Source organism: Methanobrevibacter millerae (genome assembly GCF_001477655.1).
Classification (GTDB): Archaea; Methanobacteriota; Methanobacteria; order Methanobacteriales; family Methanobacteriaceae; genus Methanocatella; species Methanocatella millerae_A.
Window position 1 is genome coordinate 403700 of the sequence record NZ_CP011266.1, and the last position, 57671, is coordinate 461370.

53 protein-coding genes and 1 tRNA gene (1 of these 54 cut by a window edge) are annotated in these 57671 nt (G+C 33.3%); 31 read left to right on the forward strand and 23 right to left on the reverse strand.

What is annotated here, in order from left to right; genetic code table 11:
• Window positions 1-62 precede the first annotated feature (62 nt).
• Window positions 63-1205, reverse strand: a complete 1143-nt coding sequence (locus SM9_RS01420) for a pyridoxal-phosphate-dependent aminotransferase family protein (protein WP_058738442.1) — start codon at window positions 1203-1205, stop codon at window positions 63-65.
• 165 nt (window positions 1206-1370) lie between these two features.
• Here SM9_RS01420 and SM9_RS01425 point away from each other — a divergent pair, with 165 nt between their 5' ends.
• The gene (locus SM9_RS01425; protein WP_058738443.1) at window positions 1371-2039 is read left to right on the forward strand and encodes a YczE/YyaS/YitT family protein; all 669 of its coding nucleotides are present in this window, start codon (window positions 1371-1373) and stop codon (window positions 2037-2039) included.
• Between the two features lie 2 nt (window positions 2040-2041).
• Here the strand turns inward: SM9_RS01425 and SM9_RS01430 are convergent, their stop codons facing one another.
• Window positions 2042-2683, reverse strand: coding sequence for a 4'-phosphopantetheinyl transferase family protein (locus tag SM9_RS01430; RefSeq protein ID WP_157064629.1), 642 nt, complete (start codon window positions 2681-2683; stop codon window positions 2042-2044).
• A gap of 125 nt (window positions 2684-2808) precedes the next feature.
• Here SM9_RS01430 and SM9_RS01435 point away from each other — a divergent pair, with 125 nt between their 5' ends.
• The 3 genes from SM9_RS01435 to SM9_RS01445 are packed head-to-tail and all read left to right on the forward strand — an operon-like array spanning window position 2809 to window position 5328.
• Complete coding sequence (locus SM9_RS01435) at window positions 2809-3456, forward strand: YczE/YyaS/YitT family protein (protein ID WP_058738445.1); 648 nt, start codon at window positions 2809-2811, stop codon at window positions 3454-3456.
• A gap of 9 nt (window positions 3457-3465) precedes the next feature.
• Window positions 3466-4185: a 6-hydroxymethylpterin diphosphokinase MptE-like protein gene (locus SM9_RS01440; protein ID WP_058738446.1), complete on the forward strand. Its 720-nt coding sequence runs from the start codon at window positions 3466-3468 to the stop codon at window positions 4183-4185.
• 33 nt (window positions 4186-4218) lie between these two features.
• On the forward strand, window positions 4219-5328 hold the full coding sequence (locus SM9_RS01445) for an ORC1-type DNA replication protein (protein WP_058738447.1): 1110 nt from the start codon (window positions 4219-4221) through the stop codon (window positions 5326-5328).
• A gap of 120 nt (window positions 5329-5448) precedes the next feature.
• On the opposite strand, the gene SM9_RS01450 is transcribed toward SM9_RS01445, so the two are convergent.
• Window positions 5449-5667 (reverse strand): hypothetical protein, encoded by a 219-nt coding sequence (locus tag SM9_RS01450; RefSeq protein ID WP_232299148.1) that lies wholly within the window; start codon window positions 5665-5667, stop codon window positions 5449-5451.
• Window positions 5668-5721: 54 nt separating this feature from the next.
• Between SM9_RS01450 and SM9_RS01455 the strand changes: the two genes are divergently transcribed.
• The 8 genes from SM9_RS01455 (at window position 5722) to SM9_RS01490 (ending at window position 12061) form a co-directional block, all read left to right on the forward strand.
• Window positions 5722-6144: an archease gene (locus tag SM9_RS01455; protein ID WP_058738449.1), complete on the forward strand. Its 423-nt coding sequence runs from the start codon at window positions 5722-5724 to the stop codon at window positions 6142-6144.
• A 32-nt stretch (window positions 6145-6176) separates the two neighbouring features.
• Window positions 6177-6497: a hypothetical protein gene (locus SM9_RS01460; RefSeq protein ID WP_157064630.1), complete on the forward strand. Its 321-nt coding sequence runs from the start codon at window positions 6177-6179 to the stop codon at window positions 6495-6497.
• 16 nt (window positions 6498-6513) lie between these two features.
• A complete protein-coding gene (locus tag SM9_RS01465) occupies window positions 6514-6939 on the forward strand; it encodes a cyclophilin-like fold protein (protein ID WP_058738451.1) in 426 nt (141 codons plus the stop codon).
• Window positions 6940-7474: 535 nt separating this feature from the next.
• Window positions 7475-8836, forward strand: coding sequence for a transposase (locus SM9_RS01470; RefSeq protein ID WP_058738452.1), 1362 nt, complete (start codon window positions 7475-7477; stop codon window positions 8834-8836).
• 109 nt (window positions 8837-8945) lie between these two features.
• Window positions 8946-10394 (forward strand): RtcB family protein, encoded by a 1449-nt coding sequence (locus tag SM9_RS01475; protein WP_058738453.1) that lies wholly within the window; start codon window positions 8946-8948, stop codon window positions 10392-10394.
• A gap of 7 nt (window positions 10395-10401) precedes the next feature.
• Window positions 10402-11157 carry an S-methyl-5'-thioadenosine phosphorylase gene (mtnP, locus tag SM9_RS01480; RefSeq protein ID WP_058738454.1) on the forward strand — a complete coding sequence of 252 codons (756 nt, stop codon included), beginning with the start codon at window positions 10402-10404 and terminating at the stop codon, window positions 11155-11157.
• Between the two features lie 8 nt (window positions 11158-11165).
• Entirely contained in the window at window positions 11166-11735 is a 570-nt protein-coding gene (locus tag SM9_RS01485) for a flavodoxin family protein (protein WP_058738455.1), read from the forward strand.
• A gap of 2 nt (window positions 11736-11737) precedes the next feature.
• Window positions 11738-12061: a NifB/NifX family molybdenum-iron cluster-binding protein gene (locus SM9_RS01490; protein ID WP_058738456.1), complete on the forward strand. Its 324-nt coding sequence runs from the start codon at window positions 11738-11740 to the stop codon at window positions 12059-12061.
• On the opposite strand, the gene SM9_RS01495 is transcribed toward SM9_RS01490, so the two are convergent.
• Window positions 12058-13431: a glutamate--cysteine ligase gene (locus SM9_RS01495; protein ID WP_058738457.1), complete on the reverse strand. Its 1374-nt coding sequence runs from the start codon at window positions 13429-13431 to the stop codon at window positions 12058-12060. The two genes, SM9_RS01490 and SM9_RS01495, sit on opposite strands and share 4 nt — an antisense overlap.
• 442 nt (window positions 13432-13873) lie before the next feature.
• Between SM9_RS01495 and SM9_RS01500 the strand changes: the two genes are divergently transcribed.
• The 7 genes from SM9_RS01500 (at window position 13874) to glmM (SM9_RS01530) (ending at window position 20099) form a co-directional block, all read left to right on the forward strand.
• Window positions 13874-14446 carry a CPBP family glutamic-type intramembrane protease gene (locus SM9_RS01500; RefSeq protein ID WP_198144408.1) on the forward strand — a complete coding sequence of 191 codons (573 nt, stop codon included), beginning with the start codon at window positions 13874-13876 and terminating at the stop codon, window positions 14444-14446.
• Window positions 14446-14850, forward strand: coding sequence for a thioredoxin family protein (locus SM9_RS01505; protein ID WP_058738459.1), 405 nt, complete (start codon window positions 14446-14448; stop codon window positions 14848-14850). Before SM9_RS01500 ends, SM9_RS01505 begins: the two co-directional genes overlap by 1 nt.
• On the forward strand, window positions 14851-15450 hold the full coding sequence (locus tag SM9_RS01510; RefSeq protein ID WP_058738460.1) for a cytochrome c biogenesis CcdA family protein: 600 nt from the start codon (window positions 14851-14853) through the stop codon (window positions 15448-15450).
• Between the two features lie 285 nt (window positions 15451-15735).
• Window positions 15736-16317, forward strand: coding sequence for a 30S ribosomal protein S3ae (locus SM9_RS01515; RefSeq protein WP_058738461.1), 582 nt, complete (start codon window positions 15736-15738; stop codon window positions 16315-16317).
• Window positions 16318-16658: 341 nt separating this feature from the next.
• On the forward strand, window positions 16659-17354 hold the full coding sequence (locus SM9_RS01520) for a TIGR00297 family protein (protein WP_083495799.1): 696 nt from the start codon (window positions 16659-16661) through the stop codon (window positions 17352-17354).
• A 160-nt stretch (window positions 17355-17514) separates the two neighbouring features.
• On the forward strand, window positions 17515-18753 hold the full coding sequence (locus tag SM9_RS01525; protein ID WP_058738462.1) for a 2,3-bisphosphoglycerate-independent phosphoglycerate mutase: 1239 nt from the start codon (window positions 17515-17517) through the stop codon (window positions 18751-18753).
• A gap of 8 nt (window positions 18754-18761) precedes the next feature.
• Complete coding sequence (gene glmM, locus SM9_RS01530) at window positions 18762-20099, forward strand: phosphoglucosamine mutase (protein ID WP_058738463.1); 1338 nt, start codon at window positions 18762-18764, stop codon at window positions 20097-20099.
• A 75-nt stretch (window positions 20100-20174) separates the two neighbouring features.
• Here glmM (SM9_RS01530) and SM9_RS11605 read toward each other — a convergent pair whose 3' ends face one another.
• Window positions 20175-20342 carry a rubredoxin gene (locus SM9_RS11605; RefSeq protein WP_083495800.1) on the reverse strand — a complete coding sequence of 56 codons (168 nt, stop codon included), beginning with the start codon at window positions 20340-20342 and terminating at the stop codon, window positions 20175-20177.
• 488 nt (window positions 20343-20830) lie between these two features.
• On the opposite strand from SM9_RS11605, the gene SM9_RS01535 reads away from it, so the two are divergent.
• From SM9_RS01535 to SM9_RS01560, 6 genes are all read left to right on the forward strand, one after another.
• A complete protein-coding gene (locus tag SM9_RS01535) occupies window positions 20831-30556 on the forward strand; it encodes a DUF11 domain-containing protein (protein ID WP_058738464.1) in 9726 nt (3241 codons plus the stop codon).
• Window positions 30557-30872: 316 nt separating this feature from the next.
• A complete protein-coding gene (gene glmU / locus SM9_RS01540) occupies window positions 30873-32162 on the forward strand; it encodes a bifunctional sugar-1-phosphate nucleotidylyltransferase/acetyltransferase (RefSeq protein WP_083495801.1) in 1290 nt (429 codons plus the stop codon).
• 18 nt (window positions 32163-32180) lie between these two features.
• A complete protein-coding gene (locus tag SM9_RS01545) occupies window positions 32181-32663 on the forward strand; it encodes a gamma carbonic anhydrase family protein (RefSeq protein WP_058738466.1) in 483 nt (160 codons plus the stop codon).
• Between the two features lie 3 nt (window positions 32664-32666).
• Window positions 32667-33767, forward strand: a complete 1101-nt coding sequence (gene hisC / locus SM9_RS01550; protein ID WP_058738467.1) for a histidinol-phosphate transaminase — start codon at window positions 32667-32669, stop codon at window positions 33765-33767.
• On the forward strand, window positions 33767-34477 hold the full coding sequence (locus SM9_RS01555) for an anaerobic ribonucleoside-triphosphate reductase activating protein (protein WP_058738468.1): 711 nt from the start codon (window positions 33767-33769) through the stop codon (window positions 34475-34477). The genes hisC and SM9_RS01555 overlap by 1 nt, the downstream gene beginning before the upstream one ends.
• A gap of 15 nt (window positions 34478-34492) precedes the next feature.
• Window positions 34493-35629 carry a tetratricopeptide repeat protein gene (locus tag SM9_RS01560; RefSeq protein ID WP_058738469.1) on the forward strand — a complete coding sequence of 379 codons (1137 nt, stop codon included), beginning with the start codon at window positions 34493-34495 and terminating at the stop codon, window positions 35627-35629.
• A 145-nt stretch (window positions 35630-35774) separates the two neighbouring features.
• Here SM9_RS01560 and glmM (SM9_RS01565) read toward each other — a convergent pair whose 3' ends face one another.
• From glmM (SM9_RS01565) to SM9_RS01600, 8 genes are all read right to left on the reverse strand, one after another.
• The gene (gene glmM / locus SM9_RS01565) at window positions 35775-37139 is read right to left on the reverse strand and encodes a phosphoglucosamine mutase (RefSeq protein ID WP_058738470.1); all 1365 of its coding nucleotides are present in this window, start codon (window positions 37137-37139) and stop codon (window positions 35775-35777) included.
• A 62-nt stretch (window positions 37140-37201) separates the two neighbouring features.
• Window positions 37202-37930 (reverse strand): flavodoxin family protein, encoded by a 729-nt coding sequence (locus tag SM9_RS01570; protein ID WP_058738471.1) that lies wholly within the window; start codon window positions 37928-37930, stop codon window positions 37202-37204.
• 33 nt (window positions 37931-37963) lie between these two features.
• Window positions 37964-38578 carry a TetR/AcrR family transcriptional regulator gene (locus SM9_RS01575; RefSeq protein ID WP_058738472.1) on the reverse strand — a complete coding sequence of 205 codons (615 nt, stop codon included), beginning with the start codon at window positions 38576-38578 and terminating at the stop codon, window positions 37964-37966.
• 54 nt (window positions 38579-38632) lie between these two features.
• Window positions 38633-39031: an OB-fold nucleic acid binding domain-containing protein gene (locus SM9_RS01580; RefSeq protein WP_058738473.1), complete on the reverse strand. Its 399-nt coding sequence runs from the start codon at window positions 39029-39031 to the stop codon at window positions 38633-38635.
• Between the two features lie 84 nt (window positions 39032-39115).
• Window positions 39116-39583 (reverse strand): hypothetical protein, encoded by a 468-nt coding sequence (locus SM9_RS01585; RefSeq protein WP_058738474.1) that lies wholly within the window; start codon window positions 39581-39583, stop codon window positions 39116-39118.
• A gap of 11 nt (window positions 39584-39594) precedes the next feature.
• The gene (locus SM9_RS01590) at window positions 39595-41250 is read right to left on the reverse strand and encodes an ATP-dependent DNA ligase (RefSeq protein WP_058738475.1); all 1656 of its coding nucleotides are present in this window, start codon (window positions 41248-41250) and stop codon (window positions 39595-39597) included.
• Complete coding sequence (thiC, locus tag SM9_RS01595; RefSeq protein WP_058738476.1) at window positions 41250-42524, reverse strand: phosphomethylpyrimidine synthase; 1275 nt, start codon at window positions 42522-42524, stop codon at window positions 41250-41252. The genes SM9_RS01590 and thiC overlap by 1 nt, the downstream gene beginning before the upstream one ends.
• Before the next feature lie 76 nt (window positions 42525-42600).
• Window positions 42601-43449, reverse strand: coding sequence for a methanogenesis marker 8 protein (locus SM9_RS01600; RefSeq protein ID WP_058738477.1), 849 nt, complete (start codon window positions 43447-43449; stop codon window positions 42601-42603).
• A 366-nt stretch (window positions 43450-43815) separates the two neighbouring features.
• On the opposite strand from SM9_RS01600, the gene SM9_RS01605 reads away from it, so the two are divergent.
• The gene (locus tag SM9_RS01605) at window positions 43816-44463 is read left to right on the forward strand and encodes a 3'-5' exonuclease (RefSeq protein WP_269744802.1); all 648 of its coding nucleotides are present in this window, start codon (window positions 43816-43818) and stop codon (window positions 44461-44463) included.
• Between the two features lie 29 nt (window positions 44464-44492).
• On the opposite strand, the gene SM9_RS01610 is transcribed toward SM9_RS01605, so the two are convergent.
• Both SM9_RS01610 and SM9_RS01615 read right to left on the reverse strand, forming a co-directional pair.
• Window positions 44493-46685, reverse strand: coding sequence for a CDC48 family AAA ATPase (locus SM9_RS01610; RefSeq protein WP_058738479.1), 2193 nt, complete (start codon window positions 46683-46685; stop codon window positions 44493-44495).
• Window positions 46686-47037: 352 nt separating this feature from the next.
• Window positions 47038-48330, reverse strand: a complete 1293-nt coding sequence (locus tag SM9_RS01615; protein ID WP_083495803.1) for a prephenate dehydrogenase — start codon at window positions 48328-48330, stop codon at window positions 47038-47040.
• A 42-nt stretch (window positions 48331-48372) separates the two neighbouring features.
• Between SM9_RS01615 and SM9_RS01620 the strand changes: the two genes are divergently transcribed.
• The 3 genes from SM9_RS01620 to SM9_RS01630 are packed head-to-tail and all read left to right on the forward strand — an operon-like array spanning window position 48373 to window position 51504.
• On the forward strand, window positions 48373-49434 hold the full coding sequence (locus SM9_RS01620; RefSeq protein WP_058738481.1) for an mRNA surveillance protein pelota: 1062 nt from the start codon (window positions 48373-48375) through the stop codon (window positions 49432-49434).
• Window positions 49435-49488: 54 nt separating this feature from the next.
• The gene (locus tag SM9_RS01625) at window positions 49489-50451 is read left to right on the forward strand and encodes a hypothetical protein (RefSeq protein ID WP_058738482.1); all 963 of its coding nucleotides are present in this window, start codon (window positions 49489-49491) and stop codon (window positions 50449-50451) included.
• Window positions 50452-51504 carry a glycosyltransferase gene (locus tag SM9_RS01630; RefSeq protein ID WP_058738483.1) on the forward strand — a complete coding sequence of 351 codons (1053 nt, stop codon included), beginning with the start codon at window positions 50452-50454 and terminating at the stop codon, window positions 51502-51504.
• 1 nt (window position 51505) lies between these two features.
• Here the strand turns inward: SM9_RS01630 and SM9_RS01635 are convergent, their stop codons facing one another.
• A complete protein-coding gene (locus SM9_RS01635) occupies window positions 51506-52801 on the reverse strand; it encodes an FAD-dependent oxidoreductase (protein ID WP_058738484.1) in 1296 nt (431 codons plus the stop codon).
• An 83-nt stretch (window positions 52802-52884) separates the two neighbouring features.
• On the opposite strand from SM9_RS01635, the gene SM9_RS01640 reads away from it, so the two are divergent.
• Complete coding sequence (locus tag SM9_RS01640) at window positions 52885-53163, forward strand: HypC/HybG/HupF family hydrogenase formation chaperone (protein WP_058738485.1); 279 nt, start codon at window positions 52885-52887, stop codon at window positions 53161-53163.
• On the opposite strand, the gene SM9_RS01645 is transcribed toward SM9_RS01640, so the two are convergent.
• From SM9_RS01645 to SM9_RS01675, 7 genes are all read right to left on the reverse strand, one after another.
• A complete protein-coding gene (locus SM9_RS01645; protein ID WP_058738486.1) occupies window positions 53157-53660 on the reverse strand; it encodes an ACT domain-containing protein in 504 nt (167 codons plus the stop codon). The genes SM9_RS01640 and SM9_RS01645 overlap by 7 nt on opposite strands.
• Window positions 53661-53850: 190 nt before the next feature.
• A tRNA-Ile gene (locus SM9_RS01650) sits at window positions 53851-53925 on the reverse strand.
• A 124-nt stretch (window positions 53926-54049) separates the two neighbouring features.
• Window positions 54050-54334: an iron-sulfur cluster assembly protein gene (locus SM9_RS01655; protein ID WP_058738487.1), complete on the reverse strand. Its 285-nt coding sequence runs from the start codon at window positions 54332-54334 to the stop codon at window positions 54050-54052.
• A 92-nt stretch (window positions 54335-54426) separates the two neighbouring features.
• Window positions 54427-55335 carry a DUF5591 domain-containing protein gene (locus SM9_RS01660; RefSeq protein ID WP_058738488.1) on the reverse strand — a complete coding sequence of 303 codons (909 nt, stop codon included), beginning with the start codon at window positions 55333-55335 and terminating at the stop codon, window positions 54427-54429.
• Window position 55336: 1 nt separating this feature from the next.
• Complete coding sequence (locus tag SM9_RS01665) at window positions 55337-55831, reverse strand: TIGR00295 family protein (RefSeq protein WP_058740288.1); 495 nt, start codon at window positions 55829-55831, stop codon at window positions 55337-55339.
• A 5-nt stretch (window positions 55832-55836) separates the two neighbouring features.
• Window positions 55837-56373, reverse strand: coding sequence for a hypothetical protein (locus SM9_RS01670; RefSeq protein ID WP_058738489.1), 537 nt, complete (start codon window positions 56371-56373; stop codon window positions 55837-55839).
• Window positions 56374-56430: 57 nt separating this feature from the next.
• The gene (locus SM9_RS01675; RefSeq protein ID WP_058738490.1) at window positions 56431-57285 is read right to left on the reverse strand and encodes a coenzyme F420-0:L-glutamate ligase; all 855 of its coding nucleotides are present in this window, start codon (window positions 57283-57285) and stop codon (window positions 56431-56433) included.
• A gap of 52 nt (window positions 57286-57337) precedes the next feature.
• Between SM9_RS01675 and SM9_RS01680 the strand changes: the two genes are divergently transcribed.
• Window positions 57338-57671: the 5' portion of a pyruvate kinase alpha/beta domain-containing protein gene (locus tag SM9_RS01680; protein ID WP_058738491.1), read on the forward strand. It continues 230 nt past the right edge of the window; 334 of the gene's 564 nt are visible here — the first part of the coding sequence; its start codon is at window positions 57338-57340; its stop codon lies beyond the right edge, outside the window.

Genomic DNA, 57671 nt, shown 5'->3' on the forward strand with positions numbered 1-57671 from the left:
AAACTGAAAATATGTATGATGATGTTTTGGTTATCAATTAAAAAAAGGAAAAATGGGTAGAATCATAAGTATGATTCTGTAATTGATGCAACACCCGCACCAGCATCGTCAATTGCACCTAAACCTTTTAAGGTCATTCCAATAGCTGCAAAGGTTTGTACTAATTCTTTGTATGAGATGCATCCCATGTGTCCTATTCTGAAGACGTTTCCTTTTAAGTGGTCTTGTCCTCCAGCTAATTCCACACCGTATTTGTCACGGGTTGTTCCTCTAAAGTCAGCATCTGTAACTCCTTCAGGTATTTTTACTGCAGTTACGGTTGCAGAGGATACTGCTTCGTCTGCGAATAATTCTAAACCTAATGCTTTAACTGCGGCAACACTGGCTTTAGCTGCTTTGTGGTGACGTGCAACCCTGTTTTCTAATCCTTCTTCCATAACTATTTTTAAAGCTTCATTCATTGCATAGGTTAATGAAACTGATGGGGTATAAGGAGTTTCAGGAGGGTTTTTGTCTCCGCTTTTTCTTGCAGCTTTCAAGTCTAAATAGAATGTGTTGGTTTCAACGTTGTCGACTGCTTTCCATGCATCGTCGCTTAAGGTGATTGCGGCCATTCCAGGAGGTGCAGCTAAACATTTTTGTGATCCGGTTACACAAACGTCAATGCCGAACTTTTCAACATCTACATGGTCTCCTCCAAGTGATGATACAGTATCTACAATGTATAATGCATCATAGTTTTTCATTACTTTACCGATTTCTTCGATTGGTGCTGCTACACCAGTGGAAGTTTCATTGTGTACAACGGTTATTGCTTTAATATCTTCATCTGCATCTAATGCTTCTTCAATTTGTTTTGGTGTTACTGCAGTTCCCCATTTGACTGCTAATTCCTGTGCATCAATTCCATGAGTTTGAGCTATTTTCATGAAACGTTCACCGAATTTTCCACCTACAACATTTAATATTTTTTCACCAGGTGCAACGGTATTTGCAACAGCGGTTTCCATTGCAGCAGTACCGGATCCAGTTAATAAATAAGATTTATTTGGGGTTTGGAAAACTTTACTCATTAATTCTGTAGTTTCAGTCAAGATTTCTCCATATTTTGCTCCTCTGTGATTTACAACAGCTTTTGACATTGCAGCTAAGACTCTAGGGTCTACTGTTGTTGGACCTGGAAGCATTAATAAAATATCATCCATTGATTTTCCTCCATTAAACAAAAAAAGATTTAGCATTTCTAAATCTAATTAAATATTTGATTTTTATACTTTTTAAATATTTAGTTGGCAATTTAAGTTCCGTTTAGATTGTACATTTTTGTGCTAATATTACTTTAAATAATATATTATACTATATAATTAGTTATGGAGTTCAGCGGTGAAGAATTAACATTTAAACGCATTTTTAATTATATTTTTGGTTTGTTTTTAATAACATTGGGAGTTGCCTTTTCAATCAAGTCTGATTTGGGCTCAGCTCCTGTAAGTTCGATACCTTATGCGATGAACCTGATTTGGGCAATTGAAATTGGTGTTGCAACATTTATATTTCATGCCTTTCTGGTAGCTATTGAACTTTTGCTTTTAAGGAGAGATTTTAAGCCAAAACATTTTCTGCAGGTGTTTGTGGGTGTATTGTTTGGTGCATTTACAAGCTTTTCAGTCTCATTGATGTATTTCATACCTTCTGCAGATTCACTTTGGGTAGCATTGATTATGAGTTTGCTCTCAATATTTTTCATTGCTTTAGGATTGTTTTTCTATGTTCCAACCAATATTGTCCCTCTATCTGTTGAAGGTGTTACGCAGGCAATTGCAATTGTAACAAAAAGACCATTTTCATTAATCAAGATATGCTTTGATGTAACAATTGTTGCCTCCGCTTTGATTTTGAGCTATGTATTTCTTGGAAACTTCGGTAGCGTCGGTATCGGAACGATTCTTGGAGCGCTCTTCATTGGACCAACGGTCAAATTAATCCATAAAATAAATCATATAATAACAGGCGAGCACGTTAATCTAAAGAAGATGTAAAATCAGTATAAGTCCTCCAGTGAATATTCATTCACCTCTTTTGTTTTGAAGTGGCCTGCAGTGGCTAGCTTGTACCTGCCGACATCAAAGAGGTTAAACTTGATGTTGTGGATATCATTTTTAAGTCGGATTTCACTGTCAATCACTATTTCAAAGTCACTTAATTCCAAGCGAAATCCCAAACCACAATATTTCATATAGCTTTCCTTTAAAACCCAATATTTAAAAAATTCATTTGAGGGATTTTTTGACCTTTTGATGTTTTCATATTCGCTGTTGAAGAAATAATTTTTGGCTATGTTTAAATCAATTTGGGGGTCATTGAATTCGATATCGCAACCTATTTCTGCATCGGATACTGCACATGAAACCATATTTTTTGAATGGCTTATATTAAAATAAATATTTTCATAGTTTGAGATGTATGTTTTGCCGAATTTGTGGGTTTCAAAATTAGGATTCACTATACCTTCTTCAGCAAGCATTTTTTCAGCTAAAAGATAAGCTCCGCAGCTGAGCCTTTTGTCCTTGTTAAATCTATAAAAGTCAATTTTTTCCTTTCTTTTTGCAGAAACCAATGGATATGCCTTATTCAGGTCAAGGTTTTCTACATTACAATAAGCTATTTTAATCATGTCTGTCATTATTTTGTTTAAATAAGTATATAAATTTATTTTTTTAATCTTTTTATTCAATATAATTTCTTTAAAACATTATTTGGTTTAATTATGAATATATTTAAATATTTTAATGGATATATAGTTATTAGATGATTAAGAGAATTTGTTTTTTTGTTTTAGGATTATTTATAATGGCTTTTGGTGTTGCATTTTCCATAAAATCAACATTTGGAACAACTCCTATAAGTTCCATCGCTTATTCTCTCACATTATGTGCTAATATTGATATTGGAATTACTACTGTAATTTTTAATGCTGCTTTAGTTTTTATTCAGATGATAATTTTAAGGTCTGAATTTAAGCCAAAACGATTACTGCAGTTTATTAATTGTTTTTTATTTGGATATTTCACTGATTTAACTTTATACATTGTGTATTCACTAAATATTCCTGATAATATAATAATAAATTTAATTTTGATTTTTGTCAGTATATTTATGATAGCTTTGGGAATATTTATCTATATGCCTGCCAATATTGCGCCTTTGCCTGGTGAGGGTTGTGTTGAATCTGTAGCTATTGTAACAAATTGGAGATTTTCTTCAATTAAAATAGCTTTTGATACTATTATGGTGGTTATTTCAGTACTTATGTGCTATTTCTTTTATACAACCCCTTGGGGAAGTGTAAATATTGGAACCATTATTTCTGCAGTTTTGGTTGGCTATACTTTAAGACAAATTGCAAAATTATATAATCATATTGCAGGTAAAGATATTAATATTGTTAACAAATGAGGTTTTAACATGGAATTTGGTGAGTGGAATATATATTATAAAGAAATTCTTGATGATTTTGGATTTTCCCGTGAAGATGATGAAAAATGCGGCCAATTATTGGATGAAATTTTGGCTGAAGAGGGATGTTTGACACTTGAAGATTTAAGTAAAATTGTTGGATTTTCAGACAAGTTCATTGTCTTTGGTGCCGGACCGTCAGTTAAAGATCATATCAAATTATTAAAAGAAAAATATGATTTGAAGGATTATGTTCTTGTTGCTGCTGATGGTGCTACAACTGCAATGATTGAAGAAAAACTTGCACCGGATATAGTTGTAACTGATTTGGATGGTAATCTTGATGATATTTTGATTGCTAACTTGAAGGGGGCTAATATCGTTGTGCATGCTCATGGTGATAATGCAGATAAAATTGTTAATGTTACTTCCTTTTTCACTAATGTGCTGGGAACCACTCAGGCTCAGCCAGTAGGTAATGTATACAACTTTGGAGGATTCACTGATGGTGATAGGGCAATATTTTTGGCTGTGGCATTGAATGCATCTGAAATTACTCTTGCAGGAATGGATTTTGGGGATATTGTAACCAAATACTCAAGACCTAATTTGCCAACAGTCACAGGACCTGCTGATGAAATTAAACGTAAAAAACTGCAATATGCAGAAAAATTAACAAAATGGATAATTGAAAATGAAAATGTTGACATAATCAACTTAAAAGAATAATTATTTTTAATAGTTAAATACAAATTAGATACTATGGGAATTGAAGATATATTAATGCATGATGAAAGTCTTTTTCAAAATATTAATGCATTTGATCCGGATTACCTGCCTCCAAACTATAATTTTAGAGATACTCAGATGGAAGCAATGGCAATGGCAATAAGGCCGGCCATGCGTGGAGGACAGCCATCAAGTGCAGTGGTACTTGGATCACCTGCAACAGGAAAAACAACAGCAATCAAAAAGGTATACGAACTTGTTGAAAAAAACACTGAAAAAGTGGTTTGTGTTTACATTAACTGTCAGTTGCATACCACAAGGTTTGGAATCATATCCCAAGTTCACAAAAAGATTTTCGGATTTCTACCTCCGGAAACGGGAGTTCCATTTGCAAGGATATATGAAAAAATCATGTTGGAGCTTCAAAAAAATTCACAATCATTGATATTGGCATTGGATGATGTTAATTACCTATTCCAGAGCAATAATGCCAACAAATTATTTTATGATATCTTAAGAGCATATGAGGAATATCCTGGTGTAAAAACCGCAATCTTTGCAATATTGTCTGATTTGGAATTCAAATATGCTTTCGATAAAAATGTAAATACTGTCTTCATTCCGCAGGAAATTACATTCCCTCCTTATTCTTACTCAGAAATTGAAAATATTTTAAAAGACCGTGTCAATGCTGGTTTTTATCCGGGTGTTTTGGATGATGATATTTTAGAACAAATCGCAACATTTACATTTGACAATGGGGACTTGAGAACTGGAATAAACCTTTTGAGAAGCTGCGGTAACATCGCAGAAGCTGATGCATCACGCGAAATAACTCAAAAACATTTTGATGAAGCTATTGATTCACTGGTTTCAGTTAATGTTTCTCAATTGTTGGCTTCCCTCACAGATATTGAAAGAAGTTTGCTTGAACTGATTATAGACAGTGAGGATAACATATTGGCTGGTGATTTGGGTGAAGCATTCCGTGAAAAAGAAAAAGTTAGCTATTCATCTTATAACAGGACTCTTGATAAATTAGAATTTTTAAGGTTAATTGATACAAAATATACAGGATCAGGGGTTAGGGGTAATTCACGTGAAGTTATCCTTCGTTTCAACCCTGATGATTTTGATATTTAACCTGTATATTTTTAACGGAAGTTAGTTTTGTATTTAAAATTAGATTAATTGCAAGATAACGCCCTTGCACTCATAGTTTTAAGGGTTTGGTATTTTAATCTAATTGTACTTATTTTCCCATTATAAAAGATATGGGTTTTGTGCTGTTACAACAGAAAGCACAGATAAAAGTAACACTACAAATACAGTGAGCGTTACCATGCAAGTATTAATGTCGATATTTGAATATGCAATTTCATCAACTATTGAAGTTTTTTTCCTTAAATCTGCTCTTTTTACAGTATCTTTATTTTTAAACATAATAATCACATCACTATATTTAAGTTGTTTGGTATCCATATATAAGCAAAGAGCGAGAGAGCATTTGACAAGTAATATTTCAAAGGTAAAATTATGAAGAAATTTGAATATTTTGACGTTACAGCAGATATAGGCTTTTATGCATTTGGCAAAAATTTAAATGAGGCTTTTGAAAATGCCGGCCTTGCAATATTTAACATCATATCAAATACAGATAATATCAATCCACAAAAATCCATAGAATTTGAAATAACCTCTGAAGATGAAGTGTCTTTATTGTACGACTATCTGGAGGAATTATTGTTTTATCATGAAGTTGAATTCATGCTATTTTCGGAGTTTATCATTGAAATAGAAAAAACTGATGATGATTATCATCTCAAGGCAATAATTAAAGGTGAAGATATTAACTGGGACAAGCATGAACGTGACTGTGAAATTAAGGCAATAACGTTCCATCAAATGGAAGTCAACATGTCTGATGATGTATGGCTGAAGGCAATAGTAGACTTATAATTATAAATAAAATACTAAGTAAATATAATATTATGAAAATAATTAAAACAACTTCCAGATTATTTGAACAAATTTTGGGTATTGTTGGATCTGTTCTGGCTGTGCTTTCAGGATCATTATTTCTGTTTCTTGAAAGTTGGGGAATGCAAGGAAACTCATTTATAGCAATATTATCTATTATAGGAGCTATTTTGGGATTCATATCATCTTTTTATGTAAGTAGGGATAATGAATATGCTGGTGTTGGTTTTATAGCTTCTGCAGTATTAATCTTAATTAGTACCAGTCACTTGGGTATTTTAAGTTCAATATTGCTTTTGATTGCAGGAATTTCTGCATTATTCAGAAAATAATTTTAAGGTGATTTGTTTGATTAAAAGAGTTATTATTATGGTTGCTGTCTTTTTTTTAGTCATTTCATCTGTCAGTGCTGCTGATGATAATATGATTAAACTTAATGTTAACAACAACACATTTGACGTTAAATTAGAGAAAAATCCTGCCGCTGATGAGCTTTTTAAAAAGCTTCAGGAAGGAAATATTACAGTTAATGCTAAGGATTATGGGGGATTTGAAAAGGTAGGTAATTTAGGTTTTAATCTCCCGTCCAATGATGAGGATGTAATGGCATCTCCCGGAGATTTGATGCTTTATCAGTCAAATCAGCTTTCTTTGTTTTACAACGATCATACTTGGGACTATACTAAATTAGGCGAAATTCAAAACGTGTCTTCGGATAAGTTGAAAAATATTTTAAGCACAGGTGACGCTACAATTACCCTAAGCTTGAAATAATCTTATTTTTTATTTAATTATTTTACACTTGATATTGTTCTTTGGAATTTTCAATATATACTGGTGTAATATGCATCACTTCACCGTATGAAAATTTTAAAATACTCTTATTTCTTCAAAAATATAATGAAGTCTTTCCCTAATTTTTATTTATATATTGAAACAACCCTGTTAATTTAAGAAACTCAATATTGAATTTTTAATTATATTGTCTTATTTCTTTATTTTTTCTATTTATAATTTTTTATTTGATGTTTAATTGCGTTAACATATTTATTTTTTATATTAAGACCATATTATTAATTTTTTATTTTTTTCTTATTTTCCATTTTCTGGTAATTTTTCCATGTATATTCTTTTAATTTACTTTAAATTAAGTGTAATTATTCTAATAGTTTAAATGATTATTTTAAGTATTTTATATCTAATTTTAAGTATTTTTAATAGTTAATATTAAATATTATTAAATTATATTTTTATATAGAGTTATTCAATATTTTTTGTTTTGAATTTCAGGATTTGGGGGCTGTTTTTGATGATTAATTTCATGGAATATTGTGATGAAACTTGGGTAAACTTAAATAAATATGTTGATCGAAAATATATAATTGATGATGGAAAAAATCATTTTGTTCGAAATCGAAAAACTAATCTGGAAAGTATAATCAAGTATCCTTTCTATGATTGTGGCCGAACAACTGCAATTGAAGCTATAAATTTTATTAGAAAAGAAAAAAAGGATAAAAATATGACATTAAGCAAATCTAACATTTCTCAAAGAAGAAAATTACTCGACCATGTTTGTTATGTGGATATGAATGAAGACTTTATTGATGGAATTTACAACGATTCAGAACGACCTGGCCTTTATGGGGGATATTCAATACTTGCAGGCGATACTAGCATTTGCGATGCGCCAAATATTGGATACACAGAAAAACAACTAAAAGAATTAAATAATCCACATTTCAATAGATTGCGAAAGGAATTAATAAGATTTAGAGCATCCTGCATTGCAGATACACAAACAGATTTCATATTAACGGCCACAATAACTAACAGCAAAAAAATAGGGGAAGTAGAACTCGCAATGCAAGATTTAGACAACTTAAACCAAAGAATCGACATGACCAACACCATCACAACCTACGACAGAGGATACGACGCCCTTGAACTAATGCTCAAACATAAGAGCATAAATTCATATTTTCTAATAAGATTAAAAGCAGATGACTTTATAAACGAACGAAAATATATGAAAACAAATGATGAAATAATAAACATCACCATAAATAGAATACGAACACAAAACTTTCACGATGAAGAATTAAAGAAACAAGCACGAGAAAAAAGAAGCACAGAAATAAGAATAACAGAAATAGAACTAACAACTAAAACAGGAAAAAAATACACAGAAATACTAGCAAGCAATTTACCCTTCGATAAATTCACTACCTCCGATTTAAAAGAATTATATAACAAAAGATGGAAAATAGAAACCAATTTCGACAGATTAAAAAACATAATACACATAGAAAACTTCAGCGGATACAACGAAGAAATCATACAACAAGACTTCTACGCCAACATATTCATGTTTAATTATCTCATGGCAATGAAACTCGATGCAGACCAAAAAATACAAGAAAAACAAAAAAATAAAAACCTAAAACACGAATATAAAACAAATCTCAATGTCTTATTCGGATTAATTAAATTAGACATGCCAGACTTATTATCGGATGACCCTAAGGAAAGAGAAAATGCTGTAAAACGAATATTGAATACCGCACAATCGAACTTAGTTGAAAAAAATAGAGTAAATGATAGGAATCCTGACAGAACAGCCAAAGATCCAAATAACAAATTCCCTCCAACTCAAAGAAGAGGTGAATAAAAAAATTAATTTCACAAAAATTTCTTAAATTAACAGGGTTGATATTGAAAAGAAAATTATTTATTCAATTGATTTAAATATATTAAAACATAATAAACTCGTGATTTTTATGACTATCAAAGATGAAATTAAAAAAATTAGAGATAATGTTTATGAAATTCCGGGAAGCTATAACAAGCAGATGAGGGCTTCCGGAAGGTTATATATTGATGATGAAAGCTTTGAAGCACTTGAAGAAGGTGCAGTCCAGCAAATCGTTAATGTTGCATGCTTGCCTGGTGTATTCAGATACTCTATCGGATTGCCTGATATTCACTTTGGATACGGATTCCCAATAGGCGGAGTTGCAGCATTCAACATGAGAAACGGTATTGTATCTCCGGGTGGTGTCGGTTTTGACATTAACTGTGGTGTCAGATTAATCAAATCCAATTTGTGCCAAGAAGATATTGAAGGCCATTTGGATGAACTTGTGGATGCTTTGTTTAAAAACATTCCGTCAGGTGTCGGGTCTAAAGGAAAAGTAAAATTATCCCAGGACGACATTAACAATGTTTTGGATTACGGTGCCGAATGGGCTGTCGAAAACGGCTACGGATGGGATGAGGATTTGGAAGTTTTAGAAGAAAACGGAAGAATCAAAGCGGCTGATTCATCTGAAGTCAGTGACAAGGCTAAAAAAAGAGGAATTCCACAACTCGGATCTCTTGGTTCAGGTAATCATTTCCTTGAAATTCAGGTCGTTGATGAAATCTACAACGAAGAGGTGGCTGATGTTTATGGCTTGAAAAAGGGAATGATTGTTATTATGGTTCACACAGGTTCCCGTGGATGCGGACACCAGGTGTGTTCAGATTATTTGAGATTAATGGATAAGGCTTATAAAAATTATAAAATCAACATTGCAGACAGACAACTTGCTTGTGCTCCTCTTGACTCTAAAGAAGCTCAAAGCTATTTAAAAGCAATGTATGCTGCAGCGAATTATGCATGGGCAAACAGGCAAATGATTACTCATTGGATTCGTGAATCATTTGAAGATGTCTTAGGCAAATCTGCCCGCGATATGGACATGCAAATAGTTTATGATGTAGCTCACAACATCGCTAAAGAGGAAACCCATGACTTCAAGGGAAGAGATATGGAAGTTCTTGTTCACAGAAAAGGAGCAACCCGTGCATTCGGGCCTGGCCGTGAAGAGGTTCCGGTCAAATACCGTGATGTCGGCCAGCCTGTATTGATTCCGGGAACTATGGGAACAGCATCATATGTATTGCACGGAACACAAACTGCAATGGAAGAAACATTTGGTTCTACTGCTCATGGGGCAGGAAGGGTACTGTCACGTTCACAGGCTAAAAAGGATTACAATCCTGAAGATATAGTGAATAATATGGAAAACAATGGAATTAAGGTAAAGGCAACATCAAAAAGTGTCATTGCTGAAGAGGCACCTGGTGCATATAAGGATGTTGACAGTGTAGTTCGCGTATCTGACTCAACAGGAATTGCAAAACTTGTAGCTAAAGTAAAACCTTTAGCCGTTACAAAAGGGTAGTTATACTATGATTGGAATTATTGGTGGAAGTGGAGTATACGAAATAACTTCTAAAGCAGACAATGTGGAAAAAAAGATAGTCACTACAGATTACGGGGATGTAGAAGTATCCATTCTTGATATCTTTCAAAAAAAAGTAGCATTTATTCCAAGACATGCTTCAGGCCACAGTATTCCTCCACACAAAATCAATTTCAGAGCAAATATTGATGCATTAAAAAATGTTGGTGTGACACAGATTATAGCAACAAATTCTGTCGGATCCATGAATTTGGAAATGCCTCCCGGATCTTTTGTCATTCCGGATGACTTTTTAGACTTTTCAGAAAATCGTGAAAAAACATTTTATGAAGATAGTGTGGTTCATATTGATGTCACACAGCCATATTGTCCTAAATTAAAGGATATTCTGGATAAATCAGGTGATGTAATATTAGGTGGAACCTACGTCTGTACACAGGGCCCTAGATTTGAAACCCCTGCAGAGATAAAAATGTTTAAGATGCTCGGAGGGGATTTGGTTGGAATGACAGGACTTCCTGAAGTAACCCTAGCTCGTGAGAGGGAAATGTGCTATAATTCAATTTGTATTGTTTCCAATTATGCATCAGGAATATCTGAAAATGAATTGACCATAGATGAGGTCTTTGAAATGATCCAGTCTCTTGAAAAAGATTTATTGGAGTTAATTTATAACTTTATTAAGAATGCTGAGGACTCAGATTGTACATGTCATCATGCACTTGACGGGGCTGAAGTTTAGGTGATTTTATGGCAAAGGTAATATTGTTAAACGCTTCTCCGAGAGCAAACAGCAACACTTTGGATGTTTTAAACGTGTGTGCTCGCGAAATTGAAAAGAACGGTGTTGAAACAGAAATCATATCTTTAAAAGGCAAAAATATTCAATCATGCAAAGCCTGTCTGTCCTGTCATGAAACGGGGAAATGTGCTTTGAATGATGGATTGAATGAAATCATTGACAAACTGCGTGATGCTCAGGGTTTTATTCCCGCTGCACCTGTTTATTTTGGAACTGCAAGGGGAGATGTCATGGCAGCGCTTCAAAGGATTGGAAAGGTTTCAAGATATTCGGACAGGTTCTTGGATTGGATGGTCGGTGGACCTATTGCTGTGGGAAGGCGCGGGGGTCAGACATTGACATTGCAGGAAATGACGATGTTTTTCCCAATCAATAATATGATTATTGCCGGAAGTACATATTGGAACATTGTCTTTGCAGGTGAGGAAGGAACTGCCTTTGAAGACACGGAAGGAATTCAGACTATACGTTTATTTGGTGAGAATGTCTCCAGGATAATAAAAAAACTAGGTGAATAATTATGAAAATTGCTGTTGTATCATCAAATGGTAAGGATGTGGATTTGCATTTGGGAAAAGGATATTCTTTGTATGTCTATGACTATGAAGATGACGATTTGACTTTTGTAGAACACAGGGAAGTTGACATTGATTTGGAAAGTCAGCATCAGGGAAGCAAAGTAATTAAAGCATGTGAAGACTGTGATATTATTATTGCTCAACAATATGGTTTTAAATCTAAAGTCAAAGCCAATGAGTTAAACATAAAACTGGTTGCGGATGAAGGATCTGTTGATGAAGTTTTAAAACGCTATATTGACCATTATAACTTCATGAAGAATTAAACTTGTCTTAAGGCAAGTTTCCTATATTCTTTCATTTCATTTATTTTTGTATTTTTGTTTTTATGCTTGTTTTTCAATGATAAGTCTGCAATTGTGTAAATATATCCTTGTTCTTTTATTAACTCAACCAATCTTCTTGAATAGGTAACATGAGGTTTTTCAAGTCTTAATGTCATCAAATCCAGCATGTCATGGTAATTGATTCCTAATTCATCAACCATGTGATGCATTTCATTAATTAATTCAAGACCCCATTCTTTCAAGGTTATCTCTTCACCGTCCTTGATAAGTCTCATTTCATCATCAAATGCTCTTTCCGCAGTAAGCTCTTCGTTAATCAAAGCTTCTTCCTGCCAGTTTTCATAATCGCTTTCATTTTTAACTAGCATGTAGATTGTAAACAGATGCAGAAACTGCATATCTCTTTTTGTAAGGCCGCACCTATAAAATGGATTAATATCTAAGGTTCTTATTTCAACATATTCTATGCCCGTTTCATTCAGGGAGTTTAACATATCTTTCGGATTTTTTGGTTTCAATCTGATTTGAGTATAAAGTTCTTTTGCTTCAGATAAATCTCCGGATTCAATGTATGATGTCACATCTTGTGTGAATTCTTCAACACTTTTGTAGCTTGGATATAATTTTTTCAGGTTTTTATAACCGCATGATCCATTTCTAAGGGAACATCCTATCGTTGAATAGTAATCTCCGTATTCGTCCTGCTTATCCATTAAATCAATACAATCGGAGGTAAATGTTTTATGGCAGGCTATTGAGCTGCCGGTTAGGTAGATAACAAGCCAACAATATCTGATATAATTTCTAGTTATCTTCAGATAAACCTCATTTTTAAATTCTTCATATGTGAACTCCTCGTCAACTATTGAATATAATTTCCTGAGAGTTTCATCCCCAAATGAAAAATTAAAATGAATGCCTGAAATCATCTGTTTTTTAAGCCCGTACTTTTTAGCCAGTTTTATACGATATTCCTCTGACTTTTGTCCTTCTTCATCGTCACCGTAATGTGCAATAGGTATTTCATTCTCTTCAGGTAATATGGACGGAAGTGAATGGAACCAGAAGTATTCGTTTTCAGGCAGGGCTTCATTGACCATGTCTGACAGCGAACAGAATGTTGTGAATGCCATATCAATGTTATTGAATGTTGGTGTGATTATTTCTATTTGGCTTTCCGAAAAGTCTGTTGTAACAATGGGATTGCTTATCTTATCGCCAAAAATTTCTGGATGTGGTGTTAATGATAATTCTCCTATGGAATGGACGCGCAATGTTTCTCTTTCGATTCCAAATGAACCAGATAGAATTTCATCTTTTGTTAGCTTTTTTAAATATGAAAGATTCATTTATGTGCCTCCTTTTTTTATTCCATCATGTAGTGATTATCAGCTCTTTTTCAGTTTCTATATTTTATGTTATTTTATTATATGATGGGATTATATAATTATTGCCATATTTCTATAACGATTGTTATATTATTCATGATATATAAATGTAATTATATATTGGTTCCGGCCATGGTGTTGATGATATGTCTTGCAGCATAACTGAACAATTTTTATAAAATCATGAAATTATTTCTATGGGTGGTAGTTTTAAAGTTATTTTTTCATAAGCTGGAAAACAATTAATTTTATTTAATATTAATATTTAATCTATTATTATGTCAAATGATGATTACTTTAATTTTGAAAATGAGGATAGGGATTTTCCATTTTATAAAAAAATCCATATGTTCCTAAAAGTGGGTGGATAGTTTTAATCGTAGCATCCATTGTAGGAATGCTGATGCAGGGATTAACCGGTAATGAAATCCTTGATGGAATACTATTCATACTGATTGTTCTTGTTCCTGTGTTGTATTATTTGAAATGGGATTATACAGCAATATTTCAAAAACCGAAGTCAAAAGAAGTTTTGCTTGCAATAGGTCTTTTTGCCGGTTATATGATTTATTCATTAGCAGTGGGGAGCGTTTTGGATTACTATGGTTGGAGTGCTACTCCGACAATAGCTGAAAATTCTTTAAATATTGCATCCATTGTTGCATTGTTGTTTTCATTGATGGGTGAGGAGTTAATTAAGTTTGTCCCATTCATGTTATTTTTAAGGATATTGTACAAGTATTCCAATAATCGTAAACTGTCTGTTGTAGTATCAATGCTAATTGTAATGGTATTCTTTGCATTGTTGCATGCAATGGATTTCAGATCATTGTTTTCTGTACTTGTATTGCAGGGTTTAGGCTCAATCTTTGAATTCATTGGTTATATCAAAACGAAAAATATAATGGTATCATACATCACGCATTTGTGTACTGATGTATTCATATTTGCATTGATTATGATGGGGGTAGCCTAATGAAGAAAATATTGTATGTATTGTTTGTAATAGCTATTTTGACCTGCAGCGTATCAGTTAGCTTTGCAGCTGATGCTATTAACAACACTACTGATTTAAATCAGGCAGTAAGTCAGGCTCAAAAGGATAATAAAACGATAATGCTGGTCTTTGATCAGGACGGCTGTTATTATTGTGATTTATTAAAAAAAGATGTTTTATCAAACAATGATGTTATATCCAAGTTAAACGAGGGATTCATCACTGTTGTCGTGGATATTAACTCTCAGCCGCAATTGGCAGCCAAATATCATGTTGTCGGAACCCCTACCATGATATTTTTAGATTCTAATCAAAAGGAAATAAATAAAATTGAAGGGTATGTTGATGCGGGAGAATTTTTAAACACTATTAAGGGGATGTAGATGGAAGTATTTCCCTTAATTTCTTTTTTTACAGGAGTCATTTCAATATTGTCTCCATGCATACTGCCGATATTACCGATATTCATTGGATTTAGCTTAAAATCAAAAACTAAAGCAGAAATTCTTTCATTTACTGTGGGTTTGTTTTCAATTTTTACGATTATTGTTTTTCTAACGGGATTTTTCACAGCAATTGTATATCAGTATATCAGCTACTTTAGGATTATTTCTGCGGTTTTACTTTTGATAATTGGTATCCTGATGTTGTTTGACTATTCATTTGGTTTTATAACAGTCAAATCAAGAAATCATGATGGCATACTTGGTTCATTTGCACTGGGTTTTTTAACATCAGTTGCATGGGTGCCATGTTACAGTGCCTATCTGATGAGTCTGATTTCTCTTCTTGTATCCTCAGCGGATCCTTTTTATGCGTCATTCAATATCATATTGTACTGTTTGGGCTTTGGATTAACATTATTGGTCTTAAGTTTTGTGATGTCTAAAATCAACTTCGAATCTTTCATTAAAAAGACAAGTTATATTCCAAAAATTTTTGCAGTGTTGATTATTTTGAGTGCAATTTATATGCTCATATAATTTTTCAATAATATTTATATACCATGAATAAAATAACTAATAACAACCTTTATGGGCGGGTTTTAATTAAATAAAACTAAATTACAAATTATTCTTTAAATAACGTGAGAAGAACTCACAATAGTCAAATAAGAGATTATAGAGTTATAATCTGTTATAATTTCATTTTATAGATTATTTTATGTAAGATTAATGAAATACTCTATTTGAGGACTATTTTTCAAAATTAAATGGCGATTCGCTAAATTATTAAAAATATTATTAAAATTAAAAACGGTTGATATAATGGCAAAAGCAAAATCTAGACGTAGAGTACGTGACACTTGGAAAGAAAAATCATGGTATACTATTAAAACACCATTAATGTTTGAAGAAAAAGAAATTGGAGAAACTCCAGCTAAAGATCCAGAACTCTTAATTGGAAGAGGAGTAGAAGTTACAATGAGAGAATTAACTGGTGACTTCTCAAAACAATACATTAAACTCAGGTTTGAAATTGAAAATGTAGCTGGTGATGTTGCAAACACCAAATTTACCGGTCACAAAACTACTACTGATTATGTAAGAAGTATGATTAGAAGAGGAACATCCAGAATCGATGCTTCCACTATTGTTACAACAAAAGATGAACACAGAATCAAACTTCATGTATTGGCAGTAACTATCAGAAGAGCAAAATCTTCCCAACAAAAATACATGAGACAAGTCATTGAAGATTTACTCAAAGAAACTGCAGCAGAAAGAACTTACGAAGAATTAGTTAAATCTTCTGTAAATGGTAAATTAGCATCTGAAATTTACCACACTGCTAAAAAAATCTACCCACTTAAAAGAGTGGAAATTATCAAAAGTAAAGTAATCAACTAAGATTACTTTTACAATTCTATTTTTTTATTAAAATATGATATTTTTCATGTTTTAATTATATAATTAAATTTCTCATTTAACATCTCTAAATTTTTTTGATTTTCTTGCGGAAAATTTTTGATACTTTCTTTTAAACTGATTTTTGATTTATTTAAGCAAAAAAGTTATGATAAACCACTAAGTCATATAAATTTGTTTAAAGATGAAATAAATAATTTTTCTGAAGTTTTAAAATTAGTTAAGAAAAGATTTTTCAAGAATAGCAAAAATTTCTTTGTTTTGTTAAAGACGAATTTAATTAATTATTTATACTGTAAGATAGATACTTAATAATGATTAATATGGTTGAAACAGTTATGATTAATTGGGGTTATGTTATCGCTTTATTTATTTTAGGATTCATAACTTACAAAAGAAAATCTCTAGACTTATTAGGTTCTCTTACGATGGTTCTAATGGGTATAGTCATTATTTTTTCAGCCGGAGCCAATTGGCTACTTCTTTTAGTTATATTTTTAGTCTTATCTTTAATTGCAACAAAATATTCAAAATCCTATAAACGTTCCTTAGGTGAATATGAGGGAAGAAGATCATCTAAAAATGTTATCTCAAATGGTATTGTTGCTTTTATGATGGCTGCTTTCGGCGGGTATTACCTGCCTTTTGTCGGAGGTTTTATTGGAGCTATTGCAACGGCTACTGCGGATACTTTAGCTTCTGAAATTGGAATTTTGCAGCAGCCTAGATTAATAACAACCTTTCAAAAAGTGGATCCCGGAACTGATGGTGCAGTATCTGTGCTTGGAACTGCTGTTGGAATGTTGGGGGCATTAATTATTGGTATATCTGCATATTTATTGGGTGTTGTTTCAAATCCTGTCTCTGCAATTCTCGTTTCTGTCATTTCCGGAACTGTGGGTTGTTTTATGGATAGCTTCCTTGGCGCAACATTTGAAAGGGCAAATATGTTGACAAATGAACATGTTAATCTGATTGCAACTATCACTGGAGCCATTGTTGGAATATTGCTTATTTAAATATGAAACAAATATTTTTTTTAAAAGGCATTGGAAATACCTGGCAGTTTATTTGAATCATTTTTGTTGACTTTTTTTATTGAAATTATTTTGATGCTATAATTATATAACTATTAAAAAATAAATTTACTAATGAATATATATTATTAAAGGTGATATGATGAAGGGTATTGTATTAATTATGGATGGTATGGGAGACCGTCCTTTAAAAGAACTTGATAATCAAACTCCTCTTCAGGCCGCAAATACTCCAAATATGGATAAAATGGCTGCTGAGGGAATTACTGGTATTATGGATTCAATAGCTCCGGGAATTATTCCTGGAAGTGATACTGCACATTTATCTATTTTAGGTTATAATCCTTATGAAGTTTACACTGGAAGAGGTCCATTTGAAGCAAATGGTGTTGGTGTAGATGTTTTGCCTGGAGACATTGCATTTCGATGTAATTTCTCAACCGCTGATGAAGATTTAATAGTTACAGACAGACGTGCAGGAAGAATCAAGTCAGGAACCAAAGAAATCGTTGAAGTTTTAAATACAATGAAATTGGAAGACTATCCTGATATTAAAATTATTTTCAAGGAATCTACCGGTCACAGAGCAGTTTTAGTATTGAGGGGAGAAGGCTTATCAGATAAGGTAAGTGATGCGGACCCTAAAGTTGAAGGCAACAAACCTAAAGAAGTAAAGGCTTTGGATGATTCAGAAGAGGCTAAAAAGACTGCAGATATTTTAAATCAACTGGTTAAAAAATCCTATGAAATGGTTAAAGACCATCCAGTCAACTTAAAAAGAATTGAAGAAGGTGAACCTCCAGCGAATATTATTATTCCCCGCGGAGCAGGAGAAGTTCCGGTCGTTGAATCATTGAATGATAAATATGAAGTCAACTCAGCATGTATTGCAGAAACAGGTCTTATAATGGGAATAGGCAGATTTGCAGGAATGGATATCATTGAAATGGAAGATGTTACTGGTGGAATTGACACTAATTTATATAATATTCGTGATACTATTATTGATCAAGTTAAAAACTCAGACCATGACTTCTTTTTAATAAACATTGATGGTGCTGATGAAGCAGGCCATGACGGCCAAATAAAAGAGAAAAAGGAATTCATCGAAAAAGTGGATGAAATCGTTATGAGTGAATTAATAAAACTCGAAGATGTTTATATTTATTTGACTGCAGACCATTCAACTCCAATTTCTGTTAAAAACCACTCTGGAGACCCTGTGCCTGTAATTATCAGAGGTCCTGAAGTGAGGGTTGATGATGTATGCGAATTTTCTGAAGTTGCATGTGCTAAAGGTGGACTTAACAGAATCCGCGGTTCTGATGTAATGAACATCATGATGGACTTAATGAATTATGCACACAAATTTGGAGCTTAGGTGATTTTATGGTGGCAGCAAAACTATTTGGAACTTCTGGAATTAGAGGCAAAATAGGTTCTGAAGTAACCTGTGAGCTTGCTTTAAATGTAGGTAAATCCCTTGCATCTTATTTGGGAAATAAGGGTACTGTTGTAATAGGTTTTGATACAAGAACTACTAATGAAATGTTAGACCAAGCTATTTGTGCAGGTTTGCTTGAAAGTGGTGTAAATGTAGTAAAAATTGGAATGGTTCCAACCCCATTAGTTGGATATGCTACCGAAAAACTTGATGCTGATGCAGGGATAATGCTAACTGCATCCCATAACCCTTCTCAGTATAATGGTATTAAGCTTTGGAATAAAAATGGAATGGCTTATACTTCATCTCAGGAAGCAGAAATCGAAAATATCTATAACAATAAATTATACAAGTCTGTAACCTGGGATAAGGTCGGTTCAATCTCTGTAAATGAAGAGATTAAGGCAAGATACATTGATGATTTGGTCAATATGGTTGATATAAAACCTGGATTAAAAGTTGTTATTGACTGCGCATCCGGTGCGGGAAGTGAAATATCACCTTTAGTATTTAGAAAAGCAGGATGTGAAGTAACAACTCTCAATTCTCAGCCTGACGGGTTTTTCCCTGGAAGAAATCCTGAACCTAATGCTGAAAACTTGCAGAATCTCATGAAAACTGTTGTGGCTATTGGAGCAGATTTGGGAATTGCACACGATGGTGATGCAGACCGTATGATTACTGTGGATGAAAACGGTAATATATCTCCATTCGATTCACTTTTAGCATTGATTTCAAAAGAATTCGATGGCGATATTGTAACCACTGTCGATGCGGGCTTATGTATGGATGAATCAGTCAAAGGTGAAGTCCTGAGAACTCCTGTTGGAGACGTCAATGTTGCTGAAGTTATCATTGAAAAGAATGCAGCATTCGGCGGTGAACCGTCAGGAACATGGTTGCATCCTGATTTCTGCATGTGTCCTGATGGAATATTGTCCGGTCTTAGAATGGCTGAATTGGTATCCAAGAAAGGAAAATTATCTGAATTGCTTTTAGAAATTCCATCATATCCTAACATTCGCGAAAAAATAACCTGTTCAAAAGAGGCAAAAATTGCAGTGATGACCAATATGGAAGAATTGCTTAAAGATGCTTTTGATGACATTCGCGAAATCAATTCTATTGATGGTGTAAGATTGACCTTTGAAGATGACAGTTGGGTTTTGGTAAGACCTTCCGGAACAGAGGACTATGTCAGAATCACTTTAGAATCACGTGATGCAAAAAGGGCAGAGGAACTCTGTGAAATCTGCAAAAAAATAATAAATGATAATATTTAGATGAATTATTCATCTTAATCTTTTTTTAATTATTGGCTTTAAAATTAGAAAAAAAATAAAAAGTTGGAAGAAGATTTATTCTTCTTCTGCAATAAATGCTTCAATACCTAATGCAGCACATTCTGGGCATACCCAGTCGTCTGGCATATCAGCAGGTGTTGCTCCAGCAGGAATGTTGTATGCTGGATCTCCTTTTTCTGAATCGAATCTGTATTCACAGTGTAAACAAACATATATAGTCATATTATTATCTCCTTATTTTTTTATCAGCATTGCTAATATAATTTAAAATGTATTGATACTAATATTTAAAATTAATTATTCCTTTTTCATTAAATTTTTCCATTAATTATTCTAGGATTTTCATTGAAATATAATTTTTTTTAATTATTAAACAGTTCAGTATTTTTGGCATTGATTTTAAGAAACTATTTAATTTATTATTATTTTATTAAAAAGATTTTTTTCATTTTTTTTATCAAAATTTGATGGACATAATTATATTTGTTAATTTTTATTTTTTTTATTATATTTATATAATTATATACTGTATATAATATTTATTAAACAAATATAGGTATTATAATATTTTTTCTTAAAATTATTATATTATGGCTAAGGTAAAATATATATAACACAAGTAATATATATAAGTGATGGATATTAATTATCTGCCTATAATTATATTCATTTTTTTCTTAATTGGCTGGATCAGGGGGTGAAAATACAAAATGAAAGGCAAAAAGTTTATCGTAATAATGGCAATTTTTATTATTCTATGCTCAATTCAAGCGACAACAGCATTTGAAGATAATAACTTAACACAAGTTGATATTCAACTTGCTGATGTTAATACTGGCGGAATTTCAGAGATTTCTGTCGATGACAGTTCATCTAACACGTCTAATGTTCAGATTAATGTTGATTCTGATAATCAGGTCAATGCAGATAATGATTTGAAGGCTTCAAATATTGCAAGTTCTTCTGCAGCATCGGTAAATGCCAATTCTAACTTATTGGGTGTTGGATCTGATGATTTAGTAGGTATTACTGCAGGAACATTTATTTATGGTGTTGATTATGATACTGGTAGGGTAGATGATGATATAATTCCTTTAGAAAGGTTCTTTAAAGCACTTTATTGGGGAATTAGGGATTACATGCAAGCTAATCCATCTGCTACTCGTGAATGGGATGTTTTCTTGAACAATAAAACATTCACTGGAGGTTATGGTGATGCTGGTGTAGGTACTATCCAAACGGGTTATTTATCATCCACTGGAAGTCGTGTTAACTATTTAACATTCAACGGGATGAATTTTAACAAGAATATGGCTCTTACTATTCATTTATATGGTGGAGCTACTAAAGATGATGGTTTGACATCAACATTGGATTTAACTGACTATGGTGCAAATTATGCACTTTTGGATTTTAGTACTCCAAATTCTTCAATTCAGGGTATTAATTTCAAAAACTTTAATGTCAACGATCATTCTAATACTGTAGATCCTTCCACTACCGTTCCATTTATTAAGTTGGGTGATAAATCTAATCCTAGTCTTCATCCGGAACTGCTGATAAAAGATTGTACATTTGAAAATATTACTTTAAATCCAGATCAACCACTTTATGAAGTTGGTCAGGTAAAGGATTTACATTTCAGCAAGCAGTATGATACCTCTTCTTTAAGCAATTTAATTAAATTTATCTTTTGGAGAGTTAGGGATGATGCTAAAAATGGTATTATGGAATTTAATATCTTTTTAGATAACAATACTTTCGATGGTGCTTATAATGGGAATAATGCAATATCTACTGGTTATTATTCATGGGATAATACTGGAAGCAGTCGTGCAAAGTATATAACATTCAGAAATCTTAATCCAAATGATAATTCATTTTCATATAATCGAAATATCACTGTCAACATATACGGAGGTTTCTCTAAAGATGATGGTAAAACATCAACTATAGACTTATCCGAATATGCTGTAGATTACAGATTTATGGATTTAAGTGGTGGTTCTTCCACTCTTACTGGTATTAACTTCAAAAATTTTAATGCTAGTAAGTATTCACCAAGTGAAACTACTTCAATGCCGTTTATATTCTTGGGTGATGAAAAAATTCAAAATTATCGGTCAGGTTTAGTTAACTGTACTTTTGAAAACATTACTCTTAACAAAAAACAGCCTATTGTTAGAATTGCATATATGAATGCTCCTGCAGGTAGTGAGCCGCTAATGTCTGGTGGTGTTATCGATGGTTGTACATTCATAAATAATAATGCAAATCAGATGATAGCTATTTCCGGTTCTCCGCCTGACAATAACCATAGGGATGACGGCCCTATATTTTATGGATTTAACGCAAGTAACAATAAATTCATTAATAATACAGGTAATGCTGAATTTAATTCTTCCACTCAATCCTTAGGATTTTCATTCAAAATATGGAATGAGGCAACTAATGTAACCCTTCATAACAATACATTTATCAACAATACTAATGCTGTACACGGTGCGGCTTACTGTATAATTGGTATGAATGTTACCATTACAAACAATTGGATTGAAGGTAACCAGGCGGTTTATGGTGCAGGTATAGAATCTCACGTAGGTAATATTACTATTAAGGATTCAGTATTCATCAATAACCTCGCTTCAGGAAACCACTCACAGAATTCCTATAGGGATGGTAGTGGTGCAGCTATTGCTCTTTTGGGAAGCAACAACTATATTGAAAACTGTACTTTCATAGACAATGTTGCTGAAGGCCATGCCGGTGTAATTGATATTGTCGGTGGTATGCACAATGTTACAAATCCTGACGGTTCAGTGGCCTTGGAAGTATATCTCACGGCTAACAATACTGTAATTAAAGATTCAATATTCTATCACAACATGGCTTATGATTATGCTGGTGGAGTGCACATTAACGGTACCAATACTAGAATTGATAACTGTACATTTGAAGACAATAATGCTTCATTTGCAGGTGCAACAAGACTGATTGGTGAAAACGTTACTATTATTAACTCTACATTCAACATAAACAATGCTATACAAGGTGGAGCATGTTACATTGAAGGGGAAAATGCACATATATATGATTCAATATTTACTGATAACATTGCAACCCGTGCTATGTTAAATCCTATTCGGGATAATTCATCTATGATTACTGCTGGTGGTGCTTTATTCATTATTGGTAACAATACAATTGTATATGATAACATTTTCACAGATAATAGTGCTATTGCAGGTACAACTAAGCTTGAAGGTTTAGGTGGAGCTCTTTACATGGATGGTAGAAATCTTACATTTGATTATAATGAGTTTACCAACAATATTGCTACTCAAGGTGGAGCTGCATATATTAATGGTAATGGTATTTCTGCTAATGTAATGAACTTTACTAACAATAGGGCTGTTCAAGGTGGTGCAATCTATATTATAGGTAATAATACCAGACTTAGTAATGGTACTTATAAAAGTAATAATGCTACTAAAGACATGAATCCTAATGTTGCTCTTAATGTTACTGGTGGTGCTGTATTCATTGTAGGATATGATACTAACATAACTGAAAGTAAATTCAATAACAACTATGCTATTAATGGTAATGGTGGATCTATAGCTATTGATGGTCATTCAGCTGATATTCTCAATAATACATTTAATGAAAATGAGGCTATTTTAGGTGGTGCTATATATATTGATAGTGTCAGTACATATTCCAATATTATTGATGCTAACTTTACTGATAACTCTGCTGTTTTAGGTGGTGCTATATATATTAGAGGTAGTGAAACCAGAATTGGTAATGCTAACTGTGATGGTAATAATGCTACTCGTTATTTAGCATTTGCTGTTGATAATATGTATAATATGTATAACCCTATGGGTGGAGCTATTGGTATTAATGGTAATCATTCAATTATATATAATACAACATTTTCAAGTAATACGGCTGTAAGTGATGGTAATTTACGTAGTTATGGAGGAGCTATTACTATTCAAGGTTATAATACTACACTTGAAAATACAGATTTCGAATTTAACCAGGCTATTATTGGTGGTGCAATATACTACAGAGGTACCTTAAACGACATTAACGACACTGAATTCAGAAACAACAGTGCTATTCAGGGTGGTGCAGTCTACATTGATAAATCTGATGCTACTTTTGGTAGTTCAAGATTTTATAATAACTCTGCTACTCATGATTTAAGATTTGCTCATTCATTTGATGATTTGCTTGCTATTGGTGGAGCAGTTAACATTCCGGGTAACAGTATATTCGTATACGACTCAGAATTCATTAACAACACTGCTTATGGTATAAATGAAAAAGGCGGTCTTGGTGGTGCTATTGCAGTAAATGGTTCAGATGATCATATTGTTAATTCCAAATTTGAAAATAACCATGCTATTCGAGGAGGTGCTTTCTATTTGGATGGTGATATGGTATATGTTATTGGTTCAAACTTTACTGATAATCGTGCTGTTCAAGGTGGTGCTGGTTACATCGATGGTGTAGATAGTTTTGTTGAAAATTCAACATTTAAAGATAACTATGCTACACATAATGACTTGAGATTCCCAGTAAGTAGTGTATTACAAAATATGCCTACTGAAGGTGGTGCTGTTCACATATTTGGTGAAAATATCAACATCAAATCTAGTGAATTCGACAATAACCATGTAAATGCTATGACTGGTACTGAAAACAGTACTGGTGGCGGAGCAATATATGTTCAAGGTAAAAATGCTACTATTAAAGATTCCACATTCAATGCAAACTCTGCTTTAAAAGGTGGTGCAATATTTATCATTGTAAATGAAACTGATGTTGTTGATTGTAATTTTACTGCAAATTCAGTATTTAATTATGATTTAAACGAAGGTTTTGGTGGTGCAATATACTTGGAAGATGCACATGATACGGATATTTTAGGATCCACTTTCATCGATAACACTGCTTCAATTAATGGTGGTGCTATTGATTGGCATGAAGGTTGTACTGATGGCCAAATCGTTGGTTGTGAATTTATCAACAACACTGCACGTGCTAATGCTGGTGCAGTATTCTGGTTCGGTAATAAAGGTATCATAAAAGATTCCAATTTCACAAATAACCGTGCAAATGGGACTGAAAAATGTATAATGGGTAACTCCGGTGACGGAGGAGCTATTATGTGGACTGGTTCTTACGGTGGTGTTGAAAACTGTATCTTTACTGATAATTATGCAAAAGACCATGGTGGGGCTGTATTCTTACGTGGTGTAGAAGGACGTGCTGATTGTACTAATAATTCATTTAAAGACAGTATATTTGAAAACAATGTTGCTGGATCAAATGGTGGTGCAATAGATTGGCATTACGGTGCTTCTAACGGTAGAATTGAAAATTCTGTATTCAATAACAATACTGCTCACAGATCAGCTGGTGCTTTATACTGGAATGGTCATGATGGTGTCATTTATGGTTCAAACTTCACTAATAACAGAGTAGTTGGTGATAATCCTTCTAGTGCTGGAAAAGGTGGTGATGGTGGTGCAGTCATATGGCTTGGACCTAAGGGTCTTGCTGATGAATGTATCTTCATAAATAACTCTGCTCCTAAAAATGGTGGTGCTGTATACTTAGAATCATCTAGTTTGGGAGATAGCAGTAATACTATTTTCTCTAATTCATACTTTGCAAATAACACTGCTGGTGTTGACGGTGGTGCTATTAATTGGAATGAAGGTTCTGAAAAAGGTAGGATTAGAAATTCTGCATTTGATAACAACTATGCTAAAAATAATGGTGGTGCAGTGTCTTGGAAGGGTCATAACGGTTTGATTATGGATTCCAACTTCACAAATAACTCTGCTGATGTTAATGGTGGTGCTGTATCCTGGTCAGGTCTCTTTGGTAAAGTACAAGATTCCAGATTCATATCAAATAATGCATCCAATGGTGGAGCTATATTCTTAGAACACTGTGCACATGGTGATAAGATTGAAGTTGTTGTAACAGACAGTTACTTTGAAAACAATACTGCTACCTTTGATGGTGGTGCTATCAACTGGAATAATGGTCGTATCGTTGATATGACTGGTTTAGAATTGATAAGTAATACTGCTAACCGTGGTGGAGCTATATTCACTAATGGTACTGATGGTAGAATTATTGCTTCTTATTTCCAATATAATGAAGCTATCCTCGGAGGAGGTTTATATTCAAATAATAATGATTTAAGAACTATCGGTTCTGAATTTGACCACAATAATGCGGTTCAGGGTGGTGCAGCTTATATTAAAGGTAACAATGGATTGATTTCAGAATCTAACTTTTATTATAACAATGCAACCTACACTTTAAGAATTGACACTGGTAGAGATAAGAATAAAACTAAAGGTGGAGCCATTTATATTGCAGGTGAAAATAATATTATAGAAGCTTCTAAATTCTATAACAACACTGCGAACGCTACTAATAAAACAGCAGTAATCGTTCAAACTACACCTGGTCTTTTAGGTGCATATCTTGATGTTACTGGTGTTGACGATGATGGACTTGGTGGAGCAATTTATGTTGGTGCAAACAACAATAAACTTAGTTCAAACGAGTTCGACTACAATGTGGCACGTAATGGATCTGCAGTATATAATAATGCATCAAACACTTACTTCAGTGATGATTTATTCATCAAGAACCAAGCATGGTCTTATGTGCTTGAAGTAAATGGTACAAATGCTGCTCACTGTAAAGATGGTATCATAAACAAAACATATTATGGCTATGATGTCAATATTAAAGTCTATAATTATGTTGGTGGAGACAATATCATAAACGGTATTTACAATGCTGGTGATGTCAGAGATGTCACATTCAATAGTGTTTCATTCATTATCAACGATGATGTAAGTCAAGTAGATACTACTCTTCCTAGTGATATTAATCCTGTTTTGGGTGCTAAAGAGGGTGTTTTATACCAAGATCCTCGCGAAAGATATCAACCTATTATGGTTCAGGTACTCAGCAATGAAACTGGCCAGGTTGTTGATTCAAGATTAGTGCACACTGGATTATATGGTGATTATTCATATCCGTTATCTGGATTAGATCCAGGTAATTATACTATCATGGCATACCACCCAGAAGATAGAAATTATAAGTACATTATAACAGCTAACATATTTGAAGTGCTTCCAATCACTGATTTAAACATTACAAAAAGTGTTTCTGATAAGTTAGTTACTGTTGGACATAACATTACTTTCACTATTGCTGTAAGTAATGCCGCTAACACAAATAATGCAACTAATGTAGTTATTAATGAAATTCTTCCTCGTGGATTAACAGTTCTTGATGTTGATGCTTCAATGGGTAGTTATAATCAAGCTACTAATGTATGGAGTATTGATCAATTGAATAATGGTGCTTCCGCTACATTGACTTTGGTTGTTAAAACTTCTGAAATTGGGTTGTTTAACAATACCGTTAATGCTAAATGCGATCAACATGAATCAAATTATACCAATAATAATGCTACGGTAGAATTCGAAGTTGTTCCAACTAATTTAACAATTAACAAAACCGCTCTCAAGAAAGTGATTTATGTAAATGATGAAGTAACATTTGTCATTAACATTACTAATGCTGGAAGGGGTGATGTAACTGGATTGGTCGTCACTGATTTAGTTCCTCAAGGTTTTGAATTTGTAACTTCCAGTGATTCTGCTTATGATAGCGAAACCGGTATATTGAATATTACTTCATTAAACTCAGGAGAATCATATGCCTTTGATATTACATTAAGGGCTATTGCTAACGGTACATTCACTAATATAGCTAATGTTACTTGTGCTGAAAATAGAACTCCTGTATCTGATAGTGATGATGTAGTTGTTATTCCTGTTGTCAATTTGGATGTTGTCAAAACTGTGGATTATGATGATACAGCTATTGGAGACGTTGTTGTATTTACAATTACTGTAACCAACAATGGACCTAGTGATGCTACTAATGTTATTATTAAGGATACCTTCCCTGAAGGCTTAGACTTAATTGATGGTACTTTCGATTACACAATACCATTCTTGGCTAGTGGCGATTCATTTGTATTCAACATTACTGCTAGAACAACCACTAAAGGTTCATTCACAAATTATGTGAATGCTACTTGTGCTGAAAATGACGCAGTCAAATCTTCAAATGCTACAGTAAATGTATATGTTACTGATATTAAGATTGAAAAAACAGCTAATGTAACTGAAGGGCTTGTTAACGATTTAGTTAACTTTACTATTGTTGTCCGTAACCACGGTAACAACCCTGCTACAAAAGTTAACATTACTGATGTCTTAGATAATTCATTTGAATTTATTGACGCTGGAGGTAATTATAATAAAAATGGTCAAACAATCGTTTGGAACTTGGATAAAATGGCTAGTGAAGAAACATTCACAACATGGATTCTTGTTAGAGTGCTAAATAATGGTACATTCGACAATGTTGCTCATGCAAATTGTGTTGAAGAGCCTACCGTTAAAAATAGTACTGCTACTGTAACTGTATTCAAACCTGTCGATTTAGACATCGTTAAAGTTGCAGATGATAATGATTATTCTATAGGTGATGAAATCACATTTACCATTATTATAACTAATAATGGTCCATTCAATGCTACTGATGTTGTAGTTACTGATGTACTTCCTGAAGGTTTAATCCTAGTTGACGGTTATGCTTTAAATCATACTATTGCTTTCTTGGAAAGCGGTAAATCAATAAATATAACTGTTAAAGCTATAACTACTATGGAAGGTAATTTCACAAATGTTGCATCTGTATACTGTGCTGAAAATTTAACAGTAATTTTTGCTAATGTAACTGTACCTGTATATAATCCAGATTTAAGAATCAACAAAACAGCTAATGTAACATCAACTAATGTGGGTGATCTTGTAAACTTTACAATTAATGTAAAAAATAATGGTATTATGGATGCTACTGGCGTAGTTATTGTAGATACCATAGATGAATCTGCATTTGAAGTTGTATCCGCAAGTGAAGGTTTCACAAAAGATGGAAATAAACTCATCTGGAATATTGGTCATCTTTTAAATAATGAATCTCGTGATGTATGGATTGTAGTTAGAACATTAACTAATGGAACATTCGTTAACATTGCTGCAGTTAACTGTACTCAAGAGCCAAAAGTAAAAGAAAGTAATGCTACTGTAAGTGTTCATGATCCTGAGTTATCTGTGATTAAAGTTGCACTTGAAGATGTAGTATACTCCGGTAATTCCACTAGTTTCAGAATTGTTATTACTAATGATGGAGACATTGAACTTAATGGTTTATTTGTAAATGAAATAATTCCTGAAGGATTAATTTATGACACTTATATCGGCCCTAATTGGACTAATGATGGAAACATGTTCTATTATTCCGGTTCTTTAGGTGTTGGTGAAAGCGTTGAATTAATTGTTGTGGTTAATACTACTGTATCAGGTAATTTCACAAACGATATTATTGTGGGTGCTGCTGATGTTTTAAATCATACTGCTAGTGCTCCGATTACAGTTTACACTCCTGACTTAGTAGTTCGTGAAATATCCAATAATCCGAATGTTATTGTTGGCGAGCCTGTTAGCTTTAATGTAATTGTTACTAATGATGGTGATTGTATCCTCGGAGATGTATATGTTGATAATGTATTCCCTGAAGGATTAATTTACACTGGATTTGTAGGTGAAAATTGGACTAAAGTTGGTAATAGATTTGTTTACTCTGGTGTTTTAAGGGCTGGTGAATCTATCAATTACACTTTATACTTCAATACTACTGTTGGTGGTTTATTCATGCCAGAAGTTATTGCTGGTTCTAATTTAACTAGCAATGCTACTGCAAAAGCACACTCCAATAATACTACTGTTGTCAGCGTTCCTGATATTGTAGTTATAAAAGAAGCAGATAAAAATTCAGTAAATGTTGGTGAATTGGTTGAATTTACTATTACTGTATTAAACCCGGGTAATTGCATCCTTGGTGATGTATTTGTCATTGATGTGATTCCTGATGGATTAGAATTTGTCAGTTTCATGGGTGATGGTTGGAATAAAGTTGGTAATTTATACCTATACGAGGGTAGTTTAGCTGCTAATGAAAGTGTGAGCTTTACAATTTTATGTACTGCTACTAAAGTTGCTAACGTTACAAACGTTGCTGTTGCTGGATCAAACATGACGGGTAATGTGAATGCTAGTGCTGATGTGACTATTGTCAATGGAACAGGCCCTACTCCGGAGCCAACTCCAGAGCCTACTCCAGATTGCCCTCAAGATGCAAAATCTTCTGCTCATGTTCCTATGGATAGCAAAGCTACTGGTAACCCAATAATCATATTATTATTGATCATTTTTGCACTTGTTCCTTTAAGAAGACGTAAACAATAAAATTTAACACTAAAAGGGTTTTTTAACCCTACTTTTTTTACTTTTTTTATAATTGATTACTGATTTTGATTAACTTGCCATCGTGATGTAGATGTTCTTTAACTAATTTAGTAATTTTCAATTAATATTAATATATCTTGATTGTCGCTTTCATTAAACGAATTACTTTTTAATTATTATTATAGATTATTGATGCTTTAATAAAAATATGACATGTTTTGTTTTCACCAATATTCTTCTTATTTTAGTAAATGTATTATTTAATATATTAGAAAAAACATAATATTTCATAATAATTTTTAATTAATATGGGGTAATAAAATTGAAAGCAATAATTTTAAGTGCAGGTGAAGGCTCAAGAATGAGGCCATTAACACTTACAAAGCCTAAAACTATGTTGCCTGTCGCCGGTAAACCAATTATTCAGTATAACATTGAAGCATTAAAAAATAATGGTATAACAGATATTCTATTAATTGTTAGATATAAGGAAGAGATAGTCAAAGAATATTTTGGTGATGGTTCTGATTTCGGTGTTAACATCACATATAAAACTCAAAAGGATTTCCTTGGAACTGCTAATGCTATTTCATATGGTGAAGACTTTATTGAAGATAGTTTATTGGTTTTAAATGGGGATATCATTCTTGATGATGAAATAATTAGTGAAATCATTGAAAAATACGATGATTTAAAGCCAGATACATTGATGGTTTTAACTGAGGTAGAAGATCCTTCTGCTTTTGGTGTTGTTGAAATAGATGATGGCAACATTAAAAATATTATTGAAAAGCCTAAAAAAGAGGAAGCTCCTAGTAATTTAATAAACACAGGACTTTATGTATTCAACAGGGATATTTTTGAAAAAATTGAAAAAACGGAAATATCTGAAAGGGGAGAATACGAAATTACCGATTCCGTATCATTGCAAATTGCTGAAGGTAAAGAGGTCATTGGTCATAAGACGGATAAGGATTGGATTGATGTTGGAAGGCCATGGGAACTTATTGAAGTAAATGAGGAGCTTATTGGCAATTTAAAAACTAAGATTAAAGGTAAAGTCGAAAACGGTGCTCATATTCATGGGGAAGTATATTTGGGCGAGGGAAGTGTTATTAAGGCTGGAGTTTACATTGAAGGTAATGTTTACATTGGTAAAAACTGTGATATAGGTCCTAATTGTTACATCAGAGGTAATACTTATCTTGGTGATAATGTGCATGTTGGTAATGCCGTTGAAATCAAAAACTCAATCATTATGGAAAATACTAATGTAAGTCACTTGAGTTATGTTGGTGACTCTGTAATTGGATCTAATTGTAACATTGCGGCCGGAACCAATCTTGCTAACTTACGTTTTGATAATGCTAATATTAAGACAAAAATCAAAGATGCAATGGAAGATAGTGGAAGACGTAAGCTTGGAGCAATTATTGGTGATTCTGTTAAGACGGGAATTAACTCAAGTTTCTCTCCGGGTGTAAAAATAGGTTCAAATTCAACTATTGGATCAAATGTTTTGTTATATGAGGACTTGCCGTCTGATACGAGAGTATTATTAAAGCAAACTCACATTGTTCAGGACAAGAAAAAAGATAAAGATTAATTAAAAACTAGTGATATTATGGAAAATAAAAAAGACTCTATTGTAATATGCCCTGGTGCTCAAGTGCTTGGTGATGTTGAACTTGGTGAAAATGTTTCTATTTGGCATGGTGCTGTCCTAAGAGGAGACGTAGCATCAATCAGAATAGGAAACAATTCTAATGTTCAGGATAATTGTGTTGTTCACTGCTCTAAAGATTATCCTGTTGTAATAAAGGAAAATGTTTCTGTTGGTCATGGGGCTGTCATTCACGGATGTACTTTGGAAGATAATGTATTGATTGGAATGAATGCTACTGTTTTGAATGGGGCTAAAATAGGAAAAAATTCTATTGTTGGGGCAGGAGCTGTTGTTAGTGAAGGAAAAGAATTCCCTGAAAACAGTTTGATTTTAGGAGTTCCTGCTAAACTGATTAAAGATGTTTCACCAGAACAAATCAAACACATCCAAGAGAATGCTGATAATTATGTTAGACTTTCCAAACAGTATAAGGAAGATTAAATCATGAAACCAAGACAAATTGTTAGTGATATGGACTCATATGTTCCTGGAAGATCACAAGATGAAATTGCTGCAGAATTCGGATTGAAAAAAGAGGATATTATCAAATTGGGATCTAATGAAAATCCTTGGGGTCCGTCTCCAAAGGCTATTGAAGCTATTAAAAATGAATTGGAATCCATTAACAGATATCCTGAATCACAACTTAAGGAGTTAGTTCATTTAGTTGCCGATTATTCTGATGTTAAAGATTCTCAGGTCATAATAGGTGGTGACGGAGCTGATGAAATCATTGATGTTTTAGCTAAAACATTCATTGAACCTGGTGATGAATTTATAGTGCCTTTGCCTTCTTATATGTATTATGAATATTTATTGCAGCAATATGGCGCTAATCCGGTTTATGCAAAATGGGATTTGGATAAAAATGTTTTGGATATCGATTCAATCTTTGAATGCATTTCTTCTAAAACAAAAATGATTTTCTTGTGCAGCCCAAACAATCCTACAGGAACTTTAATTGAAAAGGCAGATTTGGTTAAAATAGCCAGTGAAAATCCGGATATCTTGATTGTTATTGATGAAGCATACTTTGAATACTCTGAAGTGACTAATAAGGGTTTGATTGATGAATATGATAATATTTTTATTATCAGAACAATGTCCAAGGTTTTGGGTCTTGCGGGAATGAGAATTGGTTATGGTCTTGCATGCGAGGAAATCATTGAATATATGCATAGGATTAAACCTGTATTTTCTCTAACAAGACTGTCTTATGTTGCGGCAGTAAATACATTTAAAGATAAGGATTACATTGAAAAATCAATTAAAGACGGGATTGAAAGCAGGGATTATTTGATTGATGAATTATCAAAAATAGAATCTCTTAATGTATTTCCTTCCAAATCCAATTTCATTTTGATTGGAGTTAAGGATACTGGTTATACTGCAGCGGAAATCACTCGTGAATTCATGAAAAGAGGAATTATTGTGCGGGACTGTACTTCATTTAAAGGTTTGGATGAATATTGGATAAGGATTAGTATTTGTACAATGGATGAAAATAAAAGGTTCATTGAAATTGTTCATGAGGTAGTTGACTAATGTATGTGGGTGGAACTTTAATCTCTTCTATTGAATTTCATGGAAATATGTCTTTGGTTATTTTCATGTCCAAATGCCCTTTGGCTTGCAGATATTGCCATAATGTGGAATTATTGGAAGATGATACTGAAAAAACTTTTGAGGAAATAAAATCTGAAATTGATAATGCTGCTGACTTTATTGATGCTGTTGTATTGTCTGGTGGAGAGCCATTAATGCAATTGGATGCATTGATTGAATTGTTTACATATATTAAAAGTATTGGTCTTAAAACCAAATTGGATACCAGTGGAATATATCCTGATAAAATTGAAAAGCTATTGGATTTGGGATTATTGGATTTTGTATCTTTGGATGTTAAGGCACCTTTTGAAAAATATCGAAAGGTCACTGGTGCAAATGTGGGTTCACAAGTTAAAAAATCAATGAGGCTTTTAAATAATGATGATAATGTTCATCTAGAGGTAAGAACTACTTATGTTCCAACCCTTCACACTAAAAAGGATATTTATAATCTAGTAAATGATGTTGAAGGAGATATTTACACTATTCAGCAATTTAGAAATAAGAATGTTCTAGATCCTGCTTTGGAAAAAGTGGAAGTTCCAAATCCTCATGATTTAAGAAAATTGGCTGAGCAGATTAAGCCGTTATTTGATGGTGTTGTTAAAGTTAAAACAGGAGAATTTGGGGAGCAAATTATTGAATAATACTGGAGGTTCAAAATGCCAATATTATCATTTTCTAGTAATGATATTGATGTAATCACAGGTAAAAAGAGAAGGACTATTCGTAAACTTTGGAAATCTCCTCTTAAAAAAGGTGACCGATTATATTGCTACTGGAATCTAGTTTCAAAGGAAAAAATGAAGATTTTTGAAGCTATTGTCACTGATGTTGAAGACATTTCTTTTGATGATATTATTGGTAATGATGAAATTGCACATGATGAAGGTTTTGCAAACTCAGATGAAATGCTGAAAGAGTTTAAAAAAATGTATGGCGGTCGTGTGAATCCATCGGATAAATTCCAAATCATTTATTTTGAGAAATTGGATATTGATGATTGGAAAGGAGACAAAATCGATGAGAAATCCATGATCACTAAACGTGCAGATATTCTTTTTGACAGTGGTAAGTTTGATAAGTCCACAATGTGTTATGATGCAGCTTTAAGAATTGACCCGAATGATGTTTATCTTTTAAATAAGCAGGGGGATAATCTTTCAAGGCTTGGTCAATTTGATGATGCTATTAAATGTTATGACAGAGCATTGTCAGTTGAACCGGATAATGAATATATATTAAACAATAAAGCTATTGCTCTTTTAAATGCAGGTGACTTGGAAGGTGCCCTAAAAGCAAGCACCATTGCTTATAATTATTCTCCAAGCAGTCCTATTGTTTTGTATTGGAGAGGATTTATTTTGGAAGTCCTGGGTGAATATGATAAGGCATTAAGGGTTTATGATAAACTTATTGTTATCGATGGTGAAAATCCAGAAGTTTGGAATGCTCGGGGAAACCTTTTAACGGATATGGGTCGTTTAGAAGAAGCTATTGAATCTTTTGACAAGGCGGTTGAAGTTTGTTTGGATGACTCTGAAATGGATGCCGATGCTATTAATAGGATGGGTAATGCATATATTGATTTGGGAAAACTGGATGAAGCACTGGAATGTTTTAATACGGCCATTTCCTTAGAAAAAAATAACATTGACTTTTTATTGAATAAAGGTGTTGTATTGATGGAACTTGGAAAATTTGAAGAGGCTGTAGACAGTTTCAATAAAGTGTTGCTTAGAAGCCCTGACAATGAGGATGCATTTTTCCTAAAAGAAGAATGTTTGGATAACTTCTAATGTAGATGTGAACATTTATTTTATTTATTTTTTCTTTTACTTTTGATTTAATTAAAAAAGTAGTTTATTAAATTAATAGTTTTTGTAGGTGTGGTCTTTTTTTCATTCAAAAAATTAAAAATTATTGAAGTAAAAATTACTTCAATTATTCTTTGTATTTTTTAATTAAACTGATACCCCATTCAGTCATTTCGTCTGCTTTTTCCTGACTGTCACTTTCAGCGAAACATCTGAATATTGGTTCAGTTCCTGATGGTCTGATAATCACCCAACCATCGTCTTTTAGGATTTTAACACCATCAGTTAAGTCTAATTCAAAGTCAGTAGTGGTTTTGATTTCATCAGCTATTTGTGTCATGACTGATTGCTTTTGATCATCAGGACATTCGATTTTCATTTTACGTGCATAGTATACTGGAAGTTCAGCCACTAATTCGGACAGTGATTTTTTCTCCAATGCTAAAGTCTCTAAGATTTTAGCTACAGTCATTACTGCATCTCTTCCATAAACAAAGTCTGGGAAAATTAAACCTCCGTTTTCTTCACCACCAAATAATCCTTCTTTTTCATGCAATTCACGTGCAACAAGTAAGTCTCCAACAGCAGTAGCTATTACTTCACCATTATATTCATCTGCAATATCATAAATTGCCTGGGATGTTGCGACAGTAGTAACAATGATTCCGCCACCGTTTTCCTTAAGCATTTGTTTTTCAACGAGGGTGAATGTTTTATCTCCTAAAACAAAATTACCTTTTTCATCGATACAGATAGTTCTGTCAGCATCTCCGTCATGAGCAATACCAATATCTGCACCTAATTCTTTTACAACAGAAATCAATTCCTGCAAGTTTTCTTCAATAGGCTCAGGGTCACGACCAGGGAATGATCCGTCTGCTTGGCAGTTTAGAGTTGTTACTTCACATCCTAATTTACGAATTAAATATGGTGCTGTATAAGCCCCTGCACCGCTTCCACAGTCTACGACTACTTTTAATTTAGCTTCACGAATTGCTTCAGCATCAACTTTGGATATTGCTTCGTCAACATATTCATCAATGATTTTATCGTTATGGTAAACTTGACCAATTTCATGCCATTCTGCTCTTTTCGGTTCATTGTCAAAGTATAATTCTTCGATAGCCAAATCCATTTCATCAGGAATTCCAATACCGTATTCATCTAAAAATTTAATTCCATTATATTTTGGAGGGTTATGTGAAGCAGTAATCATTACTCCACCATCATAATATTTACGAACAGCATATTGAACACCAGGTGTTGGCAGGATTCCTAAATCCACAACATCACAGCCTGATGATAAAAGCCCAGCCTTTACAGCTTCCATTAACATTGGGCTAGAAGTTCTTGTGTCTCCACCAACTGCAACGGTACCTTGAATTTGAGTTCCATAACATGCAGCAAGTCTTGCAGCAAATTCTGGAGTTAATACATCATTTGCAGTCCTTCTAACACCAAAAGTTCCAAATAATCTTTTTTTATCTGACATTTTAATAATTCCTTATAATCTTAATTAAGTTTAAATTTGGTTTTTTATTAATAAATAACTATTTATTTTATCACCATTTGCATCATGAAAAATGTCAATTTTGAAAATATCTTTTTAAATATTCCTAATTTTATTTCCGGTGCAAAATCATAATTGATTAATTCGGTTTCATTCCAATACTCTTTGTCCTTTTCAATTGAATTTTGTGATTTTGCCATTGTTTTCCATACATCAAAAAATATGATATCATTTAATTTTGGAGAATGGAGTTTTTTAGTTGTTACATCCTTAAAGAATTGTTCTGAGGTTTTGCTGATTTTTGATTCATTGAAGTTTCCATCTCCAATGGCTTGTGCTATAATATATGTTTTATTAAAGCCCCAATGCCTTAATGTCTCATCGATGTATTTAGCCACATCTTTTTGTCCGGCTCCTGCTGATGTAACTACAATCAGTGCTTTTTTTGTGAAAAATCTTGGTCTGTGATATAGATATGCCGTGTGATCAAATAAATTTTTCAATAATGCAGTCACATTCATTGCATAAACAGGGGAGCTGATAATCAGTCCGTCGCATTCGTTTATTTTTTGGATAATTGGATTGATTTTATCAAAATGTGGGCATTTCTCTTCTCCTTTCATAATGCAGTTCTGGCATCCGATACACATTGGAATTTCTTCATTTAGTAAATTAATTTCTTCAAATTCTCCTTCAATGTTGTTTTTGGCTATTTGTATTGCTTTATATGTATTTTGTTTTCTCGGTGAACCGTTAATAATCAGATATTTCATTTTTACACTCTCACAATTTTATTGTCTTTTATATTAATCTCTCTTTTTGACTGAATTGTAAATTAATTTCATTTGGATTTCGCTTTTTCTTGCAAGTTCCTTTAAAAACTTTTCATCATCTTCAGGATAGTTAATTATCACATGTTCAATTAGTAAGTATAATCCATAATAATAGAAAGACTCTGCTAACTGTTTTGAGTTGCAATCTCTTTTAATCAATTCCTTTTCTTTCATCAAATCAAAAAGAGCTATCCATCCATTTATGGCCGCATCAACAATTGCAGTTTTTACAAATTTTCTGATTTTTTCATTGTGGTATGTTTCAACAAAAATGATTCTGGTGATTTTCATCATTTTGACATCATTTAATTTGGATGTATAAAGATCCACACCTGCTTTATAGAAATATTCTAGGCTTTTGTCCAGATTGTCGCTTGCTTGGTTAAGTGGAATTTCATCTTTTGTCATTTCATTAATATAATATGCTAAAATCGCATCCAATATTGATTCCTTGCTTTTGTAATGATTATAAATTGAACTTTCCTTTATTCCTACTGCACTGGCAATTTTGCGTATGGATACTCCATCATATCCGTATTCCGAAAAAAGGGCAATGGATTTTTCAAAAATTTTTTCTTTATTGTTCATAACTAACACTTGTTAGTTTATTATAACTTATATCACATATAAAACTAACGATTGTTAGTTTATAATTTTCAAACTGTCTCCGCTTGATAAAACAATTTCCATTTCATTGTTGTATTCAGTAATCTTTCCAACAACATTGACTTTCTTATTCTTGAAATCATTTATATCCAGATTATTTGTCTGCATCTGCGCTATTTGGCTTTCAAATATGATTAATGGCATCTGTCCTGTTCCGTCATTTATTGTTAAAAAATAACTGCTTCCGCTTTTTGAGGATTTGATTTCAGTTACAACACAGTTAATGCTGACTTCCTCATCAATCATGGCACGTGTCACATCTTTAATTTTAACCTCTTTAACTTCAATTGAGGGGGTAAATAAAATTAGTCCGATTAAACCTATTAAAGAAGTAACCAAAGCTATTTTTAATAATTTATCGTCTGTAATTTTCATAAAATTTCTTTTAATTATTGAAATTAATAAATTGGATAGGATTTAATCTGGTTATATTGTATGGTGAGGTTATTTTGTTTTCATTCAGTATCTTCTGTTTCGCCAGTTGTCTAATTTTCTTTTCTTTTCCTGGTCGGTATCGATGAAACTGTATTGCCCCTCGTCCCCGTAGTTTGAAAAATGAAACATCTGGCTGAATGAGCTGCAATAATCATCAGGATCGGTATTTTCACCTGTCATTTGGCATATCATTCCGTAAGCGGAACCTAAACGATGTGTAATCCAATGGCTGCAGTTTTCACAGATGCTGTCACCGGGATCTATTTCGTCTTCTTCATCATCTTCCTCGTTCATATAATCATAATAATCAAATTCTTCGTCTTCTTCTTCAATATCAAACTCATCTAATGTTTTTCCGCAATTACACGGGTACTTTTCATCAACAGGACAATCACATTCCGGACAAATTATTGTATCGACTGAAAATCCACAAACAGGACATTCTGATTGAAAATCTGTATCGTATTCTGTTCCGCAGTTAAGACATTCCATTTTTATCACTTTTATTGTGCTTTATACATTGAAAGCAGTCTTTCAACTGTGTCAACATCCATAGGTCCCTTATCTTTTCTTATATTTTTAACAACAGGGAACCTTAAAGAGTAGCCGGTTTCATATTCTGGAGATTCGACAATTTCAGAAAAAGCAATTTCTAAAACAATTTTTGGTTCAACAACAATTTCACGGCCTTTTGTTGTTATTTCAATTTCCTTCATTTTCCCGGTCAAATACTCCAAAGTAGCATCATCAAGACCGGTTGCAGCATAAGCTACAGTTTTAAACTCGTCATTTTCATCCCTAAGTGCCACAAGGTAAGACCCTACAAAATCCCCTCTTTTGCCGATACCATATGTTCCGCCGACAATTATCATATCTAATGTTTCAGGCTCTGCTTTATACTTAAGCATTTTTTTGCCTCTAATTCCTGGAATGTATGGTTCTGATGCATCTTTAATCATGATTCCTTCGTGGTGGGCGGCAATGGATGAATTGAATAGTTCTTCTATTTCATCAATGTTGTCAGGTGTTCCGATAATCATCGTGCTTAGGTTCATTTCATCAACTGATGTATCGACAATATTTTCTAAGGTTTCTCTTCTTGTCATTAACGGCTCATCAATCATTGGCTCCTTATAGTATAATACATCAAATAGGTATAATTTCAATGGAACATTTTCCATTGCTTCTTCAACATTGTATTTACGCCTCACCCTATGTAAAATATTCTGGAATGGTAAAGGTTTGCCGTCTCTTGTAGCAATAACTTCTCCCTCAACGATATAGTCGTCATGGGGAAGATATTCATCAAACAGTTCGACGATTTCCGGAAGGGCATGTGTGATATTTTCCAGTCTTCGTGTAAATATTCTGATTTCATTACCGTTTCTGTGAACCTGAAGGCGAATTCCGTCATATTTTGTCTCACAGATTGCAGTACCCATTTCAGGAATGATTTCTGCAACAGGCAGTGATAATTGGGCAAGCATTGGTTTAACAGGTGTTCCTGGAGTCAAGTTAAGTCTTGATAATCCACTTGCACCTTCCAAAAGGGCAGTTCTTGCTACAACTGAAAAATCATTGGTTAGCATTTGAGCTCTTTCAACGACTTTTTTATCAATATCAAAAGCCTGTGCTATTGCATCACGGACTATGCCGTCACCAACGCCAATCCTCAACTCTTCAGTAATTGTTCTGGTCAAGTATTTTGCTTCAGTAGCTGAAGCCTGTGATAATAATTCTAAAATGATTGAAATTTTACGATTAGTAGACCTTGAACCGCTTATCTTTGACAGTTTCTGCAAGCTATCAAATACGAAATTAATGGTTAATGGCTGTGAAAAGAAAGTCATCTGGGACTTTTTAGAGTACAATTTTATGCATGCAAGACCAATGTCTCCTTCATCTCGAACTGCATCTTCAACTTTTGCCTGTGTGGTTCCAACAGCTTCTGCAACAGCTCTTTCAACAAGTTTTGCACCAATACCAATTTCTTCTGAACTCCATGCCGGAAAAACTCCTCCCAAGAGTAACAATCCAACTTTTCCAATGGTATCAGCATCCAATTTTTTAAGATATTCTGCAATAATATCTGTTTTTTCTAAACGTTTGGTCGTTGCCTCTAAAGCAGAATAAACATCTACTAATTCCTGATATTTCATTAAAAATCGCCTTTTGCTATTTTTACTGCACAATATTCTCCGCACATTGCACACATTTCATCATCGTCCAGTTCGCATTTATCACGATATGTTCTTGGTTTTGATTTATCAAATGCTAAATCAAACTGTTTTTCCCAGTCAAATTCTTTACGGGCTTTTGCCATTTGACGTTCCCTCATCCATGATTGTGGAAGTCCTCGTGCAACATCAGCAGCTTCTGCAGCTATTTTTGATGCAATTACTCCTTCTTTTACATCTTCAAGTGAAGGAAGAGATAAATGTTCTGCAGGAGTTACGTAGCAAAGGAAGTTAGCTCCGCTGCTTGCAGCTATTGCACCACCGATTGCTGAGGTAATGTGATCGTAACCTGGAGCCAAATCGGTTACCAATGGTCCGAGGACATAAAATGGGGCTCCATGACATATTGTTTTTTGAATTTCCATATTGGCTTTTATTTGATTCATTGGCATATGTCCAGGTCCTTCAACCATGACCTGAACGTCAGCGTCCTGTGCTCTTTTAACAAGACCGCCTAAATTGACCAATTCTTGAATTTGGGGGATATCGCTCGCATCAGCCAAACATCCTGGCCTGAGTCCGTCACCTAATGATAATGTAATGTCATATTCATAGGATAATTCCAAAAGATAATCGTAATTTTCATATAATGGGTTTTCCATTTTGTTGTGCTTAATCCATGAGGCCATAAAAGTACCTCCACGACTGACAATTCCCATCATACGCTTTTGCTTTTCTAATTTTGAAACTAAATCTTTAGTGATGCCGCAGTGAAGTGTCATGAAGTCAACTCCTTCACGTGCCTGATTTTCAATAGCTTTAAAAATGTCGTCCGGGTCCATATCAACGATTTCTTTTCCTTTTGATAAGGTAACAACTCCTGCTTCATAAATTGGGACTGTTCCGATAATAACATCAATGGCATCCATAATCTTTTGTCGGAATAATTTTAAATCTGAACCGGTTGATAAATCCATTATTGCATCTGCACCATACTCAACGGCTAATTTGGCTTTATTTATTTCCAATTCCAAATCATCGATTTTTGATGAAGAACCAATGTTTGCATTAATTTTTGTTGAAAGCTCCTCACCAATACCGCAGGCTTTTGCATGGCTATTAACATTTTTTGGAATAACAACTTTTCCATCCGCTATTAATCTAGCTAGTTTATCAACTTCAATATTTTCCTGTTTTGCAACATCTTTCATTTCTTGAGTGATATTGCCTTTGATAGCTTCACTTTTTTGAGTCAATATTTTCCCTCATTTATAGTAATTTCATTAAAGATAATTTTGTACATTAAAGTATTTATTATTTTTATCGGATATTTTAAATTAATGGATATGGGTGAGTTTCTCTTTTTAAAGGATAATCTTTTGCTGTTAATGCTTTGCCTATTTTTTCAAGTCTGTTATCTAAAAATTCACGACCTTTTTCAGTAACTGCAAAAAGAGGTACTTTTGAACCTGAATAATAAACTTCTTCTTTTTCAGCATAATCCCTAATTTTATCGCTGGCACATGCAGTTATGACATCTGCATTCTTAAATGCAATTTCTACCTCTTCATCGCTTGCATTTGTAGTATGCGCGACAAAAATATAGACATTAACATCATCTGGAAGAGGATACTCTCTAAGTTCGAGTATTGTTCTTGAAGGCAAAATTGTAACCGCTATGTTTTTATAACCTTTTTCAATCGCCATTTCTAATCCTTTAATCGGGTCTAAATCTGCAGTGTCCGGATTTAATACATTTTCTTTTCCTACTTTTTCAATAACTTCTGGTATTGCCGTAGTACTGATTAATGCAGACACTCTGCCGCCGACGCCCTGGATTATTTCAGGGTCTGTTATCAATAATGTTCCAACACCTTCACAAACCCCAACAACACAATCGATTTGGCCTAATTCTCTATTGGTTTTTAATATTTCTGAAATACCAAAAGACATCATATCAGGCATTTTGACAACTCTTTCTTTTGTACACATGCCAAATTCACGAATTCTTTTTTCCATATTCCATTTAATGTAGTCTTTATCGAGCTTTTTTGCATTGTCAATTTTATCAAAAAGAGGACAGTATTCAACTAGAGGTTCTCCTACAGACACCACTTCTCCATTTTCTATTACTACTTTTGTTTTTCCAAGTGCTTCTATAACATGATGATCTTTGACCATACTCTCACCTAATCTTACTATAATTTTTAAATTAATTTAACTTTTGTATTTGAATAGTATGTTTAGTGCAAAATGATAAAATTATACTAATGAATGTTAAATTTCATTGGCAATGTTTTTGTATTAATTACATTTTGAATTAGAATTCAAAGGGTATTTTGTGATTTGTTTTGGTTGAAATAATGAAAATAAAGTTTTTTTATCAATAATTTGTGGGGTGATTTTGATTTTTAAAAATGAGAAAAATTGGATAAAAGCCTATTTTTTATCCATAATAATATAATAAAAATCTCAATAAATTTTTCTCCATTAACTATTTTAAATCATTGCTTGAAATATATTATTGGAGGAATTTAAATTAAAATTATATTTTTTGATACAGAAACTACTGGATTGGATTGCATAAATTCTAGAATCATTGAACTTGCAATGTTTACTTTGGAGGATGGAGTAATAACTGAGGAATATGATAAGTTCATTAAAATAGATGAACCGATTCCGCCGAAAATAACTCAAATCACAAGCATCACTGATGAAATGCTTAACAGTGAAGGAGTTCCTGAAGAGGTCATAGCTGATGATTTAAAGCAAAGACTTACAGCAGATACTTTGATGATTGCTCATAACACTCCTTTTGACTTGTCATTTATTTACTATCTTTTAAAAAGACATTTTTCTGATGAAGCTGATGAGATTGTAGCTAACTTGAATTGGCTTGATACATACACAGTTTTTAAAGACAGAAAGGCATATCCTCATAAGTTAATTGATGCTGTTCACTATTATGGTATTGAAGAAGTTAATTTCCACAGAGCCATTGATGATACAAAAGCTTTGTATGAGGTTACTAAGGCTCTGAAAAATGAGCGTGATGATTTGTATGAATACATTAATGTTTTTGGATACAATCCGAAATATGGTGTTAACGGCATGAAATTCTCATTCATAGAGTATAAGGCTCAATATTACTGTAATAGTTTAAGGCCTAGTGATGAGATTTTGCCTAGAAAATAAGAGGAGGAGTAAGGAAGTGGTGAGCTTCCTTACATATATTGGACTAATTGTTCATCTGCATTTTCTGCAGGCTTCACTTTTTCTATAGCTTCTTTGAAATATTTGTTTGGTATTTCAGAAGCTTCTATGTCATTTCTTAATGTGAGCATTGCTGCTTCACGACATACGGCTTCGATATCTGCTCCGACATATCCGTCGGTACTTTTTGCTAATTTTTTAAGATCAACGTCATCTGCCAAAGGCATGTTCTTGGTATGGACTTCAAAGATTGCAATTCTTGCTTCCTCTGATGGGGTGTCGACCTTAATATGTCTGTCGAATCTTCCAGGTCTCATTAATCCAGGATCAATAATGTCTGGTCTGTTTGTTGCTGCAATTATTGCTACATCTTCAAGTTCTTCCAAACCGTCCATTTCTGTTAATAGCTGATTAACAACTCTTTTTGTCACACCGCTGTCAGAATCATTTCCGCTTCGAGTACTTGCAATGGAGTCAATTTCATCGAAGAATATTACTGTTGGAGCAGTTTGTTTTGCTTTTCTGAATACTTCCCTAACTCCTTTTTCGGATTCTCCAACCCATTTGGATAGGAGTTCCGGACCTTTGATTGAAATGAAGTTTGCTTCACTTTCACTAGCCACTGCTTTTGCAAGCAAGGTCTTTCCTGTTCCAGGAATTCCGTAGAGCAATATTCCTTTAGGAGGTTTAACGCCCAGTTTTTGGAAGTTGTCGGGATATTTTAAAGGCCATTCGACAGCTTCTTTCAATTCCTGTTTGGCATCATCAAGTCCACCTACATCATCCCATTTAATGTCTGGAACCTGCACGAGAACTTCTCTTAATGCGGAAGGTTGAATTTCTTTTAGTGCGGATTTGAAGTCGTCTTTTGTTACAATGATTTTTTTAAGTACGTCTTCAGGAATTTCTTCATCACTTTTTATTTCAGGAAGGATTCTTCTAACTACTCTCATTGCCGCTTCCTTACATAATGATTCCAGGTCTGCTCCTACAAATCCATGTGTTGTAGTTGCAAGTTTGTTCAAGTCAACATCTTCAGCTATTGGCATGTTTCTTGTGTGAATTTCAAGTACTTCTCGTCTTTCGTCAGCATCAGGAACTCCGATTTCGATTTCTCTGTCGAATCTTCCAGGTCTTCTGAGTGCTGGGTCAAGTGAATCCGGCCTGTTTGTTGCACCGATAACAACGACCTGTCCTCTTGATTTAAGACCATCCATTAATGTTAATAATTGTGCAACGGTTCTTCTTTCAGTTTCACCGTTTGTATCTTCTCTTTTTGGAGCAATAGCATCTAGTTCATCAATGAATATGATTGATGGGGAGTTTGCTTCCGCTTCTTCGAAGTATTCTCTTAAGTTTTCTTCAGATCCGCCGACGTATTTGCTCATTATTTCCGGCCCGTTAATCAATATGAAATGGGCATCACTTTCGCTGGCTACTGCTTTAGCCAGTAATGTTTTACCGGTTCCTGGAGGTCCATGCATTAATACACCTTTTGGTGGAGCAATTCCTAATTTTTCGAATAATTCCGGTCTTTTAAGAGGAATTTCAATCATTTCTCTTACTTTTTTAACTTCTTCTTTAAGACCTCCGATATCTTCATAGCTGACATCTACGAGGTTGGTTACTCCTTCAAGTTTGCTTACGTCAACTGGGGATTCATGAAGTTCCACTTCGGTGTTTTGTCCGACGACGGTTATTCCGCCAGGCTGGGTTGATAATACTGCAAATCTGATTTCTCTCATTGCAGGGGTAAAGTCTAGCAATTCATCAAATAGGCTGTTAAATCCTGTATTTGGTCTTGGAGCCCTGATTTGAGATCCAATTATGTCTCCTTTCATCATTACTTTACCCATGAATAAACCACGCACATCTCCTTGTACGCGGATGTTATCTTCAGTAGGTGCTAAAACTACTTTTTTAGCTTCCACAGCTTTTGCTTTTTTGATTGTCACTTCACCACCGATGGTAGCTCCGGAATTTTTACGAACTAATCCGTCAATCCTTATAACTCCAAGGCCGATGTCAGTTTGTGAAGGGAGTACAATAGCAGCGGTTTTTTTATCTCCGTTAATTTCAATAATGTCTCTTTCATTCAATCCTAATTCTTCCATTACCTTAGGATCAATTCTTGCAATACCTTGACCAATTTCCCTTTGAGAAAGTGCTTCTGCGACTTTTAAAGTTTTTTCATTTTGAGTCATAGATATCATCTCCGTATAATTTTTATTAGTATGATAAGAAATTCGACTGCCTTTTAGTGCAGTCATGTCAGTTTAACTTTGACAAATATAGTGTGTATGTTTTACTATATAAAGGTTTCGGTTAAAAAAATTTTTTAAAACAAGTTTATAATGCTTTATTTTTTTAATTCTTTTTTTATTTTATTTATTTTTTATTTTTTATTATTTTATTATTTTATTTTAAATTTAAAAATTGTTATTTATTCTTTATATTTAATTTTAAAATTTAATTACTTTTTATTACTTTAATATTTGTTCGATATAAAACGAACAAATTTCTATTGTTAAAAAAATAATAATCTGATTGATGGAATTATCTTAAAACACCACCAAATCCTGTTAAAATACTTTTCACGTTGATAAATGCCTCTTTTGATAGTGCGTTAACTGTGAATGTTAAGCTTTCATATCCTTCGTCAATTTGAGGGCCCTGATAAATGTCTGTCAAAACAACTTCAGTAACATCTTCAACGTTTTCCAATGTTTCGACAATGATGTTTGGAGTAACTTTGTCGTTAAATAGGCAGCTGATTGATTGCTGTTTTTCTTCAATGTTATCTAATTTCCATTGATGCAGTTCTTCACTGTTCAAAACTTCAATATTGGCTATACGAAGTCTTGTTCCATTGTCTAAAACTGCAGTTTTATCCTCTATTTTTTCCAACACTCCAATATGCACTTTTCCTGAATAAATATGTTTCAGTGCTATTTCATTTCCGATTGATTTTTTCAATATGTTAAATTCATGGCTTAGCGCATTGATTGCCTTGTCACTTCTACCTAGTGCATTTTTTGTATCGCCCATATTTTTTGTTGCTTTGATTGCAATTTCAACAAATTTTTTATCATCATTTGCATTAATTGCATCTTTCAGTTCAAGTGCAGCTTCACAAAATGTGTTTCTTATTTTTTCTCCGTTGTTGTTTGTTGATTGTATGAAATATGTTAAATATGGGTTTTGTGAAACGATACGTGCAATCATATCAATCATCAGGTTATATATTGGGCTTTCATAATTCTCTGTTTCTGTAATGTCCACTTTTAGCTTTTCCATGGCTGATGCAGTGGAAATAAATGAAAAATGAGTTAAAACCTGGACAATACTCATCATATAGTCATGATGTTCTGCGGTGGTTTCTATTACTCTCATGTTTTTGCCTGACAGGTAATCATATACCTTTTTGTACCATTTTCCTTTTTCAGGTGCTGTCAGTACAATAACCTGATTGTCAAGTTCTGTTGTTCTTGGACCAAAAACAGGGTGTGTTGGAATATATTCTACATTGCTTGGTAGATTTTCTTGCATTGCCTTTAAAGGTTCTTCTTTTACTGAAGTCACATCTATCATTAGAGAACCTTTTTTCATGAATGGTGCGACTTCGCGAATAACTGATGTTGTGGAATTAATTGGAACGGATATTACTAATATATCACTCATGCCTGCTAATTTTTTGTTTGATTCAATATATTCAACATTCATTTCGTCTGCAACGTTCTGCCCTTTTTTGTGATCCCTGCCGCTTATAGTTACATCAAATTCATCTCTAAAGTAATAGATTAATGTTTTTCCTAATCCATCACTTCCACCAATTATTCCAATTTTCATATTAATAACTTTAATAAACATTATTTATATAAATAATTATCAATGAAAATCGTTAAACAAGATACTAAAGATGGAATAATTGAGGTAATTCCTGAAACATTGGATGATTTATGGCATTTGTCCCATATAGTTGAGGTTTCAGACAATGTTTCATCAAAAACAACCCGTCGAATTCAGGATAATACTGGAGATAAATTAAGAAGTGACCGGGGGGTCAAAAAAACTTTTTATTTGGGCATTGATGTAGAAAGTATTAATTTTCATTTATTCACAGGTAAATTAAGATTGACTGGAGTTATTACTCGAGGTCCTGAGGACTTAATCCCTTTAGGTTCACATCATACTCTGGAAGTTAAGTTAAATACTCCTCTAACAATAAAGAAATTGAAATGGCCAAAATGGGCATTGAAAAGGTTAAAACAAGCTATTGATGCTTCTAAAAAATTATCTGCGATAATTGTTGTAATTGAGGATGATACTGCAACTTTGGGTCTGATGAGACAATTTGGTATTGAATATTATGGGCCAGTTAAAGGAAACATCTCTGGAAAACGCATTTTGGATAAAAATAGGAATAAAAACATTATAAAATTCTATGAAAGCATTATAGATTCCATTAATAAATTTGATTCAATTCAAAATATAATCATTGCAGGACCGGGATTTTATAAAAACGATTTCTATGATTATATAAAGGATAAACATAAGGATTTGGCATCAAAATCTATTATTGAAAGTACTGGTACTGGTGGAAGAGTTGGAATCCATGAAGTGCTGAAAAAAGGTACTGTTGAAAAATTAACTGTTGAAAACAGAGTCGCCAGTGAAATGGGTGCTATTAATGGCCTTTTGGAAGAGATTGCTCAAAATTCATCTAAAGTAGCATATGGATTAACTGAAACCACTAATGCCATTAACTTAGGTGCTGTTGAAAAATTATTCATATTGGATAAAATGGTTGCAACTAATAATTTAGGCCAGCAAATGGACATGGTTGAAAATATGAAAGGAGAAGTCATGGTTATTAGCAGTGAACATGATGGTGGTAAGCAATTAGAGAGTTTGGGTGGCATTGCAGCTATTTTGAGATATGCGTTATCATAGATTTTATATATGATTATAATTATAACTTATAAGTAATAAATTGAGTGAGAAAATATTATGTATGTATCGATGGTTTATGCATTTATTTATGTTTTTATAGTTACTGCTTTAGGAACACTTTTTGTAGATGCATTGTTTAGATTTCTTGGTAAAAGAGGATTTTTAGGAAACTTGTTTCCTAATGTGAGAGGTGGAATTCCTCGTGGAGTTGGAATTATTCCATTTATTGTGTTATCTTTTTATTTACTGCCAGGATATAATGATCTTGTTTTAATCATCGGTATTTGTGCTTTTATTGATGATGTTTTCGGTAGAAGGAAGTTCAGTTTTATGAATATAGAAATCGGCCAGTTTTCAAGAGGAATCGGTATGATTCTTGTAATGATTCTTGGTTTTATTCATGGATTCGGATTATCATCAATCATTATTGCATTTCTGATTCAACCGTTGAACATTTCCGATATGCAGCCAGGGTCCTGTGCAATGGTAACTATGGTAATGTCTATAGTAACTATAATCTGCATGGTTATTGCAGGATCACATCCCGTTGCAGAGCTTCCTGCAACTTATACTCCATTGTTAATATTCGTTGTCTGTCTGGCTTATTGTCCTCTTGATTTTGCAGGAAAAATCATGTTGGGTGAAGTCGGAAACCACACTTTTGCGGTGGCTTTAGGTATTGCATTTTATTTGACTGGTGGGTTCTGGTGGACTCTCTTACTTGCAATATTCACAGTTCTATTTACAGCATTTGTTAGAAGAAGCACTCTTAAAGTATTCTTCAGACAACGTTTAAGATTGTTGAATCCTACTTTCGGTGATTATATCATGGATGTTTTAACCGGAGGAGGATTGGGTGATTTATTTAGAAAATGGATTCTTAAGGATAAGCAATATGAAGTTAATAATGAAATTTTAATATCTTTGGGTTTTAGAAGACTATTGTTTAATCCTCATGCAGTTCACACAGATGGCTTTGTTCAAAAAGAACCACAATCTATTGGGAGGGTTCGTTAAATGAATGCATTAGTCATTATCACAGGTAGAGGCTTGGGGGGAGATGCAGTTGTTGCATATAATGTGATATCTGCTCTTGAAAAAAAAGGTGTTCACTGTGAAATAGCTCTTGATGAGTCTGCTCCAGGAACTATCTTTAAAAAGAATGGTTTGACTTGGCATAAGATTTCCATTCCTCAGGCGGGAGGCCATGCAGCTACCAAAGTGTCTTCTCTTAAAGCGGCTTTTAAAATGTTTACTGCCACTTTCAAAGCAAGAAGATTAATTAAAAAATTGGACGTTGATTTTGTTGTCGGCATTATCGGTGGTGGAGCTATTGTGGCTAGTGTTGGTGCTAAATTTGCTGGAAAACCATGTGCAACATTATGTTCTACTCCTTTAGATATGAAAGTTTGCCCTAAATTAAATCATACTATAATTTTGCCGGAATATTATTTATTCAGGGAAGATGTTTTGCCCGAAAACCTGTCTAAAACTTATTATCCGTTAAATGATGATGTAGATTCTGGTGATGGAAATATTGCATTGGAAAAACTTAAGGAATATTCATTATTTGATGAAAATAAAAAGACTATTCTCTTTTCTTCAGGATCATCTCTTTTTAAGGGCATGATTGAAGCTGCTAACAACTTTGTTAATTTCACTGATGAGTATAATGTCCTTTTGATAGGTTATCCTATGCATGATGAGTATGGGGATCTGATTAATCGGGATAAAATTATTTATTTAGGTTTTCTCGATTGGCTGAATCATCTTTATAATTATATAGATTTAGCTGTTTTAACTGATGATGGTGTGATGATTGAGGAACTTTTGGCATGTGAAGTCCCAATAGTCACTATAACTAAAATCAAGTGGGGAAGATATCACAATATGGAAGGTATCTTTAAAGGAGCTATTTTAGAAACAGATATTGAAAATGCTAATGAAACTATTTTAAATGCTTTTGAAAATTATGATTCAATTAAAGATCGTGCAGATATTTTTTCTAAAGAATTGTTGGATGCTAAACCTAAATTAGCACAAAAAATAATAGATGTTTGTGGTAAATAAATTATAACCACAAATTTTTAATGATTTTATAATTTGTATCCGTGGACGGATGTATCTCCAGGAAATTTGAATATTCATCTAATGGTGAGTCTATTCTCATTAAGTATGATAAATATGCAACATCACTAACTGATGATGGGGATATTGAGTTGATTTTTTTAATTCTATTATTTTCTTTATCAAATTCTATTTTTGCATAGCCAGTATCTCCGGTAAGTATTTTCCAAAATGCTCCAGGCCCAGCTATTGCTGGAAGTGCAATTGTTTCAGTTTCAACATCACCTATTTTTTCGTTTTCAACAAAACTGACTTCAGTGTTTAAACTTATGCTTTGAGGAACTGAGTTGTAGCTTATTTTATTTTTATAGTTAGCCATATTTCTTGCAGCACAAATTCCTTCCATTCTTGCTACTGGAGTTAATTGCCATCCTCCAGTAACATCGCCTGCAGCATATACATTGTCTCTGGATGTTTCCATAAAATCATTTACTTTTATTGTTTTGTCCGGATTAATGTCAACAAATCCTTCTGCAATTTCGGAATTAGGCACTCTTCCTGTTGCAAAAAATGGAACTCCTTCCAATTCATCACCATTTGTCAATATAACTTTGTTTTTGCTACATTCACTAATGTCGGTATGCTCTAAAACATTCACATCTTTCATGATATGTTTTAAAATATAATCTTTTGCATCTTCGTCAATCTCTTTTAGGAATTCACTTCTTACTATCACATTGACTTCACTGCCTAATGTTGAGAAGATGTTGGCAATTTCGCAGGCAATGATTCCTCCGCCAACAATATTTAGCTTTTCTGGAATATCATCTAATTTTAGAATGTCTTTATTTGTCAATCCATATTCGCTGCCTTTAACATCTGGAATGTGTGGTCTTGCTCCTGTAGCTATTAACAGATTGTCGTATTCAAGGCTTTCACCATTAACATTTACAGTATTTTCATCTATTGATGCTTCGCCATATATGACATTGTTTCCAACACTTTCATTTTCCATCTGATTTAATTTTCTCAGCAAGTCCTGTGTTTCTTTAATTTTTGAAACGATTTTTTCATAGCTAACATCAACTTGGCTTTTAATGAATCCATACTCGTTAAATCTTTTGTTGGAATCTATGAATTTAGAAATATCACTCAGTGCGCAAATAACCATGCATCCTTCATTTAAGCAGGTGCCTGCTATATGGTTTTTTTCAATTAGAGTAACATCTTCACCTAATTTGCCCAGTTCATAAGACCCTAATCTTCCGGCAGGGCCTGATCCTATAACAATATTTTTCACTTCATCACCTTTTAGATAATTTTATATAATATTTAATAGTATATTTATTTATTAATATAATTTAATTATTGGAGATGAAAAATATGTGTATTGCAGCACCCGCTCAAATTGTTAAAATTGATAGGGAAGCCAATGTTTTGTATGCTGATTTTGGTGGAGCAAGACAGGCTGCTAAAATGGATTTACTTCCTGATGTTGAAATTGGTGAGTATGTTTTAATCCATGCAGGTTATGCTATCGAAAAATTATCAGAAGAAGCTGCTAAAGAGTCTTTAGAAGCTTGGGAAGAATTATTGGAAATTCTTGAAGAAGAAGATAAAGAAATGGAAAAAGCAAGAATTGAAGCAGGATTGAATCAATAGATTGATACTCTATTGACACCTTTTATTTTTAAAAATTCATTAATTAACTCACCATTTATAGGTTCATTTGTTATTACTGTGAGGATAGGATACTTCTGAAGTTCACTGTCTTCAGCATAGGCCTGTCTTATGTTTATTCCATTGTTTGTAATTAAGTTTGTTGCAGCAGCAAGCACACCCTCATTGTCTGATCCAACTTCTATTTCTATTACTCCCAAATCTACTATTTTTGCAATGTTTTTAAGTAGGGTTCCTGCGGGAATGATGTTGTTGAATAAATCAAATAGTTCAGAATCTTCATTAATAACTTCAATTGTTGATTTTATAGCTCGTCTATCCACATTTGCTGCAGTTGCCAATGCTTTGTCACTTATTTTTAGATTACCACAATATATTTTTCCATCTTCATGAACTGAAAGACCTAATTCAATCATTTTTTCTGCAACACGTATTCTTGCAGGGTATTTTTTAAATTTTTCATGTATGATTTCCCACATTTTTATCCCTTATTACACTTTTTTGTACATTTAAGTTATATTATGTTGAATATACTATTTAAATGATTTGGAAATTATAAAAAATATTTTACATGACTAATTAATTGAATAATATTATTTAAATATTTTGAAAAAATTTGGAATAAATTGTCAGGAAAAAGATAATTTCGAGAAAAATAGTTTAGTAAAGTAGGCTAGATGGGATTCGAACCCATGACCTCCCGGTTATCAGCCGAGCGCGCTAACCAAGCTGTGCCACTAGCCTATGTAACAACAAATATATGTATGGATTTTATACATATATAAATCTTTTGGTTTTTTAGTTTTTTTATATAAAATCAAAAATTTTCAAGTTAATTAATTTTTAACTAACTTGAAATATATAACAATTATCTGTTAATCATTTCATTTATTGAATCTGCCATTGCGTGGCCTTCAACAATAATAACTGCTTTAGATACTCCATCAACTTTCTCAGCTTGAGTTTTAGCATCCGCAGCGATGCGAGCAACACTCATACAACCAGGGTTGGTTGGTTTAATAATAATTTTAGCTTCGTCACCATCTACACTTATATCTTGTACAATTCCCATTTCAACAATACTAACTCCCATGTGTGGGTCATTAATAACAGAAACAGCATCTCTTATTGAATTAACTAGTTCTTCTGACATTTAATAGTCACCTCTTTATTATTGTATAATATAACAAATAATATATTTAATGTTGATGTTTGATTATATATAATGTTATTGTTTTTGAAAGATTATTTCACACGATGTTTTATTTTAACACCTATGCCGTTTGAGCATAATTCCATTTCACGGCCTGTTAAAATAGCCTTTCCAACACCTACAACTTTGTCATCGTTTACAACAACAACTTGATCATTAGGAACAATATTGTGACTTGCTTTATTAATTCCTGGAGCAAAAACGGTATTTGTTTCTAAATCAAAATCAATATTGACAATATTAATGCCCAAATCTTTTAAGATTTCTCCACCAGCTAGATTTAAACGATAAAGTCCCGTATCCATATTTAACATGGCAATTTGAGTGCCGTCAACAGTTATCTTTTTGTGATATCTTCCTTTTGCTTTAACATTATCTGGTATAAAATCGCAGGCTTTTGGACCAAATTGGTATTTTGCAATGGAGCGGAGTTCATTTAAAACCTTGTCTCTTCTATTTATTTTTTCATGCTTTTTAAGTTCCATTCTTAAATTGTAAATGGAATCTGGTGAAGTAGGTTTTCCATCCAGACAGGTTAATGTGAAGTCATCTAAAAACGCTTCGCATGATTCCAAATATCCTCCATGGAGGTGTGCAACGACATTTTTGCCTTCACAATATTTTTTAATTAACTGGCCGCTTTCTTGGATTTCATCCTGAGACCATGAACCTGTAGTACTCACGTCATATGATTGGATGGGGAATGTATTTTCAAGTTCTCTTGGACAAATTCCAAATGGTGAAGTTACAATAAGCTCTTGAAAAGACCGAGTAACTTTTCTAAATGCTTGATGGGATTTGGAATTTGAGTATGGTTTTTTCATACTGCACGGGAGCAAAACAACGCTATCTCCCACAGGTTCCATCCATTCCATTCTTTGTCTCCATCTTACGGCTTCTGGCCTATATAAAGATTCTTCACTTGAACATATTACTTTCATTTTATTCATCCTTAAATGCTTGTATTAACTCTTCATCAAGTTTTATTAATCGTTTAATATTATCTTCAGGATTATCCATTCGGGATTTCCATTTTTTTATTACAAAATCAATGTCAACTTCTTCAGTTCCACTAATTAAATTATCTGCATGAGCGACAATTTTTTCCTCTAATGTTTCTGGAACATATGATTTTTCAAAAAGATTCAACTCTTCAGCTTCTTTTTTGGTGATGCCCGCTCCAATATGTCTTTCGATAATATTTAAAACATCATCACCGTATCCGTATCCTCGAGCAATTTCAACACCTTCGACTGCATGGGTAATGCCGTGAGTTCTGGATCTGCCTATATCATGCAATAATGCACCTTTCTGCATGATGTCCAAATCAGCTTCAGGGAAATTTTTAGCTATTTCACATGCTTTTTTACAAACTGCTATTGAGTGATCTATAACATTTTGTGGTGTTTTTTCTTTTTTAAGAATCTCAATTTCTATCATGTCTATTCATTTACTGCTTCTTCAAATTTTTTGAAATTCTTTTTATCAATAGTAATCCTTCTTTTCAATAGGGATTTTTCTTTTTTTGCATCATAAGGTTCTAATTCATAATCACATACTGGGCAATAGAACTCGAATTCTGAAGATTCCGTATAATCACCTTTAAAGTGTTCTGGTTCCATACAGCAAACAAAGTATAAATTGTTTTCCAAATTATCTAATGCTGATTGTCTTTCATTTAATCTGTGTTCATAAAATTTAGTTATTTCTTCAACATATTCTTCTTTTTCAAATCTCCAAGTATATGTGAACCATTGTGTTTCAGGGTCTTTGTTTCTTTTGTAATTGGCTATTGATGCATCATGTAACTTGTAAAGTAATTTTCTAACAGTATTTAATTTTATCTCTGTTTTTTCATGTATTGCTTCATCTGTATCAATACCGTCAATTAATGCTTGGATGATGGCTTTAATATTTTTTAAATCGTCAGCGCCTACAATTTGTTCTAAAAAATCGTTAACTATTGGATTATTTATCATTTAATTACCCCTAAAACTATAATAATATATTAATTTTGTTTCTTCTATTATAAAAAGTTAGTTGATTTTTCGTATGATTACTGCGGGGGTATGTGTAATACTGTCAAGAGCTTCAATAGTAACTCCAGTTTCAGAAGTTCCTAAAACTTTTTTCACACTATGTATTGTTTTCATTTCAGTTGACAATGACTTTTGATAATCTTCAGCAATGTTAGCTATTTTAAGGGCTTTTTCAACACTTATTTCTTCACTGCAGCCTAATGGGGTTGATCCCATATTTTCACTTAGCTGGCCTTTGAAATATCCGAAAAATCCCTTGTCTGCTTCAATTCCATCTATGGCTATTGGAAGACCGGTAAAATATTTTCCATTTTTCATGTATGTGGCATCTGTATCTATAATCATGACACATACTTCCTTACCTATTTCTGATTTGATGTCATGAGCTACTTTTTCAGGGTTTTCCGGAAGCAGTGACACACATGTTCCTGGAGCATTACTCAAATCAATTCCTGCTTCTGAAGCAGGTTTGAGTGCATGTTTTAATCCATATAATTGAAGAACAACTTCTTTATGGGCTTTAGTTTCTTCAGGTAATCTTCTTAAATTTTTAATAGTTCTTTTTTTAATTCCCAATAACGGTCCAAGAATATATCCCCAGATATACTTGCTCCAGACGGTAGTTAGGAACTTGGCCGTAAGGGATGGTGTGTATTGCGCTTCATCTATTAGTCTGCCTTGTGAAACTGAAATTGGAGTTTCTGCAATTACTAAATAATCTCCGTCTTCCATTAATTCACGGGCAGGAATAATTATTGAATTCAAGTCTTCATTAGGTTTTATGTATCCGGTTTCTATTGGGATTACAATATAGTTCCCATTTATCACATGTTTTATATTTTCATCAATCATATTAAAATCCTTAAATAATATATGATATTATATAATATTTAAAGGTGAGATAATGAAAATTACATACTTTGAAAAACAGGGTGAAGATTATACTGATGAGTTAGTGGCAGCTGTAAAGGAAAGACTGGACCAAACTGATGACATTGATAATATTGTCATTGCCTCTTCAACAGGCAAATCTGCGTTAAAATTATATGATGCGATAGATGGTGATGCAGAAATTATTAATGTCACTCACCATTCCGGGTTTAAGGAGGAAAATGCCTTAGATATCAGTGAAGACATGTTGGATGAATTGGGTGAAAAAGGTATTGTGACTTTTGTTGGATGCCATGCATTCAGCGGAGCTAATCGTGGAGTAACTAATAAATATGGAGGATATGCTC

Coding starts and splice junctions, on each gene's coding strand:
- SM9_RS01470 (WP_058738452.1), top strand. CDS start 7,475: ATGATTAATTTCATGGAATATTGTGATGAAACTTGGGTAAACTTAAAT.
- SM9_RS01575 (WP_058738472.1), bottom strand. CDS start 38,578: ATGAACAATAAAGAAAAAATTTTTGAAAAATCCATTGCCCTTTTTTCG.
- SM9_RS01640 (WP_058738485.1), top strand. CDS start 52,885: ATGTGTATTGCAGCACCCGCTCAAATTGTTAAAATTGATAGGGAAGCC.
- SM9_RS01455 (WP_058738449.1), top strand. CDS start 5,722: ATGAAGAAATTTGAATATTTTGACGTTACAGCAGATATAGGCTTTTAT.
- SM9_RS01425 (WP_058738443.1), top strand. CDS start 1,371: ATGGAGTTCAGCGGTGAAGAATTAACATTTAAACGCATTTTTAATTAT.
- SM9_RS01535 (WP_058738464.1), top strand. CDS start 20,831: ATGAAAGGCAAAAAGTTTATCGTAATAATGGCAATTTTTATTATTCTA.
- mtnP (WP_058738454.1), top strand. CDS start 10,402: ATGATTGGAATTATTGGTGGAAGTGGAGTATACGAAATAACTTCTAAA.
- hisC (WP_058738467.1), top strand. CDS start 32,667: ATGAAACCAAGACAAATTGTTAGTGATATGGACTCATATGTTCCTGGA.
- SM9_RS01555 (WP_058738468.1), top strand. CDS start 33,767: ATGTATGTGGGTGGAACTTTAATCTCTTCTATTGAATTTCATGGAAAT.
- SM9_RS01615 (WP_083495803.1), bottom strand. CDS start 48,330: ATGAAAATTGGAATAATTGGTGGAAGTGATGGATTAGGAAAAACATTA.
- SM9_RS01475 (WP_058738453.1), top strand. CDS start 8,946: ATGACTATCAAAGATGAAATTAAAAAAATTAGAGATAATGTTTATGAA.
- SM9_RS01445 (WP_058738447.1), top strand. CDS start 4,219: ATGGGAATTGAAGATATATTAATGCATGATGAAAGTCTTTTTCAAAAT.
- SM9_RS01630 (WP_058738483.1), top strand. CDS start 50,452: ATGAATGCATTAGTCATTATCACAGGTAGAGGCTTGGGGGGAGATGCA.
- SM9_RS01430 (WP_157064629.1), bottom strand. CDS start 2,683: ATGACAGACATGATTAAAATAGCTTATTGTAATGTAGAAAACCTTGAC.
- SM9_RS01620 (WP_058738481.1), top strand. CDS start 48,373: ATGAAAATCGTTAAACAAGATACTAAAGATGGAATAATTGAGGTAATT.
- SM9_RS01435 (WP_058738445.1), top strand. CDS start 2,809: ATGATTAAGAGAATTTGTTTTTTTGTTTTAGGATTATTTATAATGGCT.
- SM9_RS01510 (WP_058738460.1), top strand. CDS start 14,851: ATGGAAGTATTTCCCTTAATTTCTTTTTTTACAGGAGTCATTTCAATA.
- SM9_RS01495 (WP_058738457.1), bottom strand. CDS start 13,431: ATGAATCTTTCATATTTAAAAAAGCTAACAAAAGATGAAATTCTATCT.
- SM9_RS01645 (WP_058738486.1), bottom strand. CDS start 53,660: ATGTGGGAAATCATACATGAAAAATTTAAAAAATACCCTGCAAGAATA.
- SM9_RS01570 (WP_058738471.1), bottom strand. CDS start 37,930: ATGAAATATCTGATTATTAACGGTTCACCGAGAAAACAAAATACATAT.
- SM9_RS11605 (WP_083495800.1), bottom strand. CDS start 20,342: ATGACTATATATGTTTGTTTACACTGTGAATACAGATTCGATTCAGAA.
- SM9_RS01670 (WP_058738489.1), bottom strand. CDS start 56,373: ATGATAAATAATCCAATAGTTAACGATTTTTTAGAACAAATTGTAGGC.
- glmM (WP_058738463.1), top strand. CDS start 18,762: ATGGTGGCAGCAAAACTATTTGGAACTTCTGGAATTAGAGGCAAAATA.
- SM9_RS01520 (WP_083495799.1), top strand. CDS start 16,659: ATGGTTGAAACAGTTATGATTAATTGGGGTTATGTTATCGCTTTATTT.
- SM9_RS01420 (WP_058738442.1), bottom strand. CDS start 1,205: ATGGATGATATTTTATTAATGCTTCCAGGTCCAACAACAGTAGACCCT.
- SM9_RS01545 (WP_058738466.1), top strand. CDS start 32,181: ATGGAAAATAAAAAAGACTCTATTGTAATATGCCCTGGTGCTCAAGTG.
- SM9_RS01460 (WP_157064630.1), top strand. CDS start 6,177: ATGAAAATAATTAAAACAACTTCCAGATTATTTGAACAAATTTTGGGT.
- SM9_RS01590 (WP_058738475.1), bottom strand. CDS start 41,250: ATGAAATATCAGGAATTAGTAGATGTTTATTCTGCTTTAGAGGCAACG.
- SM9_RS01560 (WP_058738469.1), top strand. CDS start 34,493: ATGCCAATATTATCATTTTCTAGTAATGATATTGATGTAATCACAGGT.
- SM9_RS01450 (WP_232299148.1), bottom strand. CDS start 5,667: ATGGATACCAAACAACTTAAATATAGTGATGTGATTATTATGTTTAAA.
- SM9_RS01585 (WP_058738474.1), bottom strand. CDS start 39,583: ATGGAATGTCTTAACTGCGGAACAGAATACGATACAGATTTTCAATCA.
- SM9_RS01610 (WP_058738479.1), bottom strand. CDS start 46,685: ATGACTCAAAATGAAAAAACTTTAAAAGTCGCAGAAGCACTTTCTCAA.
- SM9_RS01485 (WP_058738455.1), top strand. CDS start 11,166: ATGGCAAAGGTAATATTGTTAAACGCTTCTCCGAGAGCAAACAGCAAC.
- SM9_RS01525 (WP_058738462.1), top strand. CDS start 17,515: ATGAAGGGTATTGTATTAATTATGGATGGTATGGGAGACCGTCCTTTA.
- SM9_RS01675 (WP_058738490.1), bottom strand. CDS start 57,285: ATGATTGATGAAAATATAAAACATGTGATAAATGGGAACTATATTGTA.
- SM9_RS01660 (WP_058738488.1), bottom strand. CDS start 55,335: ATGAAAGTAATATGTTCAAGTGAAGAATCTTTATATAGGCCAGAAGCC.
- SM9_RS01505 (WP_058738459.1), top strand. CDS start 14,446: ATGAAGAAAATATTGTATGTATTGTTTGTAATAGCTATTTTGACCTGC.
- SM9_RS01655 (WP_058738487.1), bottom strand. CDS start 54,334: ATGTCAGAAGAACTAGTTAATTCAATAAGAGATGCTGTTTCTGTTATT.
- SM9_RS01500 (WP_198144408.1), top strand. CDS start 13,874: ATGCAGGGATTAACCGGTAATGAAATCCTTGATGGAATACTATTCATA.
- SM9_RS01580 (WP_058738473.1), bottom strand. CDS start 39,031: ATGAAAATTACAGACGATAAATTATTAAAAATAGCTTTGGTTACTTCT.
- glmM (WP_058738470.1), bottom strand. CDS start 37,139: ATGTCAGATAAAAAAAGATTATTTGGAACTTTTGGTGTTAGAAGGACT.
- SM9_RS01600 (WP_058738477.1), bottom strand. CDS start 43,449: ATGGTCAAAGATCATCATGTTATAGAAGCACTTGGAAAAACAAAAGTA.
- SM9_RS01490 (WP_058738456.1), top strand. CDS start 11,738: ATGAAAATTGCTGTTGTATCATCAAATGGTAAGGATGTGGATTTGCAT.
- SM9_RS01440 (WP_058738446.1), top strand. CDS start 3,466: ATGGAATTTGGTGAGTGGAATATATATTATAAAGAAATTCTTGATGAT.
- SM9_RS01515 (WP_058738461.1), top strand. CDS start 15,736: ATGGCAAAAGCAAAATCTAGACGTAGAGTACGTGACACTTGGAAAGAA.